The 57,671-nt window shown below is 67.3% G+C and carries 48 protein-coding genes and 1 pseudogene (1 of these 49 running past the window's edge); 25 read left to right on the top strand and 24 right to left on the bottom strand.

Annotated elements, in window-relative coordinates:
* The 3 genes from A5697_RS05640 to A5697_RS05630 all read right to left on the bottom strand — a co-directional run.
* Window positions 1-773 carry the 5' portion of a fructose bisphosphate aldolase gene (locus tag A5697_RS05640; protein WP_067945067.1) on the bottom strand. Its footprint begins 121 nt before the window's first position, so 773 of the gene's 894 nt are visible here — the first part of the coding sequence; it begins with the start codon at window positions 771-773; its stop codon lies beyond the left edge, outside the window.
* Between the two features lie 115 nt (window positions 774-888).
* Window positions 889-1,467, bottom strand: coding sequence for a cytochrome b (locus A5697_RS05635; RefSeq protein WP_082953253.1), 579 nt, complete (start codon window positions 1,465-1,467; stop codon window positions 889-891).
* Window positions 1,464-2,579 (bottom strand): catalase family peroxidase, encoded by a 1,116-nt coding sequence (locus tag A5697_RS05630; protein WP_304442471.1) that lies wholly within the window; start codon window positions 2,577-2,579, stop codon window positions 1,464-1,466. Before A5697_RS05630 ends, A5697_RS05635 begins: the two co-directional genes overlap by 4 nt.
* A gap of 359 nt (window positions 2,580-2,938) precedes the next feature.
* On the opposite strand from A5697_RS05630, the gene A5697_RS05625 reads away from it, so the two are divergent.
* The 7 genes from A5697_RS05625 (at window position 2,939) to A5697_RS05595 (ending at window position 9,431) form a co-directional block, all read left to right on the top strand.
* A complete protein-coding gene (locus tag A5697_RS05625) occupies window positions 2,939-3,316 on the top strand; it encodes an STAS domain-containing protein (RefSeq protein WP_067945065.1) in 378 nt (125 codons plus the stop codon).
* 59 nt (window positions 3,317-3,375) lie between these two features.
* Window positions 3,376-3,816: an ATP-binding protein gene (locus A5697_RS05620; RefSeq protein WP_082953252.1), complete on the top strand. Its 441-nt coding sequence runs from the start codon at window positions 3,376-3,378 to the stop codon at window positions 3,814-3,816.
* An 86-nt stretch (window positions 3,817-3,902) separates the two neighbouring features.
* The gene (locus tag A5697_RS05615; protein ID WP_067945062.1) at window positions 3,903-4,523 is read left to right on the top strand and encodes a TetR/AcrR family transcriptional regulator; all 621 of its coding nucleotides are present in this window, start codon (window positions 3,903-3,905) and stop codon (window positions 4,521-4,523) included.
* 110 nt (window positions 4,524-4,633) lie between these two features.
* Window positions 4,634-5,770: a phosphotransferase gene (locus A5697_RS05610; protein ID WP_068008679.1), complete on the top strand. Its 1,137-nt coding sequence runs from the start codon at window positions 4,634-4,636 to the stop codon at window positions 5,768-5,770.
* Window positions 5,771-5,886: 116 nt separating this feature from the next.
* A complete protein-coding gene (locus A5697_RS05605) occupies window positions 5,887-7,647 on the top strand; it encodes an amidohydrolase family protein (protein ID WP_068008676.1) in 1,761 nt (586 codons plus the stop codon).
* 10 nt (window positions 7,648-7,657) lie between these two features.
* Window positions 7,658-9,001 carry an SRPBCC family protein gene (locus tag A5697_RS05600; protein ID WP_067945056.1) on the top strand — a complete coding sequence of 448 codons (1,344 nt, stop codon included), beginning with the start codon at window positions 7,658-7,660 and terminating at the stop codon, window positions 8,999-9,001.
* A 148-nt stretch (window positions 9,002-9,149) separates the two neighbouring features.
* Window positions 9,150-9,431, top strand: coding sequence for a hypothetical protein (locus tag A5697_RS05595; protein ID WP_156673170.1), 282 nt, complete (start codon window positions 9,150-9,152; stop codon window positions 9,429-9,431).
* 5 nt (window positions 9,432-9,436) lie between these two features.
* Here the strand turns inward: A5697_RS05595 and A5697_RS05590 are convergent, their stop codons facing one another.
* Window positions 9,437-10,099 (bottom strand): response regulator transcription factor, encoded by a 663-nt coding sequence (locus A5697_RS05590; RefSeq protein WP_068008723.1) that lies wholly within the window; start codon window positions 10,097-10,099, stop codon window positions 9,437-9,439.
* Window positions 10,099-11,316, bottom strand: coding sequence for a sensor histidine kinase (locus A5697_RS05585; RefSeq protein WP_067945054.1), 1,218 nt, complete (start codon window positions 11,314-11,316; stop codon window positions 10,099-10,101). The genes A5697_RS05590 and A5697_RS05585 overlap by 1 nt, the downstream gene beginning before the upstream one ends.
* A gap of 134 nt (window positions 11,317-11,450) precedes the next feature.
* Between A5697_RS05585 and A5697_RS05580 the strand changes: the two genes are divergently transcribed.
* The gene (locus A5697_RS05580) at window positions 11,451-11,831 is read left to right on the top strand and encodes a hypothetical protein (protein ID WP_067945052.1); all 381 of its coding nucleotides are present in this window, start codon (window positions 11,451-11,453) and stop codon (window positions 11,829-11,831) included.
* Window positions 11,824-14,688: an RND family transporter gene (locus tag A5697_RS05575; RefSeq protein WP_068008672.1), complete on the top strand. Its 2,865-nt coding sequence runs from the start codon at window positions 11,824-11,826 to the stop codon at window positions 14,686-14,688. The genes A5697_RS05580 and A5697_RS05575 overlap by 8 nt, the downstream gene beginning before the upstream one ends.
* On the opposite strand, the gene eccCa is transcribed toward A5697_RS05575, so the two are convergent.
* From eccCa to A5697_RS05530, 9 genes are all read right to left on the bottom strand, one after another.
* Window positions 14,666-18,868: a type VII secretion protein EccCa gene (eccCa, locus tag A5697_RS05570; RefSeq protein ID WP_068008669.1), complete on the bottom strand. Its 4,203-nt coding sequence runs from the start codon at window positions 18,866-18,868 to the stop codon at window positions 14,666-14,668. The genes A5697_RS05575 and eccCa overlap by 23 nt on opposite strands.
* A gap of 3 nt (window positions 18,869-18,871) precedes the next feature.
* Window positions 18,872-20,356, bottom strand: coding sequence for a type VII secretion protein EccB (gene eccB, locus A5697_RS05565; RefSeq protein ID WP_068008666.1), 1,485 nt, complete (start codon window positions 20,354-20,356; stop codon window positions 18,872-18,874).
* Between the two features lie 2 nt (window positions 20,357-20,358).
* Window positions 20,359-21,186: a transglycosylase gene (locus A5697_RS05560; RefSeq protein WP_068008720.1), complete on the bottom strand. Its 828-nt coding sequence runs from the start codon at window positions 21,184-21,186 to the stop codon at window positions 20,359-20,361.
* A 199-nt stretch (window positions 21,187-21,385) separates the two neighbouring features.
* On the bottom strand, window positions 21,386-22,318 hold the full coding sequence (locus A5697_RS05555; protein WP_369806072.1) for a hypothetical protein: 933 nt from the start codon (window positions 22,316-22,318) through the stop codon (window positions 21,386-21,388).
* Between the two features lie 138 nt (window positions 22,319-22,456).
* On the bottom strand, window positions 22,457-23,158 hold the full coding sequence (locus tag A5697_RS28715) for a DUF5631 domain-containing protein (RefSeq protein WP_068008664.1): 702 nt from the start codon (window positions 23,156-23,158) through the stop codon (window positions 22,457-22,459).
* Window positions 23,159-25,549: 2,391 nt separating this feature from the next.
* Window positions 25,550-25,750, bottom strand: a complete 201-nt coding sequence (locus A5697_RS28710; RefSeq protein WP_369806071.1) for a hypothetical protein — start codon at window positions 25,748-25,750, stop codon at window positions 25,550-25,552.
* Window positions 25,751-26,262: 512 nt separating this feature from the next.
* A complete protein-coding gene (locus A5697_RS05540; RefSeq protein ID WP_068008659.1) occupies window positions 26,263-26,592 on the bottom strand; it encodes a DUF2563 family protein in 330 nt (109 codons plus the stop codon).
* A gap of 111 nt (window positions 26,593-26,703) precedes the next feature.
* Window positions 26,704-27,213: a pullulanase gene (locus A5697_RS05535; protein ID WP_068008656.1), complete on the bottom strand. Its 510-nt coding sequence runs from the start codon at window positions 27,211-27,213 to the stop codon at window positions 26,704-26,706.
* 24 nt (window positions 27,214-27,237) lie between these two features.
* Complete coding sequence (locus A5697_RS05530) at window positions 27,238-28,674, bottom strand: CCA tRNA nucleotidyltransferase (RefSeq protein ID WP_068008653.1); 1,437 nt, start codon at window positions 28,672-28,674, stop codon at window positions 27,238-27,240.
* Between the two features lie 270 nt (window positions 28,675-28,944).
* Between A5697_RS05530 and A5697_RS05525 the strand changes: the two genes are divergently transcribed.
* The 10 genes from A5697_RS05525 (at window position 28,945) to A5697_RS05480 (ending at window position 40,504) form a co-directional block, all read left to right on the top strand.
* Window positions 28,945-29,172: a hypothetical protein gene (locus A5697_RS05525; protein WP_068008714.1), complete on the top strand. Its 228-nt coding sequence runs from the start codon at window positions 28,945-28,947 to the stop codon at window positions 29,170-29,172.
* A gap of 5 nt (window positions 29,173-29,177) precedes the next feature.
* The gene (locus A5697_RS28260) at window positions 29,178-29,483 is read left to right on the top strand and encodes a hypothetical protein (protein ID WP_068008651.1); all 306 of its coding nucleotides are present in this window, start codon (window positions 29,178-29,180) and stop codon (window positions 29,481-29,483) included.
* Window positions 29,484-29,572: 89 nt separating this feature from the next.
* Window positions 29,573-30,307 carry an NUDIX hydrolase gene (locus tag A5697_RS05515; RefSeq protein ID WP_068008648.1) on the top strand — a complete coding sequence of 245 codons (735 nt, stop codon included), beginning with the start codon at window positions 29,573-29,575 and terminating at the stop codon, window positions 30,305-30,307.
* Window positions 30,304-32,685: a hypothetical protein gene (locus A5697_RS05510; RefSeq protein WP_068008647.1), complete on the top strand. Its 2,382-nt coding sequence runs from the start codon at window positions 30,304-30,306 to the stop codon at window positions 32,683-32,685. The genes A5697_RS05515 and A5697_RS05510 overlap by 4 nt, the downstream gene beginning before the upstream one ends.
* Window positions 32,682-36,302, top strand: a complete 3,621-nt coding sequence (locus A5697_RS05505; RefSeq protein WP_068008644.1) for a murein biosynthesis integral membrane protein MurJ — start codon at window positions 32,682-32,684, stop codon at window positions 36,300-36,302. Before A5697_RS05510 ends, A5697_RS05505 begins: the two co-directional genes overlap by 4 nt.
* A 65-nt stretch (window positions 36,303-36,367) precedes the next feature.
* Window positions 36,368-36,979, top strand: a complete 612-nt coding sequence (gene sigM, locus A5697_RS05500) for an RNA polymerase sigma factor SigM (protein WP_067948106.1) — start codon at window positions 36,368-36,370, stop codon at window positions 36,977-36,979.
* Window positions 36,972-37,700: a hypothetical protein gene (locus A5697_RS05495; protein WP_068008642.1), complete on the top strand. Its 729-nt coding sequence runs from the start codon at window positions 36,972-36,974 to the stop codon at window positions 37,698-37,700. Before sigM ends, A5697_RS05495 begins: the two co-directional genes overlap by 8 nt.
* A gap of 90 nt (window positions 37,701-37,790) precedes the next feature.
* The gene (trxB, locus tag A5697_RS05490; protein WP_067948109.1) at window positions 37,791-38,798 is read left to right on the top strand and encodes a thioredoxin-disulfide reductase; all 1,008 of its coding nucleotides are present in this window, start codon (window positions 37,791-37,793) and stop codon (window positions 38,796-38,798) included.
* Window positions 38,795-39,148, top strand: coding sequence for a thioredoxin (gene trxA, locus A5697_RS05485; RefSeq protein ID WP_067948111.1), 354 nt, complete (start codon window positions 38,795-38,797; stop codon window positions 39,146-39,148). The genes trxB and trxA overlap by 4 nt, the downstream gene beginning before the upstream one ends.
* A gap of 135 nt (window positions 39,149-39,283) precedes the next feature.
* Window positions 39,284-40,504, top strand: coding sequence for an N-acetylmuramoyl-L-alanine amidase (locus tag A5697_RS05480; RefSeq protein WP_068008639.1), 1,221 nt, complete (start codon window positions 39,284-39,286; stop codon window positions 40,502-40,504).
* On the opposite strand, the gene A5697_RS05475 is transcribed toward A5697_RS05480, so the two are convergent.
* The 9 genes from A5697_RS05475 to rpmH form a co-directional block, all read right to left on the bottom strand.
* Complete coding sequence (locus A5697_RS05475; protein WP_067948115.1) at window positions 40,501-41,253, bottom strand: acetyltransferase; 753 nt, start codon at window positions 41,251-41,253, stop codon at window positions 40,501-40,503. The two genes, A5697_RS05480 and A5697_RS05475, sit on opposite strands and share 4 nt — an antisense overlap.
* 265 nt (window positions 41,254-41,518) lie before the next feature.
* Window positions 41,519-42,502: a ParB/RepB/Spo0J family partition protein gene (locus tag A5697_RS05470; protein WP_067948117.1), complete on the bottom strand. Its 984-nt coding sequence runs from the start codon at window positions 42,500-42,502 to the stop codon at window positions 41,519-41,521.
* Between the two features lie 23 nt (window positions 42,503-42,525).
* Complete coding sequence (locus tag A5697_RS05465; protein WP_082953248.1) at window positions 42,526-43,506, bottom strand: ParA family protein; 981 nt, start codon at window positions 43,504-43,506, stop codon at window positions 42,526-42,528.
* On the bottom strand, window positions 43,503-44,228 hold the full coding sequence (gene rsmG, locus A5697_RS05460) for a 16S rRNA (guanine(527)-N(7))-methyltransferase RsmG (RefSeq protein ID WP_068008636.1): 726 nt from the start codon (window positions 44,226-44,228) through the stop codon (window positions 43,503-43,505). The genes A5697_RS05465 and rsmG overlap by 4 nt, the downstream gene beginning before the upstream one ends.
* Window positions 44,229-44,285: 57 nt before the next feature.
* The gene (locus tag A5697_RS05455; protein ID WP_067948121.1) at window positions 44,286-44,843 is read right to left on the bottom strand and encodes a R3H domain-containing nucleic acid-binding protein; all 558 of its coding nucleotides are present in this window, start codon (window positions 44,841-44,843) and stop codon (window positions 44,286-44,288) included.
* 81 nt (window positions 44,844-44,924) lie between these two features.
* Window positions 44,925-46,031 carry a membrane protein insertase YidC gene (gene yidC / locus A5697_RS05450; protein ID WP_156673169.1) on the bottom strand — a complete coding sequence of 369 codons (1,107 nt, stop codon included), beginning with the start codon at window positions 46,029-46,031 and terminating at the stop codon, window positions 44,925-44,927.
* Window positions 46,015-46,356 (bottom strand): membrane protein insertion efficiency factor YidD, encoded by a 342-nt coding sequence (yidD, locus tag A5697_RS26960; protein WP_082953247.1) that lies wholly within the window; start codon window positions 46,354-46,356, stop codon window positions 46,015-46,017. Before yidD ends, yidC begins: the two co-directional genes overlap by 17 nt.
* Window positions 46,353-46,715, bottom strand: coding sequence for a ribonuclease P protein component (gene rnpA, locus A5697_RS05445; RefSeq protein ID WP_067948125.1), 363 nt, complete (start codon window positions 46,713-46,715; stop codon window positions 46,353-46,355). Before rnpA ends, yidD begins: the two co-directional genes overlap by 4 nt.
* A gap of 23 nt (window positions 46,716-46,738) precedes the next feature.
* Window positions 46,739-46,882, bottom strand: coding sequence for a 50S ribosomal protein L34 (gene rpmH, locus A5697_RS26955; RefSeq protein WP_073880743.1), 144 nt, complete (start codon window positions 46,880-46,882; stop codon window positions 46,739-46,741).
* 550 nt (window positions 46,883-47,432) lie between these two features.
* Between rpmH and dnaA the strand changes: the two genes are divergently transcribed.
* The 6 genes from dnaA (at window position 47,433) to gyrA (ending at window position 57,261) form a co-directional block, all read left to right on the top strand.
* Complete coding sequence (dnaA, locus tag A5697_RS05440; protein ID WP_067948139.1) at window positions 47,433-48,965, top strand: chromosomal replication initiator protein DnaA; 1,533 nt, start codon at window positions 47,433-47,435, stop codon at window positions 48,963-48,965.
* 537 nt (window positions 48,966-49,502) lie between these two features.
* Window positions 49,503-50,702, top strand: a complete 1,200-nt coding sequence (gene dnaN / locus A5697_RS05435) for a DNA polymerase III subunit beta (protein ID WP_067948127.1) — start codon at window positions 49,503-49,505, stop codon at window positions 50,700-50,702.
* Window positions 50,703-51,854 carry a DNA replication/repair protein RecF gene (recF, locus tag A5697_RS05430; protein ID WP_068008634.1) on the top strand — a complete coding sequence of 384 codons (1,152 nt, stop codon included), beginning with the start codon at window positions 50,703-50,705 and terminating at the stop codon, window positions 51,852-51,854.
* A complete protein-coding gene (locus tag A5697_RS05425) occupies window positions 51,851-52,408 on the top strand; it encodes a DUF721 family protein (protein WP_067948131.1) in 558 nt (185 codons plus the stop codon). The genes recF and A5697_RS05425 overlap by 4 nt, the downstream gene beginning before the upstream one ends.
* A gap of 255 nt (window positions 52,409-52,663) precedes the next feature.
* Window positions 52,664-54,697: a DNA topoisomerase (ATP-hydrolyzing) subunit B gene (gyrB, locus tag A5697_RS05420; protein WP_067948133.1), complete on the top strand. Its 2,034-nt coding sequence runs from the start codon at window positions 52,664-52,666 to the stop codon at window positions 54,695-54,697.
* Window positions 54,698-54,744: 47 nt separating this feature from the next.
* Window positions 54,745-57,261: a DNA gyrase subunit A gene (gyrA, locus tag A5697_RS05415; protein WP_067948135.1), complete on the top strand. Its 2,517-nt coding sequence runs from the start codon at window positions 54,745-54,747 to the stop codon at window positions 57,259-57,261.
* Between the two features lie 119 nt (window positions 57,262-57,380).
* Here the strand turns inward: gyrA and A5697_RS28255 are convergent.
* Window positions 57,381-57,671 (bottom strand): annotated as a pseudogene (locus A5697_RS28255) (hypothetical protein); the annotation flags it as partial.

The following is a 57,671-nucleotide window of genomic DNA, read 5'->3' as shown; positions in this document are numbered from 1 at the left end:
AGCCCGTGGTTCTTCGCCAGCAGCTCGTTGGCCTCCTCGCGCGAGTAGCCGCCGGAAAGGGCGACCACTCGCATCACCTTCGGGTGGTCGATCAGGGGGCGGTAGAAGTTGGCCTCGGTCGGCAGGCTCAGCTTGAGCATCACGCGCTGCCCGTCGGGCACGTTCTCGAGTTGCTTGGTGATCTCGTCACGCAGGATGCGCTCGGCGTCGGCCTTGTCCGCGATCGAGATGGTGACCTCGGGCTCGATGATGGGCACCAGACCGTGCGAGAGCACCTGGTGGGCGAGCTCGAACTGCTGGGCGACGACGGCGGCGATGCCCTTGGCGTTGGCGCCGCCGATCACCGACCGTTCCTTGGTACCGAAGACACCCTTGCTCACGGCGCGCTGCAGGAGCTCGTCCAGTCCCGGGATCGGCTTCATCAGCTGCACGTCGTCTGACGCCTCGGCCAGGCCCTTGTCGATCTTGAGGATGGGCACCACGCCCTTGGTCTCCCACAGATAGGTGGTGGACGGGGTGCCCTCGATCTCGCGGTCCATGGTCTGCTCGAACAGGATCGCGGCCAGGACCCGGTCCCCTGTGAACGCCGGGGAGGTGATGATCCGCGAGCGCATCTGATGGATGAGGTCGAACATCTCCTCTTCGGAGGAATACGCGTCGTCCTGGATGCCGTAGAGCCGCAGCGCCTTGGGCGTCGAGCCGCCGCTCTGGTCGAGCGCGGCGATGAACCCCTTGCCCGACGTCATCCGCTCCGCTTGCTTCTCGTTCGGCATGGAAGTTCCCCACTCCTTCGTGGTCGGCATATGGTCACGGCGCCCGCGGTGCCCAGCACCCTGCGCTAATCGTGCCGATCATATTCGGCCGATCGCAGCCCGGGGAGGCAGGTCGTTACAGCTCGGCTTGCTCTGGCCGCGCCGGGGCGGGCCTGGCGCGCCACAGCGCCATGCGGTCAAGCAGCCCGTCGCGCAGCACGAGCGTGTGAAAGAGCACCGCGCACATGTGGGCGGTGAACGTCAGAAACAGCAGTAATGCCAGAGCGCCGTGGCACTCGCGCAGCACCGCGAACACGTCGATGCTGTGCGGCGCGATGCCGGGCAGCCGCAGCGGCCCCACCAGCGTGACCGGGAACCGCGCCGCCGACAACATGGCCCACCCGGTGAGGGGCTGCACCAGCAGCAGGGCATAGAGCAGGTATTCCGACCACGTCGCGATGCGCCGTTCGGCGCGACTCATCGTGGCCAGAAACGGTGGGGGCCGGTGCCTGAGCCGATTCGCCAGCCGCACCACGGCGAACGCCAGGATCAGCACGCCCAGCGGCCGATGGATGGCCAGCAGCAGCGGGTAGTAGCTCAGCGCCGCGACCATGGTGACGCCGATGAGCAGTTGCGCGATGACCATGGGCGCCATCAGCCAGTGCAGCAGGCGGGACGGGAGCGCGAACCGTGCCGCGGCGGCCCCGGCCGTCACCGGAGCACCCGGGAAACGTCGACCGCGCTGGGCGTCTTGGGTTCCTCCGCGCGGCGGGTGAACGAGCGGGCGTAGACGGCCGACCTCGCGGCCAGCAGCGGGTCGTCGGAGGCGGTGATGCCGTCCGGCAGCACCAGCGGGTCGAAGTTGATGTCGCGGGCGTTGCCGGGCACCTCGGTCTGCACCGCCGTGACGGTGATGGTGCCGGCGTCGATGGTGCGGCGCGATCGCGGCCAGGGTTTCGTGGCGTCGTGGGTCGGATCACCGGGTTCGCCGACGGTGAGCACCAGGCGCCAATTCAGTGGTCGCTGCGCAAGCGCGCGAATGAGGTCGTCGAACAGGTAGTCCTTGCCGGCCGGTGACGCCGGCGCGGCCGGCGCTTGCTGCGGAACGGCGGCCCAGCGCACCGGAACGGTCGCCCCGGCGCCGTTGGTGAAATGAAACGCGTTCAGGCCGTGGAACGCGCTGTCGGCGAACCCCGCGCTCGGCGGGGCCTGCTTGATGACCTTCATCGCCGCGACCGTCTCGGGATGACGATCGAGGAAGGCGGCCATCTTCTCCGGGTCGGCCTTGCCCGTCGCCGCCACGGGTTTGGACGCGAGCAACCGGTCGTAGAAGCCCTGCGGCGTGCTGTCCGGGAAGACGGGGATGTTGACCATCGCGGTGCGCCATTGCTGGCCATCGGGGCCCTGGAAGAGCAAGCCCAGTCCGCGCACCGTGGTCGGCGCGTCCGCCTGATCCGGAAGGCCACCCGACAGCGAGAACCGGCCGATCACCGGCACGGTTCCCGGCCGGAAGACCGCGGCCCGGCAGATCGCCGCCGCCGCCCCGGTGCTCGTAAATGTTCCGACCGCGCTGAGCCCCTTGGCGTGATTCCGGCGAAAACCGTCGTGGCGCCCGTAGACGTTTTCGAAGCGGTCGGCGAACCGGGGCGGTGTCAGAGCGCCGGGTCGCAGCCAACCGCCTGCGTAGGCGAAGCCACCGACATCGACCGCGGCGATGCCGGCCACCGCCCCCATGCCCAGCAGTGCGCGCCGGCGTGTCACCGCGTCGGGACGGGCGCCGGCCGTCTCGAGGTCGTCTGGCTCCCCACCGCGATCACCGGGCTCCACGCCGACCGTCCTTCCGCGTTTGGGCAGGCCAGTGGGCCCGAGCTGGACACGAATCCGGTACAGGCAATTCACGCATGGGCCAATGCCATGCGCAACTTCTGCGGGAGGCGTCGCACACACTCACAGGACGGCGCGCCGACGCGATTCGTTCACTCGTTTTGGGTGTCGTTCCCCGCGTGTCATACCATCGAATAAACAATCTGCGGCTGCATCTGTAGCTAGAGCGCGAATCGACGGAGTGTGTCTCCTCCGAAGGGCAAGCGCTTTCCGTGGGGTTGAACAAGCAGCCCCCGGTGTTGGCAGTGGCTGTTTTAAGAGCTAACGGTGTCCCACCAGGGACCGAATGTGAGTGATAGACCATGGGCGAATTTACTGGTGATCCAATCGATCCGACCGCTTTCTCAGTGGGAAAACAGCAGGTAGATCAGGCGGTCGTGCTGACCGTCTCGGGTGAAGTGGACATGCTCAGCTCGCCGCATCTGGCCGAGGCCATCCAGACCGCGCTGGCGACCAAACCCGCCGCGCTGATCGTTGACCTGTCGAAAGTGGACTTCTTGGCGTCAGCCGGGATGACCGTTCTGGTGACCGCGCAGGCGGAGACCGAGCCGCCGACACAATTCGCGGTCGTCGCCAACGGCTCGGCGACGAGCAGACCGATCAAACTGATGGGAATCGACAGCGTGCTCGCGCTCTACAGCTCGCTAGACGACGCACTGAGCGGCATTGCTGGTGGGTGAACCTCGAGATGGGGGCACAACTGGGAACGATGGGGCGCTCTGATCCTCAACCGCATGACGTGTCGAATATCGATGACCGATCCCGCTTCGCGCGGAATCGCGTCGCCGCTGACCCGCGCAGCGCTGCTCGCGCCCGAGCCGAGTTCGGGATCTGGCTCGAAACGCATTTCACGCTCAGTTCCGACCGGTTCAGCGACGTCCTGCTGGCGGTGAACGAAGCCATCGCCAACGCCGCGGAATTCGCCTATTGCGAGGCTTCCCGGCGCGGGACGCTGGACGTGAGCGCGGCCTATGACCGGCAGTCCGACACCTTGTCCGTCACTGTCGACGATCGCGGCCGTTGGCGTCAGCAACTTCCGGCCCATTACCAGCAGCAACGCCGCGGACGCGGCATCCCGTTGATGGAGACACTCGCCGACGACGTGGCCATCGACCGCACCCCGCGCGGCACCCGCGTCACCTTGACCTGGACCGATCTGACGCAACGCCGGAACGCTTGACCCCGCGGTCCCCGACTTGCATCCGATGTGCTTGGTCCGCAATGGAATTCGTTGTCATGGGGAACTGACCCCGTAACATCTGCGCCATGGAACCGAGTCGCCGGTGGGGCGACGACCGCGCGATCCTCGATGACGAGGAGGCCCGCAGGCGCATCCTGGATGCCGTGGGCCGCTGCATCGCGCGGCGCGGCAACACTCAGTTCCGGATGGGTGAGGTGGCCGACGAGGCGGGCGTGTCGCGATCCACGGTCTACCGGTATTTCCCCGGCCGCGACGACGTCTTGCTGGCCCTGATCCTGAAACGGGTCGACCACGCGCTCGGCGAATTGGTCCGCTCGCTGGCCGCCCCCGACGATCCAGTGCGGTCGGTGCCCGAGATGGTGCTGGCCCGCGTCGAGTCGGTGGACGGCGATCCACTGAATGAAGCGCTGTTCGCCGCCGAGAGCACGGCCGTGGCGACGGCGCTCCAGAAGGGTTCGGAGCCCATCGTGGAGACGCTGTTGCGGCACTACCAACCGCTGCTGGATCGCTGGAAGTCGGCCGGCCGTCTGCACGCCGATCTCGACCCACGGTCGGTTGTCCAATGGCTGCACACGGCGACCATGTTTCTCCTGGCGCCCTCTTGGCGGTACCGCCCGGTCGCCGACCAACGCGAGTTCGTCGACCAATTCGTGGTGCGCGCCCTGGTACCGGAGATCAGACAATAACGCCGTATTGTCTGATGCCCAGACGTTCGGGTATTTTTGTCTGACCCCGTGCCGCGATGTCCGAACGACTCGCGGTGCGGGTGACACGTCCGCACCAAGAAACGAAAAATATGAATAACCCCGTGACGCGGGCGATTTCGGCTGCCGGCTTGGCCGCTCACCTGGGCCGCGGCGTGGGCCGGGTCGCCACCGACGCGGTGGTCGGCGGCCGATTGGGGTTGCCCCGGCGAGTGCGGGACCTCGACGCTGCAGTGCTCTCCAAGGTGATGGGCACCGCCGTCAGGACGGTCCGCGTCCTGGACAGCGACGCGGGGACGTCGTCGCGGGCGCGGCTGGTGCTGACCGGAAAGAACGTCCCGGACTCGGTGTTCGTCAAGCTCGCGGCGAAGACGGCGGCCACCCGGTTGATGGGTGAATTGGGCCGGCTCGGACACACCGAGGTGCGGTTCTACCGCCAGCTCGCGCCGCAGGTGGTCGGGACCCCGTATGCCTATGGCACGGCGTTCGACCCGTGGACGGGGCGCTACCTGCTGGTGCTGGAGGACCTTCCCGCCGATTCGTGCGAGTTCCCCGACACCCTGCACCCGCTTTCGCCCGAGCAGGCCAGCCTGATCGTCGAGCTGCTCGCCGACCTGCACGCCACGTTCTGGAACCGACTCCCGCGCGACGGGCGCGGCCCGTTGGGCTGGCTCTACACGCCGTCCGGCGACGTCACCTCCCTGCTGACCGGATCGCTGATGCGCGCCTCGATCAAGCGCCTTGCCGAGCGCACCGAGATCCCCCTCGAAAGCGGCCGCTTCATCGCCGACAACTACCGGGCCGTCGCCACCCTCATCGACACTCCCCCACACGCCGTCATGCATGGCGATGCGCACCCCGGCAACATGTACTTCCACGGCGGTAAGGCCGGATTGCTGGATTGGCAGGCGGTGCGGCGCGGGCACCCGTCACGCGAACTGGCCTACACGCTGATCACCAGCCTGACGCCCGAAGACCGCCGGACGACCCAGCGCGAACTGCTCGACGACTACCGCCGCTCGCTCGCCGCGGCGGGTGGGCCCGAACTGGGCCGCGACGAACTCTGGCTGCGCTTTCGCCAGGCCGCGCTGTACGCGTACGTGGCGCCGCTGATCACCGCGGGCCTGGGCGGCCTGCAGGCCGAAGAGGTTGCCATGGAAGGGCTGCGGCGCGGTGTAGAAGCGCTCGACGATCTGGAAACGGTCGCGGCGCTAAAGAGTTCGCTTTAAGGCAAGCGAGTTTCGCCGAACCTATTGCGGTGACCGCGCCAAGAGTTACGCTACTTCTAGTAGCGTAATGCTGCGGGTCTTTTGCGTCTTCAGCCGCTGGCGGCAAGGAGAGTCTCATGTTCGACCTGAAGATCGTTGGTGGCACCGTCGTCGACGGCACCGGCGCGGAGCGCTATCGCGCCGACGTCGGCATCAAGGACGGCAAGATCGTCGATGTGGTCCGCCGCGGCACCGATCAACCCGAAATGGGCGGTGAGGCCGCCGAAACCATCGATGCCACGGGCCTGGTGGTGGCCCCGGGCTTTGTCGACATCCACACCCACTACGACGGCCAGGTGAGTTGGGACAGCCTGCTCGAGCCGTCCAGCGGCCATGGCGTCACCACGATCGTGACCGGAAACTGCGGCGTCGGCTTCGCGCCGGTGCGCCCCGGCACCGAGAAGTGGCTGATCGAGTTGATGGAGGGCGTGGAGGACATTCCCGGCACAGCGCTCACCGAGGGCATCACCTGGGGCTGGGAAACCTATCCCGAATACCTGGACGCGATCGACAAGCACAAGTTCGCCGTCGACGTCGGCAGCCAGGTCGCCCACGGCGCCGTTCGCGCCTACGCGATGGGCGAGCGGGGGGCGCGCAACGAGCCGGCCACCCCAGAGGACATCGAGGCCATGGGCCGGCTGGTTCGGGAAGCGATCGAGGCCGGCGCGCTCGGATTTTCCACCTCCCGCACGATGGGGCACCGCGCGATGGACGGCGAACCGGTCCCCGGCACCTACGCCGCCGAGGACGAGCTGTTCGGCCTCGGGCGCGCCATGGCCACCGGCGGTCAGGCCGTCTTCGAGCTGGCACCGCAAGGCGCCGCGGGCGAGGACATCGTCGCCCCCAAGAAGGAACTGGACTGGATGCGCCGACTGAGCGCCGAGATCGACCGGCCGGTCTCCTTCGCTCTTATTCAAGTGGACGCCGACCCCAACCTGTGGCGCGAGATGCTCGACCTCTCCGCCGACGCGCACGCCGGCGGTGCCCGGCTGTACCCGCAGGTCGCGGCCCGGCCGTTCGGCATGATGATCGGATTCCAGGGCCATCACGGCTTCAGCCACCGGCCCACCTATCGCCGTCTGGCCGCCGAATGCAGCCGCGAGGAACTCGCGCGACGCCTGGCCGATCCCGCGGTCAAGGCCGCCATCCTGGCCGACGACGACCTGCCCGCCGACCCGACCCTGTTGTTCGACGGGATGTTCGCCCTGGTGCAGCACTCCCCGCACCGCCTCTACGCACTCGGCAACCCGCCCGACTACGAGCCCACCCCGGACCGTACCGTCGCGGCCATCGCGAAGGCGCGCGGCGAGGACCCGCTGTCCACCCTGTACGACCTCATGCTCGAGCAGGACGCAACCGCCATGCTGATGCTGCCGCTGTACAACTATGCCGACGGCAACTGCGACGCGATCCGGGAGATGCTGCTACACCCGGCCGGCGTGCTCGGTCTCTCCGACGGCGGCGCCCACTGCGGGATGATCTGTGACGCTTCGTATCCCACGTTCCTGCTCACGCACTGGGCGCGGGACCGGCGCCGCGGCGAAAAGCTGTCGCTGGAGTACGTGATCCGCAAGCAGGCCCGCGACACCGCCCACCTGTTCGGCCTCACCGATCGCGGCACCATCGAGCCGGGCAAGAAGGCCGACATCAACGTCATCGACATGGATGCCCTGACTCTGCATCCCGCGGCCATGGCCTTCGACCTGCCCGCCGGCGGCAACCGAATCCTGCAGGGGGCGAGCGGCTACGCGGCCACCATCGTCAGCGGGACCGTGACCCGGCGCCACGACGTCGACACCGGTGCGCGTCCCGGCCGCTTGGTGCGCGGAGCGCGTTAAGGCTGCACGCATGAACGCGTCCGCCGGCAATCCAACCCGCGCCCGCGACGAGGACGCCATCGGCACCCCGCCGGAAAGCCCGGCCCGGGTGCCCGCGCACCGGTATTACTCCCCCGCGTTCGCCGCTCTGGAGTTCGAGCGGATGTGGCCGAAGGTCTGGCAGCTGGCGTGCATGGTCGACCACGTCGCCGAGCCGGGTGATTATTTCGAATACCGTTGCGGCCCATACGGTGTGCTGATCGTACGCGGTGATGACGGGGCGCTGCGGGCCTTCCAGAACGCCTGCCGCCACCGTGGCAACTCCGTGTGCGTGGGATCGGGCTCGGGGCTGCGCGAGCTCAAGTGCGGCTATCACGGGTGGACCTGGGACCTGGCCGGCACGCTCAGGCGGGTGCCCAACCGCAAGGGCTTCGGGTCGCTGAAGATGTCCGACTTCCCGCTGGTGCCGGTCCGGGTGGACACCTGGGAGGGACTGGTTTTCGTCAATCCCGACCTCGACGCGATGCCGCTGCTCGAGTACCTCGAGGCGGTGCCCGACGACATCGCGTGGTGCCGGCTGAGCGACTTCCGCTGCTATGCCACGCTGACCGTGGAGGTCGACGCGAACTGGAAGACGATCGCCGACGGTTACAGCGAGACCTACCACATTCAGACGCTGCACCCGGAATTGCTGCGCTGCGTCGACGACATCCATGCGCCACAACAAATCTGGGGTCACACCGGAAAATCAGACCAGCCCTACGGGGTGCAGAGCCCACGCTTCGACGGCGCGCTGAGCGACGAAGAGGTTTGGGACGCTTACGTTTACACGCAGGGCGCGCTCATGGGGGCCGCCGAAGGCACCCCCTTCCCCGGACACCAAGCGGGTGAGACCGTGCAGGATCTGATCGCCGCACACACCCGGGCGTTCGCGGCTACCCGCGGGGTGGACCTCGACTGGGCGGACACGGACCGGATCACCCGCCTGCACCAGTACAACGTCTTCCCCAACATGACGCTGCTCGCCAACGCGGACCACCTGACCGTGATGTGCTCCCGGCCCGGACCTGACCCCGATCACGGCGAGCTGGTCATGTTCTTGATGACGCGGATGCCGCCCGGCGCCGCACGCGCCAAGCCGACCGATGTCCGGGTGACCGCCGGTGAGGCCGAGCCCGGCGTGGTGCTCACCCAGGACATCCAGGTGCTCGCGGGCCTGCAGCGCGGCATGCATCAGCCGGGTTTCACCCATCTGGTGCTGTCCAGCGAGGAACGGCGCGTGATCAACATGCACCGCAACCTTGAGCGTTATTTGGACCTACCCGCGTCGGAGCGAATGACCGGCGGCCCGACGGATCAACCGCCGCCAACATAATTCGTGTAGACACGCCGTAATCGGTCCGATGCGATTTAGAATCCGTTTCGTGATGACCCCGTCAAACCCGTGGGGGGACGACCGAGGGCAACTCGCGCATCAGCTACAGATGCGATATCAACCGCTCGCGCGAAGACGCGCGCGGCGAATGTGCCAGAACTTGGAGCGCGTCGGCGTCCGAGCCGCGCCCGACCGCGTGCGGGAGATGCTGGCGGGTGCGCCCCTGGCGGCTCACGAAGCGATGGACATCCATTTCGCGCTGATCGCGCTGCGGCTCGAGCGTGAAACACGCACCGCGCGGTACAAGCGGCTGAAGCGGCAGGGCACCCGCTCGCTGATGTTCGCCGGGTTGGTCCTGGTGGTGTTGAACTTCCTGATGTGCATGGCCTACGGCCTGCTGAACCTGGCCGAGCAGGGCGCGCCGCTCTAGATCCCTCAGCGCGGGACGACGATGCCGTTGTCGTAGGCGTAGACGATCGCCGCGGCGCGGTCGCGCAGGTCGAGTTTCCCGAAGATCCGGCCGATATGGCTTTTGACCGTGACGCCGGAGATGCAAAGTTGGTCGGCGATCTCGGCGTTGGAATGGCCCCGGCCTATCAAGGTCAGGACGTCGAGCTCGCGGGTGGTCAACTCCCCGATCGCGGTGCCACGCGGACCCGGGGCGGCTTTGCGGTACGTGGTGAGCACGCGAGCGGTGACCGCGGGATCCAGGTAGCTGTCGCCTTTGGCGACCGCGCGCACCGCGCGGATCAGTTCCTCGGCAGACGAGTCCTTGAGCACAAAGCCGGCCGCCCCTGCGCGCAACGCCTCGGACAGCAGCTCGTCCTCGTTGAATGTGGTCAGCGCCAGCACCGGCGGCGCGCCCCCGAGCCTGCGTGTCGCCTCGATGCCGTCGACCCGGCGCATGCGCAGATCCATCACCACCATGTCGGGCCGGTGCTCGGCCACCGCCGCAGGCACCTCGTCACCGTCGGAGCATTCCGCGACGATGACGAAACCGTCCTTGCGACGCAGGATCCGGCGCAGCCCGGAGCGCACCAGGTCCTGGTCGTCGACGAGCAGGACGCTGACCTCAGGGGTCTCCGGGGTATGTGGGATCACGCCTTGCACCACCACGGGTGCCAGCCGGTGTCACCTTCGTGCAGCGGTATGTCGGCGCGCACCGACCACCCGTCGTGGGTCGGGCCGGCATCGATGGCCCCGCCGAGCAGCTCGACGCGCTGGCGCATGCCGCGCAACCCGCGCCCCTCGGCGGAACGCGGGGCGGCGATCGCCACCGGTAACCGGTTGTCGACCGCGAGACTCGCCGACGCTACCGAGACACTCAGCGCCACTGTAGATTTCGAGTCCGGCGCGTGTTTGGCGATGTTCGTCAGCGATTCTTGGGTGATGCGGTACAGCGCGAGACCGACCGCCGGCGAGACGCGTTCGGCGGAACCCTCGACGCGCAGCGCGACGTCCAGGCCGGCGCGCTGAAAATCCGCGACGAGGACGCCGACGTCGTCGATGCCGGGTTCGGGGGTGGTCTGCGCGGGTTTCGTGGGCGAGCCGTCCAGCAGTCCGACGGTGCGCCGGATGTCGGCCATCGCCTGCCGGCCCAGGCGCTCGGCCTGCTCGAGCGCCTCGACCGCGTCGTCGACGTCACGGTCCTCCTGCAGTCCACGTCGCGCACCCGTCACGTGGAGCAAGGTGATGCTGAGCGAGTGGGCGATGACGTCGTGCACTTCGCGGGCGATGCGCCGGCGCTCGTCGGCGGCGGCGTGCTCGGCCAGCATCTTCTGCGCCTCGATCTGTTCGGCCAGCAGCAACCGTTGACTGCGCATCACGTAACCGAGCAGCCACCCGGCCCCGACGAAAGCCAGGTACAGCCCCACCGCGTCCAGGCGGTGCAGTCCAGAGGCGGCGAGCAGCAACGCCACCGCCGACGCGGCGGACAACAAGCCGACCGCTATGGAGCTCAATGTGGCAATAGACAACACCAGCAGCACCAGGAGAGCCGGGGCGAAATCGGCGTGAATCGGTGTCGACGTAGCGAACAGCATCATGGCGGTGGCGGTCATCCAGGTCGCCCACATCAAGACCGGGCTGAGCTTGGTGTTCAGGAAGAAGAACACCAGCGTCGGTGCGATCGACACGGCGAACGCGGCCAGTCCGACGGGGAGGTCGCCGGACGGGCGCTGCAGGATCGCGATCACCGCGCCGCCGATATGGCTGACATCGACGGCGATGAACGACGTCCAGGTGAGACCGACGGGAATGAGCTCGCCTCGCCGGCGAAGCTGTTCGCGCAAGTACCCCGTTGCGGTACGCAACATTGTCCAATCCTAAGAGAGCGCGCCGCCCGACCACATCATGCCGTGGGCGGCAATCGCCTCCGCCCGTGGTAGGAGGCGAAGACTGCACTTCGGCACGACGCGCAGCGGGCGACCGCTTTCCTAGCGTTTCAGTCATGACATGGACACTGCTGCACGACCGGATGGCCTTCATGGCCGAAGTGATCAAGGCCGCGGAGGCCGACCCCGAGGGGGCACTTGCGTTGGTCGCCAACTCATCCGAGGTGGCCCGGCTATTCGGTGACGAGGAGGGGCTGCTCCTTTCGCTGGGACAGCGCTGGATCACCATGCTGGTGGCCAAGCTCGATCAGGCGGCGCACGAGGGTTTGGCGGCCGAACAGGTGCGGGCCGATCTCGAGGCCGCCGAGCCTGGTCTGCACGCGCTGCTACGGGTCGGCTCCCGCAGGTCGCTGCGGGTACGCTCCCTGACCCGGGGCGAGCACGTCGCCGTGGGCCTTTTCGGCGGACCGACCGGCGATCGGCAGACCGTTGCATGACGGACGGGGATTACTGAGCCGGCTCACCGGCCGCTACGCGGTTCTGATCGTCGGCCTGTGGGTCCTGGCGGCCGCGGCCGCCAACCTGGCGTTCCCGCAACTGGAGCGAGTCGTCGATTCACACGCCAGGTCATTCATGCCGACGGACGCGCCGAGCGCGGTCGCCGCCTCGCGAGCCGCCCAGCTGTTCGATCAGACACCCAGCAACAACTTCGTTTATGTTGTGCTGGAACGCAATCAGAAGCTGACACCCGGCGACCGTCAGTTCTATGACGCGCTGACGACGGCGCTTGGCTCCGATCACCGACACGTGTACGCGGTGACCGACCTGTGGTCGCAGCCCGCCACCGCCGCCGGCGCGCAGAGTTCCGATGGGCGCGCCGTCAGCGTCATGGTGCGGCTGGCCGGAATGCTCGGGACCGCCCAGGCGCGCGATTCGGTGAATGCCGTCCGCGCCACCGTCCACCAGCTCTCACCCCCGGCCGGCCTCGAAGTCCATGTCACCGGGCCCGGCGCCACGATCGTCGACGAGTTCTCCGCGATCGATCGACAGATGCTCGGCATCACCGCCGCGACCATCGGTCTCATCCTGCTTTTGCTACTCGCCGTGTACCGGTCGCCGATCGCGGCCGCGATTCCCCTGGTGTCGGTCGGGCTCGCCCTGGCGCTGGCCCGCGCCGTCGTCGCCGCGCTCGGCCAGTCCAATGTGGTTGAGGTGTCGCTGTTTTCGGTGGCGTTGATGGCCGCCATGACCCTGGGTGCCGGCACCGACTACGCGATCTTCCTGGTCGGCCGCTACCACGAGAGCCGCCGCCGCGGCGTCGCGACGACCCGGGCGTTAGCCGAGGCTTACCGGTCAACCGCGCCTGTGGTGATCGGGTCGGCGCTGACCGTGTCAGTGGCACTGGCCTGTCTGGTGTTCGCCCAGGTGGGCTCGTTCCGGAGCGCCGGGTTGCCCTGTGCTATCGGCATTTTGGCGACCATGGTCGCGGCGCTGACCTTGACGCCCGCACTCATGAGCCTGGCCATCCGCCGGGGCTATCTCGAACCGCGCCCGTCGAAGACGGCACGGCGCTGGCGCCGCGTGGGGACGGCGGTGGCGCGCTGGCCCGGGCCGATCCTGGTCGCCGCCGGCGGGTTGACCCTGCTGATCGCGTTACCGCTGACCGGCATGCGGGTCGGCTTCAACGAACCCGCCGCCACGCCGTCCGCCACCGACTCCAACCGCGGCTATCTCAGCGCGGACCGGCATTTCGCCGCCAACTCCCTGTTGCCCGACGTTGTCGCGGTCCAGGCCGACCACGACCTGCGTAACCCGGCCGGCCTGATCGCCATCGAACGAATCACGCGCCACATCATGGCCGTACCGGGCGTACGTGCGGTGCAGTCCGCCAGCCGCCCCGACGGCAAGGTCCCCGAACAGGCGACGTTGAGCTATCAGGCCGGTGTCCTCGGCCATCAGTTCGACGACACCATGGACTCGCTGACCCAGCGCCTGAAGCGGGTCTCCGAGCTGGACGCCGCCCTGGCTCAGACACAGCTCGCTGTCGACGGCCTCGGGAATGGATTGCGCGGTGGCAGTGCGGGGTTGACGGACATGTCGGGCGCCGCCGACGACATGCGTTCCGGCATGGACGGGCTGCGGCGCAACGTCACAACGGTGTCGGGTTACCTCGACCCGCTACGGGACTTCGTCGGACGGACGCCCGACTGCGCCGCCAATCCGATCTGCTCGACGGTGGACCGCGTGCTCGAGCCGGTCGACAGCCTGGTCGAGACGTCGTCGCGCCTCGATGCCGGCGCCGCGAAACTGACCAGCGGCTCCAGCACGGCCGCCGCCGCGATGGCCGGCCTGCCGCGGAGCGTGAGCTCGATGAAAGACGCGCTGGGCCAAGCCCGTTCGGCGACACACGACCTTTTGGGCCTGACCGACACTCTCGGACCGCAGATGCGTCAGCTGACCGACTACCTGAACGAGATAGCGACGCAATTTCAGGGCAGTGCGGCGGCGGATTTCTACATGCCGCAGCGCGCGTTGACCGATCCGCGATACACCGCCGCGTTGGGTCACCTGATCTCCGAGAACGGCCGCGCCGCTTACCTGCTGGTCTACGGAGACGGGTCGGAGTGGGGCGGCGACGGAGCCAAGCGGGCGGACCAGGTACGCACCGCCATCAAGGAGGCCACCAAGGAAGGCACCCTCACGCCGGTGGAGGTCGACCTTGCCGGCGTCGGCCCCGTGACGGCTGACCTGCAGCGCTTCGTCGCCGGTGACACCAAGTTGCTCGTGGGCGCCGCGTTGGTGCTCATCTTTGTGATCGTCACGGCGATGCTGCGCAGCCCGGTCGCGGGCCTGGTTGTCGTGGGGACCGTCGTCACCTCGTTCGCTTCGGCTATCGGTGCCAGCGTGCTGATTTGGCAGCACCTGCTGCATCAGGATCTGCACTGGGCCGTCGCCCCGATCGCGTTCATCGCCCTGATCGCGGTCGGCGCCGACTACAACCTGCTGCTGGCTTTGCGCATCAAACAGGAAGCGGCAGCGGGCTTGAAGACCGGCATCATTCGCGCCTTCGGCGGCACCGGCGGTGTGGTCACCGTTGCCGGCATCGTCTTCGGCCTCACCATGCTGGCGTTGCTCAGCAGCAGCGTGCTCAGCATCGCCCAGATCGGCACGACTATTGCCGTGGGGCTGTTGCTGGACACCCTGGTCGTGCGGGCGTTCATCGTGCCGTCCATCGTGGCGCTGCTGGGCCGCTGGTTCTGGTGGCCGCGTTCGCCCCGTCCTCGTGCCGACTCCGACGCGGAAGTGGTTGAACGCCAGCCGGTTCCGCTGGCTACTGCTGTTGGATCACCGTAGATGGAAGCCCGACCAGCACGCCTTCGACGTCGCCATCGGCGCCCACCATCAGGCCCCGTCCCGGTGGGAGCGCCTGGGCGCGGACCATCCGGTTGATCCGGTTTTGCGGGTCGTTGTCCATGTAGAGCTGCGCCACCTTCGCCGAGTTCTGGAACCGCATCCACGGATCCATCTGCAGCGTCGCCCAGTTCGCACTGTTGCGGGTGGTGAACACGTGCAGGCCGATCTGCCGCGCCCGTTCCATCAGCTTCCACAACGCCGCCCCCACCGGAGGTTTGGGCGGGTAGCTCTGATCCGGGCGCAGGTCCTGGACATCGTCGATGAGCACGAAATGCCGCGGACCTTCCCACGGCTTGAGCGCGCGCAGCTCCTCCTGGCTCAAACCCTTGGGTGGCAGCCGGGGCAGCAGGATCTGTTGTGCGAGTTGGGTGATCACCTCGTCGATCTCGTCTTGGTCATAGGCGTACGCGCGCACATAGCCAGGTCCGCTGAGATCACGCAGACCGTGCGGGGCCGTCTTCGGGTCGATGAGCGTCAGCTGGGCTTCCTCGGGGCCGAACCTGCTCATGATCGCCTCACCGATGGACACGAGCGACAGCGTCTTCCCACAGCCCTGGCGGCCCAGAATCATCAAGCCCGGGCTTTCCTGCAGCTTGAGCGGGACCGGGCCCAGTTCGTGGCGCTCACCGATCGCGAATGCGATCGACAGGTCGTCAGCGCTGCGATGCGCGGCGTCGTACTCCAGAATCGCCCGCAACTCGACCCGCTGCGGAAGCCGTTGCAAGGTGGCATGTTTGGTCACGCCCGCGACGTCGGCGATCCGCGCGCCGACATCGACGATGCTCACCAGCGCGCCGGTGGCCGGATCGGCGAGCGCCGGGACCCCAACCCGCAGCTCGTGCAGGCTGTCGGTCAGACCGAAGCCCGGACGGTTCAGCGTCCGCCGGGCCGCGTCGCGCGACTCGAGCGACGAATGCCCCATCTGGCTTTCGCTCGGGTCGGCCAGGCGCAATTGGATTCGCGCCGTGGCGTTTTGCAGCAGGCTCTGCCGCTGCCCGTGGATCCAGCCGCCGGCGCTGCACATCACGTGGACCCCGTACTCGGGACCGCGGCTGCTCAACGAGATGATGCGGTCGCCCAAGACGGTGTCTTTCGAGTACACGTCGTCGTAGTCGTCCACCACCACGAACACATCGCCGAAGGGATCGTTGGGATCAGTCCCGCCCAGCCCGTCGCTGCCCGGCGCGAACCGGCGCTCGCGGAAGCCGTCGAGGTCGATCTTCAGCCGCCGGAACGAGTCCTCACGCGCGTCGATCAGCGCGTCCATGCTGCTCAAGATCCGCTCGATGCCCTCCGCGTCCTTCGGCGACACGATGTCGGTGACGTGCGGCAGTGACGCCACCTGCGCCAGGGTCGCGCCGCCGATGCAGAAGAACGTCACGCGTGCCGGGCTGTACATCGTTGCGGCCGAACACATCAGCGTCATTAGGGTGGTCGTCTTGCCGCGTTGCTTGGCACCCACCACGATGACGTTGCTCCGCAGCGCATCGACGGCGTGCACGATCTGCTTGGACTCCTCGGGGATGTCCATGACGCCCACCGGGAACATCAGGCCCGCGTTCTGGCCGTAGTCGACATGCCAAGGCTTGCCGCGGTAGGCCGACACCAGAACGTCGACGGGCTCGGGGTCCTCCAGCGGCTCCAGCCATGGCCGGCGCGGCGACCGGTGTGGAACGTCGTGCAACGACTCGCGCAGGACGTCGACGATTTTCTTCCGCTTGAAACCGTCATCGTGGTAGAGGAATTCGTCAGGCTCGGTGTCCGCGGCGGCAGCCGCTTCCAGGGCCGCGGCGTCGGATTCCTCCAGCGGTTGGAACTGCCAGTTGTACAGCCGCGGCTTGGTCAGGGTCATGTCTACGGTCGTCGCTACCTCCTTGCCTTTCGGCACCACGAAGGGAGCCGAGAGATAGAAGCAGCGGAACGGTTCGAGATCGCGCGGCCCCACCTTCAGCAGGGCGAAGCCGTTCTCCTTCGACGGCAAGTGGTAGGCGGCGTCCGATCCGATCACCTCGCGGCTGTCGTCACCGGACTCCGCGCGCAGGGCGATCCGGAATGCGATGTTCGACTTCACCTTCTGCAGCGAGGACAGATCCAGCCGCTGCCCGCCCAGCATGAAGAAGACGTTGGCGCCACGGCCTTCCTGACCGATGTGGATGATCAGGTTGATCCACTTCTCGTGATTGGCAAAGAGTTCCAGATACTCGTCGACGATGACGAGCAGGACCGGCACCGGCGGCAGGTCCCGTCCTGCCAGCCGGATCTCTTCGTAGTCGTTGGCGTCGCGCGCGCCCACCGAGGTGAACAGTTCGTAGCGTTGTTTGATCTCGCCGTCGATGACCCGGCGCATCCGCTCGGCCAGATGCCGCTCGTCCTTGCCGAGGTTCGACAGGGCGGCCACCACATGCGGGAGGCCCAGGATGTCCTGGGCCGCCGATTCGAACTTCATGTCGACGAAGATCACGTTGAACGTCTCCGGCGAGTGTGTCAGCGCGATGCCGTAGACCAGCGACAGGAAGAACTCCGACTTTCCCGAGCCGCTGGTGCCGATGACCACGGAGTGAAATCCGAAGCCGCCGAAGTCTTTCGCGCGGATGATGATGTTCTGCAGCTCGCCGGTGGGTTTCGCACCGACGGGGATCTCACACCATCTCTCGTCACCGCGGCCACGCCGCTCGGCCCACAACCGGTCGACGTCCAATTGGCGGGGATCGACGATGCCCAGCGCCCGCAGGAGCTCGGTGGCGCCGCCGGTCGAATCGGCGATCTCGCTACGCGTGGTCGGCGACCACCGCGCCATCGCGCGCGCATACCGGTAGGCCCGGTGGATCGACAGCTGGTCGGCGTGGGCGAAGAACTTGTCGCGCACCCGCAGCAGGGGCGCCGGGCGGCCGTCCTCACCGTCCGCGTCGAAGCCGTTGCGGCCGAGTTTGACTTCGCCGTTGACGGGCGCACTGTGCCGCTCGCCCATCTCGAACACCTGATCCTGCGCGAAACCCACGCCGGTGCCGACTCGGGATGCGATGCGTAGCAATGTGATTCCGGCCTTGCCTACCTGGCCGACCACGCTCTCCCACGCGTCGGGGCTGCCGGTGTTGTCGTCGACGATCACCAGGTGCGGTCCCAGATCCACCGTGTCGACGCCCGTTTCGAGCGCCGATCCCATCGCGGTCGGGCTCGCCGGCGCCGGGGGCGTCCACGCGCCCCGCTTTCCCTTCATGTGCAGCTCGGCCCCCAGGGTCTCCTCCAGCTCCTCAGGTGTGGTGAACACCAGGCGCCGCCAGCCGCACGCGTCGAACAGCTCGTCGTGCAGATTGTGCGGGAGCCACACCATCCACGACCACACCTCGGGATTGCGGGTGACCACCATCAATTTGAGGTCGCGCGGGTTGTGGAACACCGCCAGGGAGCACAACACCGAACGCATCAGCGACCGCAGCCGGTCCAGGTCGTCGCCGACAAAGCTGAAACCCGGCGCCGAGCGCAGGTTGACTACCTTGGCGATGTCGCGAATCTTGCGCTGCTCCAAGATGAAATCGCGCAGGGCCTGTCCGGTGACGGGTTCGAGCTCTTCGTCGGAGGCGATGTCGGGCCACGTCACCGACAACACCGAGTCCGGCGCGTGCTGCACCCCGGTGCCCAGCCGCACCTCCAAGAAATCCACGTCACCGCGGCCGCGCTCCCACATCCGCGGCCCACCGATGATGGCCCCGAGCCCGCGCGGATCGGAGTGCAGCGCGTTCTGCCATTCCCGCTGCGCGCACACCGCGGTCTGGATCTCGTCGCGGTTCGTGTCGAGGTCGCGCAAGTAGCGGCGGCGGCCCTTTTCCATTTCGCCCCAAGTGATCTTGCGCGCGCGTCCGAAGCGGCCGGAGAACGCCAGCATGCTGAACGCGCCGATACCCATCAAGGGAAAGAACCCCGTGGAAAGGCTGCGGACGCCTGACACGTAGAGCATGACGATGGTGCCGATGAGTGCCACGATGAGCGCCGGCACCCCGATCATCACCCAGATGTTGCGGGGCTCGCGCTCGGGCAGAGCGATCGGCGCATTCGGTGCTACCCGAACGGGTTTCGGCGGCTCGAGCTTGACCCGGTTGATGGGAAACGCTTTCTTGGACATCCCCTAGCCTCCCGCCTTCGATGTCGTCACCACGGCCGCCTTGCCCAGCGCCGGCACCGTGTCACGCGCCACGAGCGCCGCTTCGCGCGACAAGGCCGGGCCCGCAGCGAAAGTCCGCAGCAATGGCCACGGCGCCTGCACCGCGGAAGCCGGATCGAGCCCGAGCGCCCGCATCGTGTCGTCGTTGGCGGCGATGCCGAACCGCACGCCGTTATCGGAGACCCAGAACAACGATTCGCGGGAATCGGACGTGACGACCCCGCTGGTCGAGGTGACGAAGTTGGCCGCCCCCGGCAGCACCAGCACCTGGTTGGCGACCACCGATGCCGGGTCGCGGTCGTCGCGCACCAGGTGCACGATCCGGTCATCCAGATACGAGTACACCGGAAGACCCCGCCCGTTATAGATCACGACGCGGGCCTGTGGATCCGTGGAGCCCTTCTCCCACCCGACGCAGGTGGTCGGATTCGCCGCCGTGTCAACGAAATTCAGCCGCTTTGTTGGGTAGTAGTCCACGGCCAGCGAATTGACCTGGGGGATGTTGACCAAGACGTCGGGGGTTACCACGCGGGGCGCCGTCGACCCGTAGGAGTTCGCGCTGCGAAGCAGATCGGCGACAAAGCTCGTGATCTTCTGCACCCCGTCGGGCAGGAGTACGTAGAACTGCTTGCCGCCGCCGGCGGTCTGAGCCTGCAACACCGCGCCCACCTGCGACCCCGAGACCCACGTCGACGGTGCGCCCGCCTGCGGCACATCCGGGACACGCAGCGGCTCGGTCGCGGGGAGTCCGTCGTAGAGCGCGCGCGAAATCTCCACTGGCGACGTCACTCCGGGGTCCAGGCCCAGGCTGAGGGTGATCGCCCGGCTGGCCGGATCGACCTGCGAGCGTTTGCCGCCCCAGATCACATACGTGTTGCCCTCGAACGTCACGAGCACGCCGGCATCGTCGGCCAGCGGGGCCGCGCGGCCGCCGCCGTCGAGTGTGCCCGCGATTGACGTGACGACCGGCTTGTCACCGCTGCGCGGGCGCCCCGCCGTATCGCAGACGGCCCACGCCGAAATCCCGCCGCGATTCACCGGCATCGCCGCCGGCGCACCCGGGATGCCGATCAGCGGGCCGGTCGGATACTTGGCGATCTCGCTGCGCTTGACCCACGTCGGCGGGTTCGCCGTTCCAGTGGCCAGCCGGGCCGACGTCAGGTTCAGGGCGGGATAGAGCCGGCCGTCGATGCGGGCGTAGATCGCGCCGGAATCGCGGTCCCCGATGATCGCCGATTCACCCACTGCGCCAGTCGGTTTGAGCACGTTCAGCAGCATCATCCAACCGGCGCCGATCGCCACCAACAAGATCGACAACACCAGCGCGGCGGTCTGCTTGCGGTCGTCATGTTTCATCCGCACCGAGAACCGGGTGGTCGCCGCGCGCAGCCGTCGGTTGTAGAACAGGTGACCGGAGTTCTGGTCGCGGTTCGACAAACTCAGCGGCATGCTCAATACCCCTTAGGTGATCGGCGTGGATCGGCCTGCTGAATCCGATCGGCCAAGTTCGACGCGTCCGCGGCGACGTGATAGCGGCCCATCGCATAGTTGATGAACGCGCACGCCTGCGCCACCAGATTGTGGATGTCGCGGGACGTTCCCGGCTGGTGATACGCCGCGAAGGTGGGGCCGATGAACTGCCAGGCGCCCTTGCTCGGCGTCCCGCGCGCCGCGTTGGAGTCCCAGTCGTTGACAGCGTCGGCGTTGTAGTTAGACTCGCGGCGCGCCACCAGATCCATGCCGCGTTCCCACCGGGCACGTGCCGCCGGGTCGTGAATACCCTTGATATCCAAGGCTTTGCGGATCGCCGCCAGGACCGCCGCCCGCCCGCTGCCCTGGTCCCCTCGCATCGCCGCCCGCCTTTGTCGGTAGCGCAGCCGCCTTAGCCGCAGCGCCAGGAGTCGTGCCCGCCGGCGCGAGCCGGCGATGTGCCGGTGCTGGGTCCGCAACCTCGCGGCCATCCGCGCCATCGCCTCGCGGCGGGCCATCGGGGTATCGGCGGGCGTGGCGTCGGCCTTCGCGTCTTCCAAGACCGCGCGGGTCGCCGTGCTTGCCTGCGCGTGGTCGGCCCGCGCGGTCGCCAGGATCTGTGCCAGCTCCCGGTCGGTGTCGCCGGAGCGGCGGGCTTCGTCCAGGGTGTTCGCCGACCTCGTCGCCGCAGGTCTCGGGAGGCCCTCGGTTCTGACCCGGGCGTGCTCCCGCGGGGGGTGGACCGGAGCGGCGATGGTGTCACCGGCGAACAGGCCATGGCCACGGGCCAAGACCGCCACCGCGTGCATCGTCAGCGGATCAGTCGACGACTGCCCCACCCTGGTCCCCTTTTTCCCACACCCTCTGCCCGGCGAAATCCGTACTCAATAGCATGCACGAATAGGCAGTCGCGCTGTCAATAACGAGCGATTACGTAGCGACCCTACTGCCGGGCGCGTAGGCCGACCACTCACCTTTCGCCCGAGTGGGAATGGCTTGTGGTGCCGCCTATTCCTTTGCCTCGTCCTCGCTTGGCATGATCACGATTCGGCGATTCGGCCGGTTGGTGACGACGGTGGGTTTGTCCTCACCGGGTTTGGGCCCGGGCGGGGTCGGCGGCATCGTCAGGCGACCCTTGACGGGCTGGCCGTTGGGCACGCCCGGCGCGGAGATCCGCTTCTCCGGCGGCTTCTCTTTGCTGCCTTCGCCGTGGGCACCCATCGCGCCGGGCGGCATCATTCCCATGCCGCCCATGCCGGTCGGGCCCCCAGCGGTCGGGGCGCCGCTGACCGGCGGGGTCATGACCGGCTTGGCCGCCCCTGCGGGGGTCGTCGGCGGGGACGACGTCGGTACGGGTGGCGGACCCAGAGAGCTGGCGGGGGTGGTGCCACCACCGCCGAGGCCTCCGCCACCACCGCCCAGGCCTGCGCCGCCGCCGGCCCCGGAGCCCGGGCCGACGCTGTCGACGAGATGCGCGTCGCTCGCGAGCCCGGCTCCGTGAGCGCCGCCCTGCACGGCGCTCATTAGCGGCTGGATGGCGCTCTGGCCGGCCTGCATCGCCTGCTGGGGCAGCTGGGTCAGCGGCTGCATGATGCCACCGACCGCGCCGCCGAGGGCACCCGTGATGCTCTGCAGCATCTGCTGCATCATCTGCGGGGCTTGCTGACCGATGTTCTGCATCTGCTGCTGTGATTCAGCTTCGTTCGCAGGGAATTTCGCGGCCGCATCGGCGGCGTGGGCGCGGCGATCAGCGTCCGCGGCCGCGGCGTCTGCCGCGTCTTTCGGAACACCGGCGTTCGCGGCGGCGATTGCTGCTTGAGTAGCCGGGCCCCCTGCGGGCGAGGTGTCTGGCGGAGCGCCTTGAGGCGGCGTCACCGGCGGCAGATCGGCCGGTGCATTCGCCAGGATTCCGTAGACCAACGGATTCGATTGGATTGTCACAGTTCCACCCCGCTTTCCTTCTCACGACACCGGCATTGCTCGCCGAAGTTGATTTTTCCATAACACGCCCTGGGCGGTAGTCACCTTGACGCTCAATGGTCGACAAAACCACCAATGACCAGTATCAATCCGGGCTTTTTAAGAGCCGCCATGCCTGGAGATCGCCGCAAACCAAGCTAGGTGGTAATTCGCCAGGTACTCGTGGTCGTCGATTAGCGCTTCGATCGCCGCCAGAAGCATCCAGTCGCCAACTGCGGCCTGGTCATGGTGGGGGTACGCGATGAGAACCTCGTGCTGAACGTCTGCGATGCATTCATGCAATAGTTGGGCCTCGTTTTCGAGGACGCCGGTTTTCCGCACAGCGGGCGTCGCGATGGCCTGAGCGATCCGCGGCAGGCCGTCGCGACGTCGAACGGCCTCTACGAGGGTCGGCCCGAGTTCATCGACGTGGGGCGCGGTGGCGCGGGCTAGGCGATCTCCCGTCAGGGGCGACTCCTCAGCGCCAGGCTCGCCCACATAAGTGTTGGCATGGTGGGCGGCCGCGACCACTATGGCGCCCAGCAAGTCCACTACGCTCGCGTCTCGGCGACGCGAGGCTGGCTCGAGCAGGGTGACGTGGGCGGGCAGCCGGACGTGCGGTGGTATCCATCCGCCGGCGAGGTCGGTGACCAGCAGAGTGGTAGTGCCGTCGTCCCGTAGCCCGGCGGCCCAGGACAGCCGCGGCTCCTGGCGGGCTACCGCGTCGACAATCCGTTGCAGCCGTTGCTGTTCGACCGCCCTGTTCGACGCGACACCGGCGGTAGCGCCAGCCGTGGCGGACGCCGCCGTTGCGCCGGTCAATGTTGATGAGCTAGCTCCGGCCTGCCCAGCGGCGGCACCTTGCGCCGCCCGCTCAACTGGGGAAACTAGTGGTCCGCCGGCCGATGGGGATGAACCTGGTGAAGGCGCGACCGGTGCGCCGGATACCGGTCCCGCGGGAGTCGCAGGCATGGTCGAGGGTGTAGCCATCGGTGGACGCAGGTCAGAACCGTATGCGGGCAACGGACCAGCAGGACCGCCGGTGACGGGCGGTGCCGTCGCTGACCACGAGCCGCCAGTCACCACGGCAGGCGCTACCGCGGTCGCCCCGCCACCGACCGGAGCCGGCGCATCCGGCGCGGCCGGTGGTGTATCAACCGGAGCGTTCGCCGCAATGAATGCTCCGCCAGCTGGGACACTGGGCGCTACCGGCGGAGGAGCCGGAGCACCCGTTTCGTTAGTCGGGGGTGATCCACCCTCCATCGCATTAATCGCGTTTGTCGAGAGCGCTTGCGGACCCGCGCCTGCCGATTGCCCCGTCGCCATTCCGCTCGCGAACGATTGGCCTAATCCGGGTGAGACGCCTTGACCCAACCCCCCCGTGGTCGACACTGGTGCACCAGGCATCGCGGATGTCCCCGGCGCTAGTGGTACGCCTGCATTTGCCACTTGTACACCGTGTGGCGCTGCGCCTGGTGGTCCGGCCGGCAAGGTCCCTGCCTTGATAGGACCGCCGGCAAATCCAGTCGTTGTCGGCGGGGCGGCATGCGGATTGGTGCCTAGGGCACCGCCGCCACTGCCGCCACCGCCAGGGCCGCCAGCGGTTCCGGTTAGCGCTGGGTAAGGCCCCTGCACGCCACCACCCGGTGGTCCCTCCACGCCACCATGAGGCCCACCGGGGCCGCCGGTGGCTCCCGCTGCCGGGTTGAGATCTTCCTGTCCGATCGGGCGGGGCCGCGGAACACGGCCAGCATCGAATCCCTGCTCCCGCCCCCACGTCCTGGCATCGCTAGCAATACCTTCCTTTGCAAGGATCTTCTGCGTTGCGGCCGTCATGTTGGTAACCGCATTGTCAGATGCGAGTTCTGCCTGAGCGTTGCACTTAACCTGTACTGCCTGGATCTCAGCTAGTTTTTCCAATTCGGGTCTTTTGGATGCGATTATCCTGTCAATTTCGTCGTTTCCCTCGCTAGCGATGACACTGAGGCGGGTACGCAGGGCGTCAATTTCATTGGCGCAGGAATTTAGCCCCGCCGCTTTTGCTTGATACTTTTCAGCCAGATCTAGGTGCAACTGTTCACCCTGGAAAAAGCGGGCGCTCAGGTCGTCGGCGGTGCGGCCCTGGTTATGCGCCAAGAGCGCGGCGCGCTGGTTACGCAGATCTTGTGAATACTGCTCCTGCTGCAGGCACGCCTGACTCCAGTACTGCGCAGCAACTCGCAAAGCCACCGGTGGGCCCGCCCACCACGGGCCGATCAGCGGAATGGTCCACTTGCCGGGCGGCAGATCAGCCGCCGCCACCGCATACCTTTTTCAGCGCAGCGTCTTTGCTATTTATGTCATCGACGGCGACACGATATTCTTCGTCGGTGGCGACACTCCCAAGTGCATTCGCAGTGCGGTATGCCGTCGCAAGTGCCCGGGCGGGGTCGCGATGGTTGGCGTCGAGAGACGGATCTGAAGCAGCGTCGTCGAGCATGCCTGCGGCGTTGGCCAACGCGATTCGAGCTAGCGCTTTGTCAGTGCCATTTGTTTCCACCCGAACGGAACGCGCCGCCAAGTCGTATGTAGCGCACAATTGTCGCTGGGCTGCGGAGATGTGGTCTGGAGTGTAGGTCGGCGGTGGGTTTGCAGGGGCTGACACTGTCGGTCGCATGAACGCGACTATCAATGCCGCTAACGCCACCAATCCGGCAAACCCTGCGAGAGCGGTGGGCAACCAATAGCTTGGGCGGCGCGCGAGTGGTGTCGGATAACTCGGTCTCCATGGACCCGCGGGTGGACCCCCGACCTGTCCACCATGGAAATTAGGCGTGGGGTGTTCCACCATGCGCCTCCTCACAGTTCCTCCGGGTGCTTCCTCAACGCTCCCGGTTGGCCCTCAGTTTTCTCAATAGTGGAACAGGCAACGGAGACGGGGACAAATCACCGTAGGCGTGCACCCCCGCCCTAATGCGCATCACCGTGTTCGTCTCGTTCGATCACATTCGCAATGCCCTAGACACGACTTCGGTAAACACGGCTAGGTCAACGCCTCCCGACCCAGACAGGGGCGAGACCCCAGTCTTAGCGGCCACCGTTGCTAACGTTTCTCGTGACCAAGGTGCATACCCGCGATTGCCTAGTTCCTCGTTGCCTGTCCTCGGCGTCGATATCGCCCATCTTCACTTGCGATCGATCGGATCACGCCAGGTCCACTCACCCTTCGACGGGTCAACTCCCACTGCAGACCCTCTTCATCGCGGTGTCTTTGTTGTTGACGTCTCTAATCGTTGACTGCCATAAGGGATCATCACGTTGCTGCACTGTGGCGGCGGTCGCCTGAGAATTGCTATACGCCTCAGCCAGCGCAAGCGCGGCGTCTTTGTCGCCAGACGGCAGTGCCGGATTTGTAATCACCGCGTGTTCAAGCATTGCTGCTCCATTGACAACCGCAATGCCGGATAAGGCTGGGTTGTCGCCGTTCGTTTCTATCTGGACGGCACGCGCGGCCTGGTTGTAGACGTCGCAGAGCTTCTTGTGCGCGGCAGCCGACTCCGCCGCAGTGTGCGTCGGTGCCGCTGACGTGGTCGGTGAGCCCGGCGCGGAGTCATTCGTAGACCGTGTCGCCGCCACAACTAGCGCGACAGCGCCCAATAGGACGGCGATGGATGCCAGTGCAATCGCCGGCCATATCCGTCGACGCTTCGAAGGTTGAGGCGGATAGGGCGGCTGCCACTGGGCATGCGGCGGGGCAATTGGTGGTTCCCCAGCGAAGTTTGGAGGCAGATCCCCCATGCAACCCTCCCCACATTGCCTCAGCCCATACGAGCCGTTCCGTTGAATTATCCACGTGCACTGCAGACCAACACCAAAAGAGACCGCATCAATACGATCCCCTTGCGATAACAGTGCTCCCCGCAACCGGAGCGACGAGGCTGAAGCAATCAAATGCGCGGTGCTGAAGTACCGGCCCCCGGGCGCACCGCCTGCATTTCGTCGGCATTCTGCTCGTCCATGCTCGTGAACCCCTTGGCCGCGTGATGGGCCTTCGCGCCGACATCGGTCAGCGTCTGCTTGTGCCCCTGCAGGGTCTGCACGTGCTGCGTGTGCGCGGCGCTGACCGCCGAATGGAACGAATCGGCCGCGGCGAAGTCGCCGAACATCCCCGCCCCCAGCGGTCCCCGCGCGAGCTGGTCGGCTCCCTCTTGCGCGTGTCCGCCCGCACGATGCGAATCGTTGCCTCCGGAGTGCAATAGCGCTGTGTCGACGAACATTGCCACCCCTCTCGAATCCGATTCGGCGACACGCAATCGCATGTCACGCCGCTATTGACCAGGCTAAATAGCCCAGCGGAACTGGTCAATTCACCGCTGGCCCGGTCGCCCTTAAAGCGCGCTAGCACCGTCGGCCAAGCCGTCCCCATCGCTATCACTCAGCCGTACATTCCATTTGCCGTCGCCGTCCGTGTCGACGTATCCGGTGACGCCGCCTTCGTCGGCGCACAACACCCGGTCGGCGAGTCCGTCGCCGTCGATGTCGAAGAGCTGGTCGTCGGCCCGGCCCTGGCCGTCGAAATCGACCAATGGTCCGCCGGTGTGCTCGACGCCATCGAGGCCGAACCACCTAAGCTGCCGTCCCTGGTCCGTGGGTATCCCCCAGGTCCCAGACCCGTCATCGGTGAAGTACGCCTCGGGCGTGCCGTCGTTGTCGAGGTCGAGCACCGCGTGATCGGCGATGCCGTCGCCATCGAGATCCGCGAGCGCGTCGTCGTGCAATCCATCGCCGTCGAGGTCCAGCCCGAAGGCATCCAGCCGGCCGTCGCCGTCCAGGTCAAGGTCGAGGTCGCGGTGCCACATGTCCGCCGTGCCGTCGTCGCCACTCATGCAGTAGTCCACGAAAGATGGGACGCGAGACCGCCGCTACGGGTTCCCCCGTGATTGCCACCAGCTCAGCAGTTCCGCGGTCGCCTCGTCGGCACTCAACGGCCCGCGCTCCAGGCGCAGCTCTTTGAGAAAGCGCCACGCCTCGCCGACCTGCGGGCCGGCCGGGATGTCGAGCAGCTTCATGATCTGGTTGCCGTCGAGGTCGGGACGCACGCGGGCCAGATCTTCTTGGGCCGCCAGCTCGACGATCCGCGCCTCCAGCCGGTCATAGCTGGCCTGCAGCCGTGCGGCCCGGCGCTTGTTGCGGGTCGTGCAGTCGGCGCGCACCAGCTTGTGCAGCCGCGGCAGCAGCGGCCCGGCATCGGTGACGTAGCGGCGCACCGCGGAATCGGTCCACTTCCCCTCGCCGTACCCGTGGAACCGCAGGTGCAGATACACCAACTGGGAGACGTCGTCGACCATCTGCTTGGAATACTTCAACGCCCGCAACCGCTTTCGGGCCATCTTGGCGCCGACCACTTCGTGGTGGTGGAAACTCACGCCGCCGTTGGCTTCGTGCCGCCTAGTGGCCGGCTTGCCGATGTCGTGGAGCAGCGCGGCCCAGCGCAGCACCAGATCCGGGCCGTCATCCTCCAGGGCGATCGCCTGCCGCAGCACGGTCAGCGAATGCTGGTAGACGTCCTTGTGCTGGTGGTGTTCGTCGATGGCCATCTGCATGCCACCGACCTCGGGCAACACCACGTCGCCCATGCCGGTCTGCACCAGCAGGTCGATGCCGGACACCGGGTCGTCGCCGAGAAGCAGCTTGTCCAACTCGGCGGCCACCCGCTCGGCGCTGATCCGGGCCAGCTCGGGGGCCATCTCCTCGATCGCGTCGTGCACCCGCGGGGCGACGGCGAAGCCGAGCTGCGAGACGAACCGCGCCGCGCGCAGCATCCGCAGCGGGTCATCGCCGAAGGACACCGACGGCGCCGCCGGGGTGTCGAGCACCCGGTCGCGCAGCGCCGCCAAACCGCCGAGGGGATCGAGGAATTCACCCGGCCCGTCGGGCGTGATGCGCACGGCCATCGCGTTGGCCGTGAAATCGCGGCGCACCAAATCGTCTTCAAGGCGTTCGCCGTACTGCACCGCGGGTTTGCGCGAGACCTGGTCGTAGGCGTCGGCGCGGAATGTGGTGATTTCCAGGCGGTGGTCGCCCTTGCCCACACCGACGGTGCCGAAGTCGATGCCGGTGTCCCACAAGTTGTCGGCCCAGCGCCGCAGGATCTGCTGAATCTGCTCGGGGCGGGCGTTGGTGGTGAAGTCCAGGTCGGGACTGAGCCTGCCCAGCACGGCATCTCGCACCGAGCCGCCGACGAGGTACAACTCGTGGCCCGCGGCCTCGAATGCCGAGCCCAGCTCGCGCAGCATGGGCGCGTGTTGGTTCAGGGCGACCGCGGCGGCGGCAAGCAGCTCGACATCGGCTTCGGACACGTTCGATCAGCGTAGTCGGCCGGGGCCCCAAAGCCCGTGTGAGGAGCCTCGCACGCATCCAAGGTGAATTGACCGGCCGGCCGGCGCTAGTAGCGTTACGCGCCACGGGAAGGGTGGAACGTTGGGGCAATGCGGCACATTGCAAAGCGGTCGGCGAACAGTATGTCGAGTCCTGAGCAAGTGAATTTCTTCGATGCCCGCGCTTGGCGGACGGCGACATGGTCGGCGCCACTCGTCGTTCAACTGATTCTGGCCGCGCTGCTCATCGCGATGTGGCTGCTGGGTAAGTGGCCGTTCGAAACCCACAGCGCATACGCCGGTGAGCGCGCATGGATGCTGACCGCCACCGTCCTGACGACGTTGGCGTCGCTGCTGATTGGCGCCGCGTTGCTGAGGTCGACTTCACCCCGTAGTCGCGGTCTTGGCATCAGCGTTCTGAGCTGTTCGGCCGTCGTGCTTGCCGGCGGAACGGTTTTCGCATACTTGGTCCTGCGCTGAAGCCGATGACAGGCCAAGATCGCGTCGGCGCATCCAGTCACTATGGCCCGTTGACTTTCGCAGTAGCCATAGCCCACATCTTCGTCGTGGACCTGGTCACGTGGCTGTTCGTTCTGCCCATGTGGCCCTTGGTAATTATCGTTCTGCCGGTGACGCTGGCATACATCGGCGTCAGCGCCCTCATCGCACGGGCATCGGGCAGATGCGGTCAGGTCGGCCGCGGAATGATGATCGGCAGCCTGTCCGGACCACTTTCACTGCTTCTCTTTGGTGCCGCTTTCGTTATCGCCCACGCAATCGGCCCACTCTGACCACACACACTCGGTCCTGAGCCATCGCGCGCCCCGCTAGCGGCGAGTATGTCCTGGGAGCGGATGCCGTGCCAGCTACTATCGCTTGGGTGTCGGACGGCGAACAAGGCAAGCCACGCAGGCGCCGGGGGCGGCGGCGCGGTCGTGGCGCTGCGAGTTCGACCGAGAATCAGACGAACGGCCAAGCCCCCACCGACTCGACGCCGACGAAATCGCGCCGATCCCGGTCGCCTCGCCGCGGACCGGACCGGCTGCGGACCGTGCACGAAACCTCCGCCGGAGGACTGGTCATCGACGGCCTCGACGGGCCCCGTGACTCTCAAGTCGCGGCGCTCATCGGCCGCATCGATCGCCGGGGACGGATGCTCTGGTCGTTGCCCAAGGGGCACATCGAGCTCGGTGAGACCGCAGAGCAGACCGCTATAAGAGAAGTCGCCGAGGAGACCGGCATCCGCGGCAGCGTGCTGGCCGCGCTCGGGCGCATCGACTACTGGTTCGTCACCGACGGCCGCCGGGTCCACAAGACCGTGCACCACTATTTGATGCGCTTCTCCGGCGGCGAGTTGTCCGACGAGGACCTCGAAGTGGCCGAGGTGGCCTGGGTGCCGATGCACGAGCTGCCGTCGAAGCTGGCCTACGCCGACGAACGTCGGCTGGCCCGAGTGGCCCACGAGCTGATCGACAAACTGCAAAACCACGGCCCCGCCGCCTTGCCACCGCTGCCACCCACCTCTCCCCGGCGCCGCCCGCAGACGCACTCGCGCACCCGGCATGCCGACAAGCCGGCGACCAGCCGGAAGAACGGCCACGGGCCAGGGCCGTGACGGCGCCGCGACTCTGCTTGTTACGCCTCGCGGCGGTGATCGGCATCGTGGCCGGGTTCGCGATGCTCACCGCACCCGTCATGCCGCGCGCGGCTGCCGGCGAGCCGGGCGTGACGCCGTTCGTGCGCGTCCGCATCGACCAAGTCACCCCGGATGTGGTCACCACGTCCAGCCAACCCGTCGTCACCGTCAGCGGCATGGTGACCAACATCGGCGACCGCCCCGTCCGCGACGTCATGGTCCGCCTCGAACACGCGGGCGCGATCACCGCGTCCACGGGCTTGCGGACCACCCTGGACGGCGACACCGACGGATACCAACCGGCCGCCGATTTCCTCACGGTCGCTCCCGAACTGCAACGCGGCCAAGAAGCCGGCTTCACCCTGTCGGCGCCGCTGCGCTCGTTGACCAAACAGTCCTTGGGGATCGACAAGCCCGGCATCTACCCGGTCCTGGTCAACGTCAACGGCACACCCGACTACGGCGCCCCCGCCCGCCTCGACAACGCGCGGTTCCTACTGCCCGTGGTCGGCGTGCCCCCCGACCAGGCCGGCGACCTGGGCTCCGCCGTCGCGCCCGACACCTCCAAACCCGTGTGGATCACCATGTTGTGGCCGCTGGCCGACCGGCCCCGGCTGGCCCCCGGCGTGCCCGGCGGCACCATTCCCGTGCGCCTGGTCGACGACGACCTGGCCACCTCCCTGGCCAGCGGCGGCCGGCTCGACATCTTGCTGTCCGCGGCCGAGGTCGCCACCAGCCACGACGTCGACCCGGACGGCGCGGTCGGCCGCGCGTTGTGCCTGGCCGTCGACCCCGACCTGCTCGTCACCGTCAACGCGATGACCGCGGGCTACGTGGTGTCCGATTCGCCCGAGGGCCCCGCGCAACTTCCGGGCACCCCGACCCATCCGGGCGCCGGACAGGCCGCCGCGGCCGAGTGGCTCAACCGGCTGCGCGCCCTCGCGCACCGCACCTGCGTGGCACCGCTTCCCTACGCGCAAGCCGACCTGGACGCCCTGCAACGCGTCAACGACCGAGGCCTGAGCGCCACCGCCACCACCGATGTCAACAGCATCGTCGACCGCATCCTGGACGTGGCCTCCGTCCGCGGCGCCACGCTGCTGCCAGACGGCCCGCTGACCAACCGCGCGGTCAACCTGATCGGCGCCAACGAAAGCTCCGTCGCCATCGCCGCCGCCGACTTGTCCGCCGCGGACGCGCAGGGCTCCGCCGAGGCCACCGTCGACACCGCGCCGCGACGGCTGTCCCCCCAAGTCGTGGTCGCGCCGTTCGACCCGGCGGTGGGCGCCGCGCTGGCGGGGGCGGGAAGCTCCCCCGCCGTCCCCACCTACCTGGACTCGTCGCTGACGGTCCGGCTCGCGCATGACTCGGTGACCGCACGCCGCCAGGACGCCTTGGGCTCCATGTTCTGGCACGCCTTGCGCCACGACGACGCGCCCCGCACCCAGATCCTGGTCCCGCCCGCGACGTGGAACTTGCAGGCCGACGACGCACACGTGATCTTGACCGCGCTCACCACCACCATCCGGTCCGGTCTTGCGGTACCGCGACCGCTGCCGGCGGTAATCGCCGAGGCCTCGACCCGCGCCGAGCAGTCCGAGCCGGCCGGGGCCTACACCTCGGCGCGCGGCCGATTCGGCGACGACGTGACCGCCGCGGTGGCCGGCCAGGTCGGCAGGCTGTGGGGCCTGACCTCGGCGCTGAGCACCGACGAGCGCACCGGGCTGACCGGCATCCAGTACACGGCGCCCCTGCGCGAAGACATGCTGCGCGCGCTGAGCCAATCCGAACCGCCCGACACCCGCAACGGAATGGCCCAGCAGCGCCTGGCCGTCGTCGGCAAGACGATCAACGACCTGTTCGGCGCGGTCACCATCGTCAACCCGGGCGGCTCCTACACCCTGGCCACCGAGCACAGCCCCCTGCCGCTGGCGCTGCACAACGGCCTGGCCGTCCCCATCCGGGTGCGGCTGCAGGTGGACGCCCCGCCGGGGATGACGGTCACCGACGTGGGCCAGATCGAATTGCCGCCGGGATACCTCCCGCTGCGGGTGCCGATCGAAGTGAACTTCACCCAGCGGGTCGCCATCGACGTGACGCTGCGGACCCCGGAGGGCCTGCGGCTCGGTGAGCCCGTCCGCCTGTCGGTGCATTCCAACGCCTACGGCAAGGTGCTGTTCGCCATCACCATGACCGCTGCGGCCGTGCTGATCTTGCTGGCCGGCCGACGCCTGTGGCACCGCTTCCGCGGCCAGCCCGACCGCGCCGACCTGGACCGGCCGGACCCACCGGAGGCCAGGTCCGCGCGCGCGGACGACCAGACCGACGATCGGGTCGAGCAAGAGCACCGAGTATGAAACCCGCTCACCGGCAGGCCGCACCGCAACACCCGCGCCCGCCACAGCCGCCGCGGCGACCCCGGACCTCGGGCTCGCCGCCCACGGGCCCCCTGCCGCCCGTCCCGGCGGGGATCGATCGCCGGCGACCCGAACTGTCCGACGCGGCGCTGGTATCGCGGTCGTGGGCGATGGCCTTCGCCACGCTGGTCAGCCGGCTGACCGGCTTTGGCAGGATCGTGCTTCTCGCGGCCATCCTGGGGGCCGCGTTGTCCAGCGCGTTCTCGGTGGCCAACCAGCTACCGAACCTGGTGGCCGCGCTGGTGCTCGAGGCGACCTTCACCGCCATTTTCGTGCCGGTGCTGGCCCGCGCCGAACAGAGCGACCCCGACGGCGGCGCCGCGTTCGTGCGGCGCCTGGTCACGTTGACGACCGCGCTGCTGGTATTCGCGACCGCGCTGTCGGTGCTCGCCGCGCCGCTGCTGGTGCGGCTCATGCTCGGCCGCGCCCCGCAGGTCAATGAGCCGCTGACCACCGCGTTCGCCTACCTGCTGCTCCCCCAGGTGCTCGCCTACGGCCTGACGTCGGTGTTCATGGCGATCCTCAACACCCGCAACGTGTTCGGGCCGACCGCGTGGGCGCCGGTGGTCAACAACATCGTCGCCCTCGCGACCCTGGCGGTGTACGCGGTCGTCCCGGGCGAACTGTCGGTCGACCCCGTCCGGATGGGTAACACCAAGCTGTTGGTCCTCGGCATCGGCACCACGCTGGGCGTCTTCGCGCAGACCGCGGTGCTGCTGGTGGCGCTGCGGCGCGAGCGGGTCGATCTCCGGCCCCTGTGGGGAATCGACGAGCGCCTCAAGCGCTTCGGCACGATGGCCGCGGCGATGGTGCTCTACGTGCTGATCAGCCAGCTCGGGCTGGTGGTCGGCAACCAGATCGCCAGCACCGCGGCCGCCTCGGGTCCCGCGATCTACAACTACACCTGGCTGGTCCTGATGCTGCCGTTCGGCATGATCGGCGTGACAGTGCTGACCGTGGTGATGCCACGGCTGAGCCGCAACGCCGCCGCCGACGACACCAAGGCCGTGCTCGCCGACCTGTCGCTGGCCACCCGCCTGACGCTGATCACGCTGATCCCGATCGTCGCGGTCATGACCGTCGGCGGTCCCGCGATCGGCAGCGCGTTGTTCGCCTACGGCCACTTCGGCGGAGTCGACGCCGGATACCTGGGCGCCGCGATCGCCCTCTCGGCGTTCACCCTTATCCCCTACGGCCTGGTGCTGCTGCAGCTACGCGTCTTCTACGCGCGCGAGCAGCCCTGGACGCCGATCGTCATCATCCTCGTCATCACGGCCGTCAAGATCGTCGGATCCGTCCTGGCGCCCCACCTGACCGACGACCCCAAGCTGGTGGCCGGTTATCTGGGGCTGGCAAACGGCATCGGGTTTTTGGCCGGCGCCGTCATCGGTTACCTCTTGCTCCGGCACACCCTGCTGCCGACGGGCGGCCACCTGATCGGCAGGGGTGAGCTGCGCACCATCCTGGTCACGATCACGGCCTCTATGCTCGCCGGTCTGGTCGCCCATGTGGCCGACCGGCTGGTGGGGCTGGACCAGCTGACCGCGCACGGCGGCGCCGCGGGCTCGTTGCTGCGCCTGCTCATCCTGGCCGTCATCATGCTGCCGATCATGGCGACGGTGATGCTGCGCGCGCGCGTCCCGGAGGCGCAGGCCGCGCTGGACGCCGTCAGACGCCGCTTCGGGGGCCGTGCGGCAGTTCCCCGCAAACCGATGACACAGGATCGATCGTCCGGCCGGTCCCCGGTCACGTACCCTGAGCAGAGGAATTCGTCCCCGCCTGGGGTAAATGCGGTCCAGGAGCCGATCCGGCGCAGACCTCCGGAGCGGGCAATCCCAGCCCGGATAGCGAAAGGACCGGAGGTGACCGACCGCCCTGTCGAGAGTGCCGCGTCGGGTGCCGAGCTGCCACGACCGGTTGCCGACGACTTCCAACCCGACATTCCCGCCGACCGCCCGTCCGAGCCGGCGCCGCCGCGCGCGTCCGACCAGCGCAACGGCGACGTTGCGCCGGAGTCGCGTGGCGGCCCGGCCCCGTTTGACGCGCCCCGCGACCGTGGCGGGGACCCGGCCGGAGATGACGTCCATTTGGTTCCCGGCGCTCGCATCGCCGGCGGCCGCTATCGCCTGCTGGTCTTCCACGGCGGCGCGCCGCCCCTGCAGTTCTGGCAGGCGCTCGACACCGCGCTGGATCGGCAGGTGGCGCTGACCTTCGTCGACCCCGACGGCGCGTTGCCCGACGAGGTGCTGCAGGAAATCCTGTCCCGCACGCTTCGGCTCAGCCGCATCGACAAGCCCGGCATCGCCCGGGTGCTCGACGTGGTCCACACCGGCCACGGCGGCCTGGTCGTCTCGGAGTGGGTGCGGGGCGGTTCGCTGCAGGAGGTGGCCGACACCGCGCCGTCGCCCGTCGGCGCCGTCCGGGCCATGCAATCGCTGGCCGCGGCCGCCGACGCGGCCCACCGCGCCGGTGTCGCGTTGTCGATCGACCACCCGAGCCGGGTGCGCGTCAGCATCGAGGGCGACGTCGTGCTGGCGTACCCGGCGACCATGCCCGACGCCAACCCGCAGGGCGACATCCGCGGTATCGGCGCAGCGCTGTACGCCCTGCTCGTCAATCGGTGGCCGCTCGCGGAGTCCAGCGTGCGCAGCGGGCTCGCGCCCGCCGAACGCGATTCGACGGGCCAGCCCGTGGAGCCCATGGTGATCGACCGCGGCATTCCCTTCCAAATTTCGGCCGTCGCGGTCCGCGCGGTTCAGGAGGATGGCGGAATACGCAGCGCCTCAACGCTTTTGAACCTGCTGCAACAGGCGACTGCGGTAGCCGACCGCACCGAGGTGCTGGGCCCGATCGATGATTCGCCGGCGCCCGCGGCCGCGCGTGCGTCCGCGGATCAGGACGACGCGACCCTGGCACGTAGGCGTCGCAATCTGTTGATCGGCGTGGGCGCGGGCCTCGTCGTCATCGTGGTGGCCCTGCTGGTCCTGGCGTCGGTGGTGAGCAAGATCTTCGGCAACGTCGGCGGCGGCCTCAACAAGGACGAGCTCGGGCTGAACAACCCCTCCTCCTCCACCTCGTCGTCGGCCCCCAGCTCCGCGGCCGCCGGCAGCGTGGTCAAGCCGACCAAGGCGACGGTCTACTCCCCCGACGGCGATGCCGACAACGCCGGCACGGCGGGGCAGGCGATCGACGGCGACCCCTCGACCGCCTGGGCGACCGAGGTCTACACCGATGCGGTTCCGTTCCCCAGCTTCAAACAGGGTGAAGGCCTGATGCTGCAGTTGCCCAGCGCCACCGTTGTCGGGCAGGTCACCATCGACACGCCGAGCAGCGGGACGAAGGTCGAGATTCGCTCGTCGGCGACGGCCTCCCCGGCGTCACTGAACGACACCACCGTGCTGGCGCCCGCCTTCACGCTCAAGCCGGGTCACAACGTCATCCCGGTCCGAGCGGGTTCGCCGACGTCGAACCTGTTGGTGTGGATCTCCACGCTGGGGACCACCAACGGCAAGAGTCAAGCCGGCTTCTTCGAGATCACGGTCCAGGCCGCTTCCTGATTCGCGCTCACAACGCCTTGCCGTGGTGAAGTGCCGCCCCGCAACCGATTGGTTACTGTCCGGCCGTGGGCTCCCGGGGAGACATTCAGCGCGACCGCAGTGATGCCGAGCTGCTGGCAGCCCACGTCGCCGGCGACCGGCACGCCTTCGGCGAGTTGTTCCTGCGCCACCAGCGACAGCTGCACCGGCTGGCCCGGCTGACCACGCGCACTGCCGAGGACGCCGAGGACGCCCTGCAAGAGGCCATGCTCTCGGCGCACCGCGGCGCCGGCGCGTTTCGGCATGACGCCGCTGTCGGCAGCTGGCTGCACCGCATCGTCGTCAACGCATGCCTCGACCGGCTGCGGCGCACCAAGGCCCACCCGACCGTCCCGCTCGAAGACACCTACCCGGTGGCCGATCGAACGGCTCAGGTCGAGACCGCAATGGTGGTGCAGCGCGCCCTGATGCGGCTTCCCGTCGAGCAGCGGGCCGCGGTGGTCGCCGTCGACATGCAGGGGTACTCGGTGGCCGACACCGCCGCCCTGCTCGGCGTCCCCGAGGGCACCGTCAAGAGCCGGTGCGCACGGGCGCGGATGCGCCTCGCCGAGCTTCTCGGCTATCTCAAAGCCGCGCCCGACCTGGGCCCACCCATGGCCGTCAGGCAGCGCATGACGGACACTGGGGCGGATGAGTGAAGCCGACGACGAAGCCGACGAGCCGCCCCTGACGGTCGAGCTTCTCGCCGACCTGCAGGCCGGTCTTCTGGACGACGAAGCCGCGGCCCGCGTGCGTCGACGGGTCCGCGATGACCCGCAGGCCGAGCAGGTTCTGCGCGCCCTCAACCGGGCGCGCTGTGACGTCGCGACGCTGGGAGGCGACCCGGCACCCGATGTTCCGCCCGAGGTCACCGCCCGGATCTCGGCGGCGCTGGCCTCGGCTGAGGCCGACCAGCCGGTCGCGCACTCCGCGCGGCCCCGGATCCGGCCCGCGCGGGTGGTCGCCGTGGTGGCGGGCGTGGGCGCGCTGCTCGCGGCGATCGGCGTGGGCTCCGCGGCTCTGATCACCGCGCCGGAGCCCGCGCCGAACACCCCGGTCACCGCCGAGCACATCACGGTGTCGACCCCGCCGATGGTGGTGCCGCTGTCGCGGGAGGAAATACTGGCCCTGCTCGACCAGAGCCCGGATTACGGCCCCCTCGGTGACCCGGCCCGGCGCGCCTCCTGCCTCACCGGCCTCGGCTATCCGGCGTCCACACAGGTGCTCGGCGCACGCCGGGTCGAGATCAACGCCCGCCCCGGCGTCGTGCTGGTGGTAGCGGGCGACACTCCCCACAGCCTGGCGGTCTATGCGGTCGCGCTGAACTGCAGCGCCGCTGACACCGGTTTGTTGGCCAACACCGAAGTTCCCCGCCCTTAGTGTGGTGCGGTGGGTTGTCCGACACCCGGGAACAGCCGTGCCTACGCTGGCGTTTGTACGAGTCCAGGGACGATCGTTTGAAAGGGTTCCATGACCGCCGACACTGTGCACGACGTGATCATCATTGGTTCGGGTCCTGCTGGGTACACCGCGGCGTTGTATACGGCGCGGGCGCAGTTGGCACCGGTGGTGTTCGAGGGGACGTCGTTTGGTGGCGCGTTGATGACCACCACCGAGGTGGAGAATTTCCCGGGCTTTCGTGACGGCATCACCGGTCCCGAGTTGATGGACCAGATGCGCGAACAGGCCCTCCGTTTCGGGGCCGATCTGCGGATGGAAGACGTCGAATCGGTTTCGCTGGACGGTCCGGTCAAGTCGGTGACGACCGCCGAAGGCGAGACCGTCCGCGCGCGGGCGGTCATCTTGGCCATGGGCGCGGCGGCGCGGTATCTGGGGGTCCCCGGTGAGCAGGAGCTGCTGGGCCGCGGGGTGAGTTCCTGCGCGACCTGTGACGGGTTCTTCTTCAGAGACCAAGACATCGCGGTGATCGGTGGCGGGGACTCCGCGATGGAGGAGGCCACGTTCTTGACCCGGTTCGCGCGCAGCGTCACCCTGGTGCACCGCCGCGACGAATTCCGCGCCTCGCGCATCATGCTCGAACGCGCCCGGGCCAACGACAAGATCACCTTCGCGACCAATAAGGCCGTGCTGAGCGTCGAAGGCGATCAGACGGTGACGGGTTTGCGGGTGCGCGACACGCTGACCGGTGAGGAGTCGACCCTGCCCGTGACCGGTGTGTTCGTGGCGATCGGTCACGATCCGCGCTCGGAGTTGGTGCGCGATGTCCTCGACACCGATCCAGAGGGTTACGTGCTGGTCCAAGGCCGCACGACGGCCACCTCGATCGAGGGGGTGTTCGCCGCCGGGGACTTGGTGGATCGCACATACCGCCAGGCGATCACCGCCGCCGGCAGCGGCTGCTCAGCGGCCATCGACGCCGAACGCTGGCTGGCCGACCATGTCGAATCGAGCTCTGCGGCTCAAAGCGACGCAACCGAATTTCCTGGCAGTACCGAGATGATTGGAGCACCTCAATGACCGACTCCGAAAAAGCCGGGGCCACAATCGAAGTCTCTGACGCGTCATTCTCCACGGAGGTGTTGTCCAGCAATAAGCCTGTGCTGGTTGACTTTTGGGCGACCTGGTGCGGGCCGTGCAAGATGGTCGCACCGGTGCTGGAGGAAATCGCGAGCGAACGCGCCGAGCAGCTCACGATCGCCAAGCTCGATGTGGATGCCAATCCGGAGACCGCGCGCGACTTCCAAGTCGTCTCCATCCCCACCATGATTCTGTTCAAAGACGGCCAGCCGGTGAAGCGGATCGTCGGCGCCAAAGGCAAGGCGGCGCTGCTGCGGGAGCTCGCGGACGCGGTTCCCAACCTCAGCTGATCCTGATCTGAGTTCGCCGCACCACACCCCGACGTTCAGCCTGGGGTTTTCCCGAATATGCGAAGCATCTGCGACAATTGCTGTTAGCTGTTGCTCAGATCCGAGCCTGTCAGTGTGTCCCGGAGGGCCTTTGGTATGTCGAGTCCGCGCCGTGAATACGGCGATGCGCTGCGCTGTGGTGACCGTAGCGCAGCTGTGACCGAGATCCGGGCTACGTTGGCAGCGCTAGGGCTGCTGGACGGCGCCGAAGATGATCTCACCACCGGCCGGCACGTGCCCCCCGAGCTCTTCGATATCGAACTCGACCAGGCGGTACGCGCTTTTCAGCAGCACCGCGGCCTGCTGGTGGACGGCATCGTCGGCGAGGCCACCTATCGGGCGCTGAAAGAGGCGTCCTACCGGCTCGGCGCGCGCACGCTCTATCACCAATTCGGTGCCCCGCTCTACGGCGACGACGTCGCCACCCTGCAGGCCCGGCTCCAGGACCTCGGTTTCTACACCGGCCTGGTCGACGGCCACTTCGGGCTGCAGACGCACAACGCGCTGATGTCCTACCAGCGTGAGTATGGGCTCGCCGCCGACGGCATCTGCGGTCCAGAAACATTGCGCTCCTTGTACTTTCTGAGTTCTCGCGTCACGGGCGGTTCACCGCACGCCATTCGCGAGGAGGAGCTGGTCCGGAGATCAGGACCCAAGCTGTCGGGCAAGCGGATCATCATCGATCCGGGTCGCGGCGGCACGGATCACGGCGCGCTCATGCAGGGTCCGTCAGGCCCGGTCAGCGAAGCGGATGTGTTGTGGGACTTGTCAAGCCGCCTCGAGGGGCGGATGACCGCCATCGGCATGGAAACCTTCTTGTCACGGCCGGTCAACCGCAGTCCCTCCGACGCCGAACGCGCCGCCACGGCCAACAACGTCGGGGCGGACCTGATGATCAGCCTGCGCTGTGAAAGCCAGCCCAGCCCCGCGGCCAACGGCGTGGCTTCCTTTCATTTCGGAAACTCGCACGGCTCGGTGTCCACCATCGGGCGCAATCTGGCGGATTTCATTCAACGAGAAGTGGTGGCCCGCACCGGGTTACGGGATTGCCGAACCCACGGCCGGACATGGGATCTGCTGCGTCTGACGCGGATGCCCACGGTGCAGGTGGACGTCGGCTACATCACCAATCCACAGGATCGCGCAATGCTGATCTCGACGCAGACCCGCGACGCCATCGCCGAAGGCATCCTCGCCGCGGTCAAACGGCTCTACCTCCTGGGCAAGAATGACCGGCCCACCGGCACTTTCACCTTCGCCGAACTACTGGCCCACGAACTGTCCGTGGACCGCGCCAGCCGGCTCGGCGGCTCCTAGCCGATTTCGGCGCCCTGCAACGCATTTCCCGACGCGGACCCGGCCCCTACCGGCTCTTGCAGTTGTGCGTTTTCCAGCAGGCGCTCCAGGGCCGCCTCGACTTCGGCCTTCCACCCGAGGCCCTTGTCCAGTTCGAGGCGCAGCCGCGGAAAGTAGGTGTGCGGCGCCACCACAACGAAACCCGCGTCCTGCAGAAACTCCGCGTCAATCACGCAGTGGTCCACCGAGCAGTCACCGACGGCCTCCAGCACCGGCCGCACATCAGGGCCAGCCGTCAGCGGGTCCTGCAACTCCGACGCCGCCGGCGTGCGGCCGAAGGCTTCCAGCGCCCGCACTCCGCGCCGAACCAATTCGTCGATCACCCGGGCGAGCAGCCCGTGCAGCACATCGTCGGCGGCCTGCCCCGGCTCGATGCCCATCGAAGTCAGCAGCACCGCGTCCGCGGAGACCGGCGCGGTGGGGAACCGCTGCGCCCGCGGCACCGCACGCGGCGGCGCGTAGAAGACGTAGCCCAGGCACGGCGGTTCGCTTTGGCTTCGGTCGTCGACGGCCGCGGTCGCGACTTGACCGCATGACCCCCACTCCAGCATGACCATCGACAGCCAAGCTTCCTTCTCGAACTCCGGATCGGCGAGGTGGTCCTGATTACCGAGGGTCGCTGGGTCGACCTCCCAGTACACGCAGCGGCGCGCATGCTTGGGAAGCTGTTCGAAGGCCTCGAGGCGCAGCGGGGTGATTCGAGCGGACACTAGCCTCCTGGCTCCTGTGCGGTACTGCAGCCAATGGCACCGGCAACCCCTCCAGGATAAGAGAGGAGGTCGCAATCCGGCCAGCTTTGTCGTCGAGGCACCGATCACGGCCCCGGAACGCTCAGTGCGTTACCGTCCAGACCGATTTGTTACCGAAAATCGTTGAAACGCATGTGCTTTCGTAACTCGGTGCGCCCGACGGCCCGGTGTTGCTCATCCGTAACCGATCCGGTGTCACAGTGACGTAATTACAGGGTATGACCGGTCACGCCTTGGCGGTGGTCATCATGTCGATGATTCGCTGCAAATCGTCCACGGAGCCGAATTCCACGACGATCTTGCCCTTGCGTTTGCCCAGGCTGACCGTCACCCGGGTGTCGAAGGCGTTCGACAGCCGATCGGCCACTTCCTGGAGTCCCGGCATCTGGATCGGCTTCCGCCGCTGCGGGGCGGGCGTGCTCGCGCCGCTGCGATTGGCCAGCGTCACGGCCTCCTCGGTCGCCCGCACCGACAATCCCTCCGCGACGATCCGGCTGGCCAGCTCCTCCTGCGCCTCGGGCCCGCCTTCCAGCGATAGCAGAGCGCGGGCGTGACCGGCCGACAGCACGCCTGCGGCCACCCGCCGCTGCACCGGAATCGGCAGCTTGAGCAACCGAATCATGTTGGTGATCAACGGGCGCGAACGGCCGATGCGCGAGGCGAGTTCATCGTGGGTGACGCCGAATTCGTCGAGCAGCTGCTGGTAAGCCGCCGCCTCTTCCAAGGGGTTGAGCTGCACCCGGTGGATGTTCTCCAGGAGGGCGTCGCGGAGCAGGTTGTCATCGCCCGTCTCGCGCACGATGGTGGGGATGGTGGCGAGCCCTGCCTCTTGGGCGGCCCGCCAGCGCCGCTCCCCCATCACGATCTGATACCGCGGGCCCGTCTTCGCTCCGGGCACGGCCCGCACCACGATCGGCTGCAGCAGACCGAACTCGCGGATGGAGTGCACCAGCTCGGAGAGCGCCTCGTCGTCGAACACCTGCCGCGGCTGGCGGGGATTGGGCTCGATGTCGGCCGGTGCGATTTCGCGATACACCGCGCCCGCCGGCGCCAGCTCCGGGCCCGGTCCGCCGATCAACACGTCCGCCGCCGCGTCCCCCATCCGCGGACCGAGGGTCGCGGGGCCCGAGTCGCCTTCGGCCGGACCGGTCGGGATCAGCGAAGCCAGTCCCCGGCCGAGGCCACCCTTCTTGCGTAACGGCTGCGTCATGGTCGTCCCTTCACGGATGGTGGTCAATCGCGTTCGGCGAGTTCGCGGCTCGCGTCGAGATAGCTCATCGCCCCGCGCGAACCGGGGTCGTAGTCGATGATGGTCATGCTGTAGCCGGGCGCCTCGGAGACTTTGACGCTGCGCGGGATCACCGTGCGCAGCACCTTGGTTCCGAAGTACCGGCGCACCTCTTCGGCGACCTGGTCGGCGAGCTTGGTCCGGCCGTCGTACATGGTGAGCACCACGGTGCTCACGTCGAGCTGCGGGTTCAGGTGGGCCTTCACCATCTCGATGTTGCGCATCAGCTGTGACACACCCTCGAGCGCGTAGTACTCGCACTGGATCGGGATCATCACCTCGGGCGCGGCGACGAGCGCATTGATGGTCAGCAGTCCCAGCGACGGTGGGCAATCGATGAAGACGTAGTCGAAGTCGAGGTCGTCCAGTTCCGCCAGGGCGGTCCGCAGCCGGTTCTCTCGCGCCACCATGCTGACCAATTCGATCTCGGCGCCCGCCAAGTCGATGGTGGCGGGAACGCAGAAGAGTCGCTCATTGTGCGGGCTGCGCCGCAGCGCGTCCTTGACGGCAACCTCGCCGATGAGTACCTCGTATGACGAAGGCGTGCCCGACTGCCGATCGGTGATACCGAGGGCTGTGCTCGCATTGCCCTGCGGGTCGAGATCGATGACCAACGTCTTGAGCCCCTGCAGCGCCAGGGCCGCGGCCAAGTTGACCGCTGTGGTGGTCTTGCCGACGCCGCCCTTCTGATTCGCGACGGTCAGGATTCGGCGATGACTCGGTCGGCGCAGCGGCGGATAAGTGGTGTGCAGGATCCGCATCGCCCGCTCGGCGGCGGCGCCTATCGGCGTATCGAATTCGTCCGCTGTTTCACGTGAAACATTCGCCGCGGGGTCCCCGATCGCCTCCGTCGGCCGGTGCTCCGGCGCAACGGTCGCGGGTGCCTGGACGTGCGCGGCGCTCGGCGATTCTCCCGGATTGCTCATCGGTTTCCGGCCTTCCCCATCCGTGCCGGCTGCTGGCGCGGCTGCCTTCCGCGTCGGGCGATCACTACGGTCGCGGGGGGACGCAAATAGGTCGCGCCACATGTCACCACCCTGGCATCAACGGCGCCCGATGCTGCCATCACACGCCGGTACTGTTCAAGTTCGTCGCGTCCGCGCTCGCCCTTGATCGCGAGCATCCGACCGCCCGGCCGCAGCAACGGTGTGCTCCACTTCGCCAACTTGTCCAAAGACGCAACCGCTCGTGACACCGCCGCATCCCTTTCCCCGAACTGGTGACGTACCCACAGTTCCTCGGCACGGCCGCGGACTACTTCGACGGCTAACCCTAGTTGGTCGACGACCTCGCTGAGAAATTCGCTGCGGCGCAACAACGGCTCGAGCAGCACCACGTCGAGATCCGGACGTGCAAGTGCCAGCGGGATGCCGGGCAGTCCCGCGCCGCTGCCGATGTCGATGACCCGCTCCCCCGGCTCGAGCAACTCCGCGAGCGCAGCGCTGTTGAGCAGATGGCGGTCCCAGATGCGCTCCACTTCGCGCGGGCCGAGTAGTCCTCGTTGCACGCCGGGGCCAGCCAACAGCTCCGCGTACCGTCGCGCCAGGCCGAGGCGCGGACCGAAGATCGACGCCGCGGCTTCCGGCTCCGGCGAGGCGGGCTGGTCCCCGTCGGGTTCGACCGAGCCGACATGTTTCACGTGAAACATCCTCTGCTTTGCCTGCGCGAGACCGGGCAGCCGCCGGAACTACACAGCTGTAACTCGCTAGTCGTGCAGGACCACAACTCGTCGCGCGGGCTCCACGCCCTCGCTTTCGCTGTGCACGCCCGGCACCGCCGCGACAGCATCGTGAACGATCTTGCGCTCGAACGGCGTCATGGGTGCCAGCTCCTCGCGTTCACCGGATTGCAGCACGCGCCGCGCCACCTTGTCGCCAAGGGCCGCCAACTCTTCGCGGCGCCGCCGGCGCCAACTGGCGATGTCGAGCATCAACCGGCTGCGGACGCCCGTCTTCTGGTGCACGGCCAATCGGGTGAGCTCCTGCAGCGCGTCCAGCACCTCGCCGCCGCGGCCCACCAACTTGTTCAAGTCATCGCTACCGTCGATGCTCACGACCGCCCGGTTGCCTTCGACGTCCAGATCGATGTCACCGTCGAAGTCCAACAGGTCCAACAACTCCTCCAAGTAGTCGCCGGCTATCTCGCCCTCGGCGACCAACCGCTCCTCTTGGTCGTCGAAGTCCTCGGCGCCTTCCTCAGTCGGCCGCTCGGCTTCGAGTTCGGTATCCGCGTCGCGTTCGGTGGTGGTGTCTGCGTCGGTCATGTCTTTCTCTCCCTCATCCACGGGTCCCTGCCAATCGGGGTCACCCTCCCAGGGCAGCCCGGTACGGCGATGTCTCCCTTGTCAGCGTTTGCGTTTTTTGGGTCGCGCGCCCGGCCGCGGAGTGCGGTTGGGCGTGCCACCGTTTTGTGCACTCGGATTCGGCTTGTCCGCCCCGCGCTCCGCCGGCGGGGCTTCGCCATCGGCGGCCTCGGAGTCCGCCGCCGATTCGGCGGTCGAAGACCCGTTACCCCCCGGCTGTCCCGCCTTGGGGTTGCGCTTCGGTTTGGCCCCAGGCGCCGGCGCGTTGGCCGCCCGGCGTTGCAGCGCTTCTTGCTTCTTGGCCTCGTCCTCTTTTTCGATCATGCCGAACACGTAGTGCTGCTGACCGAACGTCCAGATGTTGTTCGCGAACCAGTACAGGATGATCGCGAGCGGCAGGAAAGGACCACCGACGACCACGCCGAGCGGAAAGACGTACAGCGCAAGCTTGTTCATCATCGCCGTCTGCGGATTGGCCGCTGCTTCCGGGCTCTGCCGCGCCACCGATGCCCGACTGTTGAAGTAGGTCGCGATGCCGGCCAGGATCATCACCGGCGCGCCAACCGCGATGACCGCCGGCCGGCTGAAGAAGGTGAACGCGTCCAACCCCGTCCGCTGCGTCATGAACGCGCCAATCGGTGCGCCGAACAAGTTGGCATCCAGGAAGTGCCCGACGTCCGTCGGGGTGAAGACGTAGTTTCCGGTGAGGCGGTTCTGCGCCACCGACAGGTGCGGCTGGCCGAAGCCCCCGGTGGTCCGGTTGAACGACCGCAACACGTGATACAGGCCGATGAACACCGGGATCTGGGCGAGCATCGGCAAGCACCCGAGGATGGGGTTGAACCCATGCTCGCGTTGGAGCTTCTGCATCTCCAGCGCCATCCGCTGGCGGTCTTTCCCGTACTTCTTCTGCAGCGCCTTGATCTGCGGCTGCAGTTCCTGCATCTGACGCGTGGTGCGGATCTGCCGCACGAAGGGCTTGTACAGCAGCGCCCGCAGAGTGAATACCAGGAACATCACCGACAGCGCCCACGCGAAGAAGTTCGACGGTCCCAGCATCGAGGCGAACAGCTTGTACCAGGCCCACATGATCCACGACACCGGGTAGTAGACGAAGTCGAGGCTAAAGAAATCAAACAAGAGTTCCACTCTCCCCTCGCGCCGCCGGGCGGGCCCAAACGTCGCTGGCATCTTCGAAGTTCACGTGACATCCCGGGCGCTCCGGTATCGGATCCCATCCACCCCGATGCCATGGTCCGCACTTGGCAAGCCTGACCACAGCCAACCAACTCCCCCGCAGCAAGCCGTACTCGTTCAGTGCGTCGACCGCGTACTGGCTGCAGGTCGGCACGAAGCGACATGTCGCCGGCCGCAGGGGCGAAACCATGTGCCGGTACAGCTGGATCAGAAAAATCAGGCCCCGTGCGGTCGCCGCACCCAGCGTATGGACGGCGGCACGCGTCGGCGCGGTCACCCTTGCCGTCCCGCCGACTCGAACGCCCGGCGCAACCCTCGGCGCAACTCGTGGGCCAACCGCTCCGACGACGCGGTCCGGCTGCCGGGCAGCGCCCGGATGACCAGCTGATCGGAATCGTGGAGGTCGCCCAGAACGGAGCGCGCCACATGTCGCAGCCGGCGTGAGACCCGGTGCCGTTCCACGGCCGAGCCCACCGATTTCCCGACGATCAATCCGACCCGCGGAGCCGTCGCCGTATCGTGATCTCCCGCCCGCCGGACGTGGACCACGATGTCGCGCTGCGAGACGCGGACGCCGTGCTTCACGGTCGCGTCAAACTCCGTGGACCGCCTCATACGGTTGCGTGCGGAAAGCACCGCCGAAAAACCCGACGTTGCGATCAGGCAGATAGCGCGCGGCGCCCCTTACGGCGCCGGCTCGACACAATCGAGCGTCCGGCGCGGGTTCGCATGCGCAACCGGAAGCCATGCACGCGGGCTCGGCGCCGGTTGTTCGGCTGGAAGGTCCGCTTGCCCTTGGCCACGACGTTCTCCTCGTTGTATCTCGCATTTCCATCCGGCCGGCCAGACGTCTTGCTCAGGTTCGTCTGCGGGTCGGTCGGAGGTAATCTTGCTGCTGGCCGGCGCGGTCCCCAGGCAGACCTGGGTCGCAGCCGCATCGCCGACTTTCGGGCGACTGTTTGAGGGTACTGACCACGCTTCGCCTGGTCAAACCTGGCCTGCCCCAACGCACACCCCGGTCTCGAGCCGAACCGGGCCCAAGGAACCCTAAACAACGCGATTGGAATGCAGCAGAACGGTTGGCAGCCGCACGGAAAACTGTTAGCTTCTGCCAGTGTCGTTTTAGACTGCAACGGCGCTCCACAACGAAGCGAGGATGGTGGGTCGACTAGCTGCCTAGACAGCCTTCAACGGTTTTCTTCCAGCACGGAGATCGCGAGCCGTCGCCGGTAGGTTCTGGTTCGCATACGCCCATCCTGTCCACACCTGTGTATAACTATGTGGACAGTCGCTTTGTCACCAAGCGTGGTTGTACCTCGACCCGGGATGCTCGAGAACCAGGGGGATGCGTCGTTGACCGATGACCCCGGTTCAGGTTTCACGACCGTGTGGAACGCGGTTGTTTCCGAACTGAACGGCGAATCCACCCCCGACGGGGTCGCCGCCAACCGCACCACGCTCATCGCTCCCCTGACGCCACAGCAACGGGCGTGGCTGAATCTGGTGCAGCCGTTGACCATTGTCGAGGGATTCGCGCTGCTGTCGGTACCGAGCAGTTTCGTCCAGAACGAAATCGAACGTCATCTCCGCGCCCCCATCACCGACGCCCTCAGCCGCCGGCTCGGACAGCAGATCCAGCTGGGGGTGCGCATAGCGCCGCCCGACGACGACGCCAACGACGTTGTGATCCCGCAAGGCGAACCCTTTCCCCAACCCGAAGCGTCGTTCGCCGAGGACGACGACATCGACACCGATGAGGCCGAGGAGAACGGCGAAGGGGCCGACGGTGCGCCGCAGAGTTGGCCGAACTACTTCACCGAGCGTCCGCACCCCGCCGATCCGGCGGTAGCCGGCGGTACCAGCCTGAACCGCCGCTACACCTTCGACACGTTCGTCATCGGCGCCTCCAATCGCTTTGCGCACGCCGCGGCCCTGGCGATCGCCGAAGCACCGGCGCGCGCTTACAACCCGCTCTTCATCTGGGGTGAATCGGGTCTGGGTAAGACCCACCTACTACATGCCGCAGGCAACTACGCCCAGCGGTTGTTCCCCGGGATGCGCGTCAAGTACGTCTCCACCGAGGAATTCACCAACGACTTCATCAACTCGCTCCGCGACGACCGCAAGGTCGCGTTCAAGCGCAGCTACCGCGACGTCGACGTCCTGCTCGTCGATGACATTCAGTTCATCGAAGGCAAGGAAGGTATCCAGGAAGAGTTCTTCCACACCTTCAACACGCTGCATAACGCCAACAAGCAGATCGTCATCTCCTCGGACCGGCCGCCCAAACAGCTCGCCACCCTCGAAGACCGCCTCCGCACCCGGTTCGAGTGGGGCTTGATCACCGACGTCCAGCCGCCCGAACTCGAGACCCGCATCGCCATCTTGCGTAAGAAGGCACAGATGGAGCGGCTCGCGGTGCCCGACGACGTCCTGGAGCTGATCGCCAGCAGCATCGAGCGCAACATCCGCGAACTCGAGGGCGCCCTCATCCGCGTCACCGCGTTCGCCTCGTTGAACAAGACGCCCATCGATAAGGCGCTGGCCGAGATCGTCCTGCGCGACCTCATCGCCGATGCCAGCACCATGCAGATCAGCGCGGCGACCATCATGGCCGCGACGGCCGAATACTTCGACACCACCGTCGAAGAACTACGCGGCCCCGGCAAGACCCGCGCGCTGGCGCAGTCACGCCAGATCGCGATGTACCTGTGCCGCGAGCTGACCGACCTGTCGCTGCCCAAGATCGGCCAGGCATTCGGCCGTGACCACACCACGGTGATGTACGCGCAGCGCAAGATCTTGTCCGAGATGGCCGAGCGGCGTGAGGTCTTCGATCACGTCAAAGAGCTCACCACTCGCATCCGGCAACGCTCGAAGCGCTGACTCCGGGCCTCTCGGCGCCCCGGCCGCGTAATTGATTCCAAAAAACTTCTCGCACGTCTGTCACACGAGCCACACCAAAAGGTTGTGCGCAGGACTGTGCACAACGCAATCAAACACCCGTGTACTAAGCGGCGCCGCGTGCACAGGCGTCCTTCCTCCCCAGCGGCCCAACACGCGACCCACAGTTGCCCACGCGGTGATCCACAGCCCGACACCCCGCCCCAGCTGCGTCAAGCCGTCGCTATCCCCAGTCTGCACAGGCCTTATTACTAGTACTGAGATCTCTTCGTCGTTTCTTCTTTGAAATACAGCGTTGGGGACGCGCGGTGGAATGCCCGTCGCGGATCCGCCGGTAACCCGGCTTGTCGGGCTTCGCGATTAGCTTTCAAGATGGCCCCAGACGATCTACGGTTGTTCTTCGACTGCCGTTGCGGTCGCCGGTGGCATGACATGTCAGTGGCGTTCGTGGCGGAGCCCCACGCTAGCGGGGTAAGGCTAGCCACTGACTTCTAAACGCTCGGCAGGTGAAGGGACGCTATGGACGCGGCGACGACGAGAGCTGGCCTCAGCGACTTGAAGTTTCGTTTGGTGCGGGAGTCTTTCGCCGACGCGGTGTCGTGGGTGGCGAAGAACCTGCCGACCCGGCCGGCGGTGCCGGTGCTCTCGGGAGTGTTGTTATCCGGCTCCGATGAGGGCTTGACCATCTCCGGATTCGACTACGAAGTTTCCGCCGAAGCGCAGGTTGCAGCGGAAATCGCTTCTCCCGGAAGCGTTTTGGTGTCCGGACGGTTGTTGTCAGACATCACCCGGGCATTGCCGAACAAGCCCGTCGACTTCTACGTCGACGGTAATCGCGTCGCGCTGAACTGCGGCAGCGCCCGATTCTCGCTGCCGACGATGGCGGTCGAGGATTACCCGACGCTGCCGGGCTTGCCCGAAGAGACCGGGACACTGCCCGCTGAGCTCTTCGCGGAGGCGATCAGCCAGGTGGCCATTGCGGCCGGCCGCGACGACACGCTGCCGATGCTGACCGGGATCAGGGTCGAGATCTCAGGAAACACGGTGGTTTTGGCGGCCACCGATCGGTTCCGCCTCGCGGTGCGCGAACTGACGTGGTCCGCGTCCTCCCCCGACATCGAGGCCGCCGTGCTGGTGCCCGCGAAGACGTTGGCCGAGGCGGCGAGGGCGGGAGCCGACGGCTCCGAGGTCCGTTTGTCGCTGGGCGCCGGCAGCGGTGTCGGCAAAGACGGGCTGCTGGGCATCAGCGGGAACGGCAAGCGCAGTACGACGCGGCTGCTGGATGCGGAGTTCCCGAAGTTCCGCCAGCTGTTGCCGGCCGAGCACACGGCGGTCGCCACCATCAACGTGGCCGAGCTGACCGAGGCGATCAAGCTGGTCGCGTTGGTCGCCGATCGGGGTGCCCAGGTGCGGATGGAATTCTCCGAGGGCTCGCTGCGGCTGTCCGCGGGCGCCGACGATGTCGGCCGGGCCGAGGAGGACCTCGCCGTCGATTTCGTGGGCGAGCCGTTGACGATTGCGTTCAACCCCACTTACCTCACCGACGGCTTGGCAGCGGTCCATTCGGAGCGGGTGTCGTTCGGCTTCACGACGCCGGGTAAGCCGGCGTTGCTGCGGCCGGCCTCGGCCGACGACAGTCCGCCCAGCGGGAACGGCCCCTTCGGGGCGTTGCCGACGGATTATGTCTACCTGTTGATGCCAGTTCGGTTACCCGGATAGGTGTACGTCCGGCATTTGGGACTGCGCGATTTCCGGTCCTGGGCGCAGGCCGACCTCGAACTGCAGCCGGGCCGGACGGTGTTCATCGGTTCCAACGGTTTCGGTAAAACGAATCTCATTGAAGCACTGTGGTTTTCGACAACCTTGGGCTCACATCGAGTAGGTACCGATACACCGCTGATCCGGGCTGGGGCCGACCGCGCAGTGGTGTCGACGATCGTGGTGAACGAGGGCAGGGAATGCGCGATCGACCTGGAGATCGCGGCGGGCCGGGCCAATAAGGCGCGATTGAACAGGTCACCGGTGCGCAGCACACGCGAGGTGATCGGAGTTCTGCGCGCCGTGCTCTTTGCTCCCGAAGACTTGGCGTTGGTGCGTGGGGATCCCGCGGAGCGGCGTCGCTACCTGGATGATCTGGCGACGGTGCGGCGGCCGGCGGTCGCCGGCGTGCGCGCGGATTACGAAAAGGTGCTGCGCCAGCGCACCGCGTTGTTGAAGTCCGCCGCCGGAATTCGGCACCGGGGCGACCGCGGCGCGCTGGACACCCTCGACGTCTGGGACAGCCGGTTGGCGGAGCACGGCGCCGAGTTGATGGCGGCGCGCATCGACCTGGTCAACGAGTTGGCGCCGGAGGTGGAGAAGGCCTATCAGTTGCTGGCCCCGGCGTCGCGGCCGGCGGCGATCGCGTATCGGACCAGCATCGGCGCACATACGGCGGACGGCGGGGGCGACCGCGAGTTCCTGGAGGCCGCCCTGTTGGCCGCGTTGGCCGAACGCCGCGACGCGGAGTTGGATCGCGGTATGTGTTTGGTGGGCCCGCATCGCGACGATCTGGAGCTGTGGCTGGGCGATCAACCCGCGAAAGGCTTTGCCAGTCATGGGGAATCGTGGTCTTTCGCGGTGGCGCTGCGGTTGGCGTCGTACGAACTGCTGCGAGCCGACGGGAGTGAACCGGTGTTGCTGCTCGATGATGTGTTCGCCGAACTCGACGCGGCCCGCCGCCGAGCGTTGGCGACGGTGGCGGAATCGGCGGAGCAGGTACTGGTGACGGCCGCGGTGCTGGAAGATATTCCGGCGGACTGGGACGCCACGCAGGTGCACATCGATTTGCGCGACGACGACCTCGGTCGGGTCTCGGTGGTGCGGTCATGACCGGCGGCGACCAACAGGATTCCGCCGCCGCACAACCGGGTCGGCTGCAGGGCATCGACCTGGTCAGGCGCACCCTTGAGGAAGCCCGCGCCGCGGCTCGCGCGCAAGGCAAGGACGCCGGGCGGGGACGGTCGACGCCGCCGGCCACCCGACGCGTCGCGGGGCAGCGAAGAAGCTGGTCGGGACCGGGACCCGACGTCCGCGACCCGCAACCGCTGGGGCGGTTGGCGCGCGACCTGGCGAAGAAGCGCGGTTGGTCGACGCAGGTCGCCGAGGGCACCGTGCTCGGCAACTGGTCGTCGGTGGTGGGCCAGCAGATCGCCGACCACGCCACCGCGACGGCGTTGAATGACGGGGTGCTCAGCGTGGCCGCCGAATCCACCGCATGGGCCACCCAGCTGCGGATGATCCAGTCGCAGCTGTTGGCGAAGATCGCGGCGGCGGTTGGCAACGGGGTCGTGACGTCGCTGAAAATCACCGGCCCCGCCGCGCCGTCGTGGCGCAAGGGGCCGCGGCACATCGCCGGGAGGGGTCCGCGCGACACCTACGGCTAGCGCCTCGATCGGCGCCCACGATCCCCAGACACCCCTTTATCAACAGGCCGCTCAAAGCCGCCAGGACGACGTGAAGTGCCTTGACGCACGTCGGGACGCGGCGGGAATAGAGAAATCGTCCGCACGGCGCGGTTAGCTGGGCAGAAACGCGCCCAGAGAATCGGTTCGGACGGCTCATCACGGTAGACTGGCGGCATGCGACTGCTGCGGTGACTGGAACCGCCCGCATGAAACCCCAAGGAGAGCATTCCGACCGTGGCTGCCCAGAAGAAGAAGGCGCAAGACGAATACGGCGCTTCAGCGATCACCGTGCTCGAAGGGCTTGAGGCCGTCCGCAAACGCCCCGGCATGTACATCGGGTCCACCGGTGAGCGCGGGCTGCACCATCTCATCTGGGAGGTGGTCGACAACTCGGTCGACGAGGCGATGGCGGGTTACGCGACCAAGGTCGATGTGCGGCTGCTCGATGACGGCAGCGTGGAGGTCACCGACGACGGGCGCGGCATTCCGGTCGCCATGCACGCCACCGGAGCCCCCACCGTCGACGTGGTGATGACGCAGCTGCACGCCGGCGGCAAGTTCGGTGGCGAGAACAGTGGTTACACCGTCAGCGGTGGGTTGCACGGTGTCGGCGTCTCGGTGGTCAACGCGCTGTCCACCCGCCTGGAAGTCAACATCAAACGCGATGGCCACGAGTGGTTTCAGTACTACGACCGCGCCGTGCCCGGCACCCTCAAGCAAGGCGAGGCCACCAAGAAGACCGGCACCACGATCAGGTTCTGGGCCGATCCCGAGATCTTCGAGACCACCCAGTACGACTTCGAGACGGTCGCGCGGCGGCTCCAGGAGATGGCCTTCCTCAACAAAGGTCTCACGATCAATCTCACCGACGAACGAGTCGAGCAGGACGAGGTCGTCGACGAGGTGGTAAGCGACACCGCCGAGGCGCCCAAGTCCGCCGAGGAGAAGGCGGCGGAATCGACTGCGCCGCACAAGGTCAAGCACCGCACGTTCCATTACCCCGGCGGCCTGGTCGACTTCGTCAAGCACATCAACCGCACCAAGAGTCCGATCCAGCAGAGCGTTATCGACTTCGACGGAAAAGGCCCCGGTCACGAGGTCGAAATCGCCATGCAGTGGAACGGTGGTTACTCGGAGTCGGTGCACACCTTCGCGAACACCATCAACACTCACGAAGGCGGAACGCACGAAGAGGGCTTCCGCAGCGCGTTGACCTCGGTGGTGAACAAGTACGCGAAAGACAAGAAGCTGCTCAAGGACAAGGACCCCAACCTCACCGGCGACGACATCCGGGAAGGCCTGGCGGCGGTCATCTCGGTCAAGGTGGCCGAGCCCCAGTTCGAGGGCCAGACCAAGACGAAACTGGGCAACACCGAGGTCAAGTCGTTCGTGCAGAGGGTGTGCAACGAACAGCTTACCCACTGGTTCGAGGCCAACCCCTCGGAAGCCAAAACCGTAGTGAACAAGGCGGTTTCGTCGGCGCAGGCCCGTATCGCGGCACGCAAGGCACGAGAGCTGGTGCGCCGCAAGAGCGCCACCGACCTCGGCGGGCTGCCCGGCAAGCTCGCCGACTGCCGCTCCACCGACCCGCGCAAGTCGGAACTGTATGTGGTGGAGGGTGATTCGGCTGGCGGCTCGGCGAAGAGCGGTCGCGACTCGATGTTCCAGGCGATCCTTCCGTTGCGCGGCAAGATCATCAACGTCGAAAAGGCACGCATCGACCGGGTGCTGAAGAACACCGAAGTCCAGGCGATCATCACCGCGCTGGGTACCGGGATTCACGACGAATTCGACCTGACCAAGCTGCGTTACCACAAGATCGTGCTGATGGCCGACGCCGACGTGGATGGCCAGCACATCTCGACCCTGCTGCTGACGCTGTTGTTCCGGTTCATGCGACCACTCATCGAGAACGGGCACGTGTTCTTGGCGCAGCCACCGCTGTACAAGTTGAAGTGGCAACGCACCGATCCCGAGTTCGCCTACTCCGACCGTGAGCGCGACGGCCTGCTGGAGGCCGGACTGAAGGCCGGCAAGAAGATCAACAAAGAGGACGGCATCCAGCGGTACAAGGGTCTGGGTGAAATGGACGCGAAGGAGTTGTGGGAAACCACGATGGACCCGTCGGTGCGGGTGCTGCGTCAGGTCACCCTGGACGACGCCGCGGCCGCCGACGAGCTGTTCTCGATCCTGATGGGCGAAGACGTCGACGCGCGCCGCAGCTTTATCACCCGCAACGCCAAAGACGTTCGCTTCCTGGATGTCTGACCTTCCCAGCTGCCGAGTCAGGCACGCCAACCCACAAAGGGGAATAGATGACTGACACCACGCTGCCACCGGGCGACGAGGCCGGCGACCGCATCGAACCGGTCGACATTCAGCAGGAGATGCAGCGCAGCTACATCGATTACGCGATGAGCGTGATCGTGGGCCGCGCCCTGCCGGAGGTGCGCGACGGCCTCAAGCCGGTGCACCGCCGGGTGCTGTATGCGATGTACGACTCGGGGTTCCGCCCGGACCGCAGCCACGCCAAGTCGGCGCGGTCGGTCGCCGAGACGATGGGTAACTACCACCCCCACGGTGACGCGTCGATCTACGACACCCTGGTGCGCATGGCGCAGCCCTGGTCGCTGCGGTACCCGCTCGTCGACGGGCAGGGCAACTTCGGCTCACCCGGCAACGACCCGCCTGCGGCGATGCGGTACACCGAAGCGCGGCTCACCCCGCTCGCCATGGAGATGCTGCGTGAAATCGACGAGGAGACAGTCGATTTCATCCCGAACTACGACGGCCGCGTGCAGGAACCGACGGTGCTGCCCAGCCGGTTCCCCAACCTGTTGGCCAACGGCTCCGGCGGCATCGCGGTCGGCATGGCGACCAACATCCCGCCGCACAACCTGCGCGAGCTCGCCGAGGCCGTTTTCTGGTGCCTGGAGAACCACGAGGCCGACGAGGAGGCCACCCTGGCCGCGGTGTGCGAGCGCGTCAAGGGCCCCGACTTCCCCACCGCCGGCCTGATCGTCGGCACGACGGGCATCGCCGATGCCTACAAGACCGGGCGCGGCTCGATCCGGATGCGCGGCGTGGTGGAGGTCGAAGAGACCAGAGGCCGAACGTCTTTGGTGATCACCGAGCTGCCCTATCAGGTCAACCACGACAACTTCATCACCTCGATCGCCGAACAGGTGCGCGACGGCAGGCTGGCCGGCATCTCCAACGTCGAGGACCAGGGCAGCGACCGCGTCGGTGTGCGCATCGTCGTCGAGATCAAGCGCGACGCCGTGGCCAAGGTGGTGCTGAACAACCTCTACAAGCACACCCAGCTGCAGACCAGCTTCGGCGCCAACATGTTGTCCATCGTCGACGGGGTCCCGCGCACCCTGCGGCTCGACCAGATGATCCGCCATTACGTGGCGCACCAGCTCGACGTGATCGTCCGCCGCACCACCTACCGGCTGCGCAAGGCCAACGAACGCGCCCACATCCTGCGCGGTCTGGTCAAGGCGCTCGACGCCCTGGACGAAGTCATCGCGCTGATCCGGGCGTCCGAAACGGTCGACATCGCCCGGGCCGGGCTGATCGAGTTGCTCGACATCGACGAGATCCAGGCCCAGGCGATCCTGGACATGCAGCTGCGTCGCCTCGCCGCCCTGGAGCGCCAGCGCATCATCGACGACCTGGCCAAGATCGAGGCCGAGATCGCCGACCTGGAAGACATTTTGGCCAAGCCGGAGCGCCAGCGCGGCATCGTGCGCGACGAGCTCGCCGAGATCGTCGAGAAGCACGGCGACGACCGCCGCACCCGGATCGTCGCGGCCGACGGCGAGGTCAGCGACGAGGACCTGATCGCCCGCGAGGACGTCGTCGTCACCATCACCGAGACCGGTTACGCCAAACGCACCAAGACCGACCTGTACCGCAGCCAGAAGCGCGGCGGCAAGGGCGTGCAGGGCGCCGGCCTCAAGCAAGACGACATCGTCAAGCACTTCTTCGTCAGCTCGACGCACGACTGGATCCTGTTCTTCACCACGCAGGGCCGGGTCTATCGCGCCAAGGCCTACGAACTGCCCGAGGCGTCCCGGACCGCCCGCGGCCAGCACGTCGCCAACCTGCTGGCCTTCCAGCCCGAGGAGCGCATCGCCCAGGTCATTCAGATCCGTGGCTATGAGGACGCCCCGTACCTGGTGCTGGCCACCCGCAACGGCCTGGTGAAGAAGACCAAGCTCACCGACTTCGACTCCAACCGCTCCGGTGGGATCGTGGCGATCAACCTGCGCGACAACGACGAGTTGGTGGGCGCGGTCTTGTGCTCGTCGGAGGACGACCTGCTGCTGGTGTCGGCCAACGGCCAGTCCATCCGGTTCTCGGCGACCGACGAGGCGCTGCGGCCGATGGGACGCGCCACCTCCGGCGTGCAGGGCATGCGGTTCAACACCGACGATTACCTGTTGTCGCTCAACGTGGTTCGCGAGGGCACCTACCTCTTGGTCGCGACGTCCGGCGGTTACGCCAAGCGCACCGCGATCGAGGAGTACCCGGTGCAGGGCCGCGGCGGGAAGGGCGTGCTGACGGTGATGTTCGACCGACGGCGCGGCAAGCTGGTGGGCGCGCTGATCGTCGACGACGACAGCGAGCTGTACGCGATCACCTCCGGGGGCGGGGTCATCCGAACTGCGGCGCGGCAGGTCCGCAAGGCTGGACGACAGACCAAGGGCGTTCGGCTGATGAACCTGGGCGACGACAACACGCTGCTGGCCATCGCCCGCAACGCCGAGGAAAACGCGGACGAGGTCGTCGAGGAAGCGGAAGGCGCCGCGGAGTCCGACGGCTAGTCGGTGCAATCCCGGGGGTCCGGCGAACAGCCGGGCAATTAGACTCGGCCCGACCAGACAAAATGTGACTGCCATCGTCCCGCGGGTCGTGGCAGGAGATCAAAGGAGTCGGGGTGAGCTCACCGAACGAGCCGGGCGCCCCCAAAATGGGCGATGGCCTCAATGGGGACGGCTCGGCCGAGCGCGCCGGCGTACACCGCGCGACGCCGCCCGCACATCCCGGACGTGCTCCCGACGCCGGTGGGCGGGCCCGACGGCCGCGCCTCGGTCGGGGGCTCGTTCTGGCGCGGCGCCTGCGGGGGCCTGGGCCCACCGCGCTGCCGCGGTGGCGACTCTCCGGCGTCGGGAGCACGTCCGGGATGTGCGGGCGGCGTCGCGCGGTCGACGTCGGCGCCGGCCGAGCCGTCCCC

It is taken from the genome of Mycobacterium sp. E3251 (genome assembly GCF_001666835.1).
In the GTDB taxonomy this organism is placed as follows: Bacteria; Actinomycetota; Actinomycetes; order Mycobacteriales; family Mycobacteriaceae; genus Mycobacterium.
Note: the sequence above shows the minus strand (reverse complement) of the source record. Positions and strands in the feature narration are given on the sequence as shown.

Bases quoted from the DNA above. Each gene is read 5' to 3' on its own strand.
- A5697_RS05580 (WP_067945052.1), top strand. From the start codon at position 11,451: ATGACATGGACACTGCTGCACGACCGGATGGCCTTCATGGCCGAAGTG.
- trxB (WP_067948109.1), top strand. From the start codon at position 37,791: ATGACCGCCGACACTGTGCACGACGTGATCATCATTGGTTCGGGTCCT.
- A5697_RS05560 (WP_068008720.1), bottom strand. From the start codon at position 21,186: ATGCACGCGGTGGCGGTCTTGGCCCGTGGCCATGGCCTGTTCGCCGGT.
- A5697_RS05595 (WP_156673170.1), top strand. From the start codon at position 9,150: ATGTGCCAGAACTTGGAGCGCGTCGGCGTCCGAGCCGCGCCCGACCGC.
- A5697_RS05610 (WP_068008679.1), top strand. From the start codon at position 4,634: ATGAATAACCCCGTGACGCGGGCGATTTCGGCTGCCGGCTTGGCCGCT.
- dnaN (WP_067948127.1), top strand. From the start codon at position 49,503: ATGGACGCGGCGACGACGAGAGCTGGCCTCAGCGACTTGAAGTTTCGT.
- A5697_RS05605 (WP_068008676.1), top strand. From the start codon at position 5,887: ATGTTCGACCTGAAGATCGTTGGTGGCACCGTCGTCGACGGCACCGGC.
- A5697_RS05455 (WP_067948121.1), bottom strand. From the start codon at position 44,843: ATGACCGACGCAGACACCACCACCGAACGCGACGCGGATACCGAACTC.
- eccB (WP_068008666.1), bottom strand. From the start codon at position 20,356: ATGCCGCTGAGTTTGTCGAACCGCGACCAGAACTCCGGTCACCTGTTC.
- A5697_RS05495 (WP_068008642.1), top strand. From the start codon at position 36,972: ATGAGTGAAGCCGACGACGAAGCCGACGAGCCGCCCCTGACGGTCGAG.
- A5697_RS05465 (WP_082953248.1), bottom strand. From the start codon at position 43,506: ATGAGCAATCCGGGAGAATCGCCGAGCGCCGCGCACGTCCAGGCACCC.
- A5697_RS28260 (WP_068008651.1), top strand. From the start codon at position 29,178: ATGACAGGCCAAGATCGCGTCGGCGCATCCAGTCACTATGGCCCGTTG.
- A5697_RS05470 (WP_067948117.1), bottom strand. From the start codon at position 42,502: ATGACGCAGCCGTTACGCAAGAAGGGTGGCCTCGGCCGGGGACTGGCT.
- A5697_RS05600 (WP_067945056.1), top strand. From the start codon at position 7,658: ATGAACGCGTCCGCCGGCAATCCAACCCGCGCCCGCGACGAGGACGCC.
- gyrA (WP_067948135.1), top strand. From the start codon at position 54,745: ATGACTGACACCACGCTGCCACCGGGCGACGAGGCCGGCGACCGCATC.
- A5697_RS05585 (WP_067945054.1), bottom strand. From the start codon at position 11,316: ATGTTGCGTACCGCAACGGGGTACTTGCGCGAACAGCTTCGCCGGCGA.
- A5697_RS05505 (WP_068008644.1), top strand. From the start codon at position 32,682: ATGAAACCCGCTCACCGGCAGGCCGCACCGCAACACCCGCGCCCGCCA.
- rsmG (WP_068008636.1), bottom strand. From the start codon at position 44,228: ATGTTTCACGTGAAACATGTCGGCTCGGTCGAACCCGACGGGGACCAG.
- A5697_RS05425 (WP_067948131.1), top strand. From the start codon at position 51,851: ATGACCGGCGGCGACCAACAGGATTCCGCCGCCGCACAACCGGGTCGG.
- A5697_RS05480 (WP_068008639.1), top strand. From the start codon at position 39,284: ATGTCGAGTCCGCGCCGTGAATACGGCGATGCGCTGCGCTGTGGTGAC.
- A5697_RS28710 (WP_369806071.1), bottom strand. From the start codon at position 25,750: ATGCTTGAACACGCGGTGATTACAAATCCGGCACTGCCGTCTGGCGAC.
- A5697_RS05540 (WP_068008659.1), bottom strand. From the start codon at position 26,592: ATGTTCGTCGACACAGCGCTATTGCACTCCGGAGGCAACGATTCGCAT.
- A5697_RS05615 (WP_067945062.1), top strand. From the start codon at position 3,903: ATGGAACCGAGTCGCCGGTGGGGCGACGACCGCGCGATCCTCGATGAC.
- A5697_RS05625 (WP_067945065.1), top strand. From the start codon at position 2,939: ATGGGCGAATTTACTGGTGATCCAATCGATCCGACCGCTTTCTCAGTG.
- eccCa (WP_068008669.1), bottom strand. From the start codon at position 18,868: ATGTCCAAGAAAGCGTTTCCCATCAACCGGGTCAAGCTCGAGCCGCCG.
- A5697_RS05525 (WP_068008714.1), top strand. From the start codon at position 28,945: ATGTGGCTGCTGGGTAAGTGGCCGTTCGAAACCCACAGCGCATACGCC.
- trxA (WP_067948111.1), top strand. From the start codon at position 38,795: ATGACCGACTCCGAAAAAGCCGGGGCCACAATCGAAGTCTCTGACGCG.